General features: G+C 50.9%; 56 protein-coding genes and 4 tRNA genes. 22 read left to right on the forward strand and 38 right to left on the reverse strand.

The window, feature by feature from the left end; genetic code table 11:
- Positions 1-167, forward strand: a 167-nt coding sequence (locus JU82_RS12200; RefSeq protein ID WP_366921366.1) for an OmpA family protein, incomplete at its 5' end; no start/stop codon positions are given.
- 21 nt (positions 168-188) lie between these two features.
- On the opposite strand, the gene JU82_RS02150 is transcribed toward JU82_RS12200, so the two are convergent.
- The gene (locus tag JU82_RS02150) at positions 189-1073 is read right to left on the reverse strand and encodes a hypothetical protein (protein WP_037946001.1); all 885 of its coding nucleotides are present in this window, start codon (positions 1071-1073) and stop codon (positions 189-191) included.
- On the reverse strand, positions 1070-1660 hold the full coding sequence (locus tag JU82_RS02155; protein WP_037946003.1) for a hypothetical protein: 591 nt from the start codon (positions 1658-1660) through the stop codon (positions 1070-1072). The genes JU82_RS02150 and JU82_RS02155 overlap by 4 nt, the downstream gene beginning before the upstream one ends.
- A gap of 127 nt (positions 1661-1787) precedes the next feature.
- On the opposite strand from JU82_RS02155, the gene JU82_RS02160 reads away from it, so the two are divergent.
- The 7 genes from JU82_RS02160 (at position 1788) to JU82_RS02190 (ending at position 8080) form a co-directional block, all read left to right on the forward strand.
- Positions 1788-2903: a hypothetical protein gene (locus JU82_RS02160; protein ID WP_037946005.1), complete on the forward strand. Its 1116-nt coding sequence runs from the start codon at positions 1788-1790 to the stop codon at positions 2901-2903.
- A gap of 67 nt (positions 2904-2970) precedes the next feature.
- A complete protein-coding gene (locus JU82_RS02165) occupies positions 2971-3429 on the forward strand; it encodes a hypothetical protein (RefSeq protein ID WP_294892005.1) in 459 nt (152 codons plus the stop codon).
- Positions 3426-4505, forward strand: coding sequence for an FtsX-like permease family protein (locus JU82_RS02170; RefSeq protein WP_037946007.1), 1080 nt, complete (start codon positions 3426-3428; stop codon positions 4503-4505). Before JU82_RS02165 ends, JU82_RS02170 begins: the two co-directional genes overlap by 4 nt.
- On the forward strand, positions 4502-5134 hold the full coding sequence (locus tag JU82_RS02175) for an ATP-binding cassette domain-containing protein (protein WP_037946009.1): 633 nt from the start codon (positions 4502-4504) through the stop codon (positions 5132-5134). The genes JU82_RS02170 and JU82_RS02175 overlap by 4 nt, the downstream gene beginning before the upstream one ends.
- A gap of 68 nt (positions 5135-5202) precedes the next feature.
- Positions 5203-6603, forward strand: coding sequence for a hypothetical protein (locus tag JU82_RS02180; RefSeq protein WP_294892006.1), 1401 nt, complete (start codon positions 5203-5205; stop codon positions 6601-6603).
- Positions 6600-7556 (forward strand): hypothetical protein, encoded by a 957-nt coding sequence (locus JU82_RS02185; RefSeq protein ID WP_037946011.1) that lies wholly within the window; start codon positions 6600-6602, stop codon positions 7554-7556. The genes JU82_RS02180 and JU82_RS02185 overlap by 4 nt, the downstream gene beginning before the upstream one ends.
- Complete coding sequence (locus tag JU82_RS02190) at positions 7553-8080, forward strand: YceI family protein (RefSeq protein ID WP_037946014.1); 528 nt, start codon at positions 7553-7555, stop codon at positions 8078-8080. The genes JU82_RS02185 and JU82_RS02190 overlap by 4 nt, the downstream gene beginning before the upstream one ends.
- Here the strand turns inward: JU82_RS02190 and JU82_RS02195 are convergent.
- Positions 8041-8955 (reverse strand): MBL fold metallo-hydrolase, encoded by a 915-nt coding sequence (locus JU82_RS02195; RefSeq protein WP_294892007.1) that lies wholly within the window; start codon positions 8953-8955, stop codon positions 8041-8043. The two genes, JU82_RS02190 and JU82_RS02195, sit on opposite strands and share 40 nt — an antisense overlap.
- Before the next feature lie 71 nt (positions 8956-9026).
- Between JU82_RS02195 and JU82_RS02200 the strand changes: the two genes are divergently transcribed.
- Positions 9027-9914, forward strand: a complete 888-nt coding sequence (locus tag JU82_RS02200) for an AEC family transporter (protein ID WP_294892008.1) — start codon at positions 9027-9029, stop codon at positions 9912-9914.
- On the opposite strand, the gene JU82_RS02205 is transcribed toward JU82_RS02200, so the two are convergent.
- Complete coding sequence (locus tag JU82_RS02205) at positions 9911-10147, reverse strand: CDGSH iron-sulfur domain-containing protein (protein WP_037946018.1); 237 nt, start codon at positions 10145-10147, stop codon at positions 9911-9913. The genes JU82_RS02200 and JU82_RS02205 overlap by 4 nt on opposite strands.
- 131 nt (positions 10148-10278) lie before the next feature.
- Here JU82_RS02205 and JU82_RS02210 point away from each other — a divergent pair, with 131 nt between their 5' ends.
- Entirely contained in the window at positions 10279-10689 is a 411-nt protein-coding gene (locus tag JU82_RS02210) for a hypothetical protein (protein WP_037946020.1), read from the forward strand.
- A 76-nt stretch (positions 10690-10765) separates the two neighbouring features.
- On the opposite strand, the gene JU82_RS02215 is transcribed toward JU82_RS02210, so the two are convergent.
- The 4 genes from JU82_RS02215 to JU82_RS02230 form a co-directional block, all read right to left on the reverse strand.
- A tRNA-Ser gene (locus tag JU82_RS02215) sits at positions 10766-10853 on the reverse strand.
- A gap of 22 nt (positions 10854-10875) precedes the next feature.
- A tRNA-Cys gene (locus tag JU82_RS02220) sits at positions 10876-10949 on the reverse strand.
- Positions 10950-10954: 5 nt separating this feature from the next.
- Positions 10955-11041, reverse strand: a tRNA-Leu gene (locus JU82_RS02225).
- A 61-nt stretch (positions 11042-11102) separates the two neighbouring features.
- Positions 11103-11177, reverse strand: a tRNA-Gly gene (locus JU82_RS02230).
- 151 nt (positions 11178-11328) lie between these two features.
- On the opposite strand from JU82_RS02230, the gene ilvD reads away from it, so the two are divergent.
- Positions 11329-13017, forward strand: a complete 1689-nt coding sequence (ilvD, locus tag JU82_RS02235) for a dihydroxy-acid dehydratase (RefSeq protein ID WP_037946022.1) — start codon at positions 11329-11331, stop codon at positions 13015-13017.
- Between the two features lie 47 nt (positions 13018-13064).
- On the opposite strand, the gene pglF is transcribed toward ilvD, so the two are convergent.
- The 22 genes from pglF to JU82_RS02345 all read right to left on the reverse strand — a co-directional run bounded on the left by pglF (position 13065) and on the right by JU82_RS02345 (position 38527).
- Entirely contained in the window at positions 13065-14840 is a 1776-nt protein-coding gene (gene pglF / locus JU82_RS02240; protein ID WP_037946097.1) for a UDP-N-acetylglucosamine 4,6-dehydratase (configuration-retaining), read from the reverse strand.
- Positions 14841-14845: 5 nt separating this feature from the next.
- Positions 14846-15952 carry a UDP-N-acetylbacillosamine transaminase gene (gene pglE / locus JU82_RS02245; RefSeq protein WP_037946024.1) on the reverse strand — a complete coding sequence of 369 codons (1107 nt, stop codon included), beginning with the start codon at positions 15950-15952 and terminating at the stop codon, positions 14846-14848.
- A complete protein-coding gene (locus tag JU82_RS02250) occupies positions 15949-16545 on the reverse strand; it encodes a sugar transferase (RefSeq protein ID WP_294892009.1) in 597 nt (198 codons plus the stop codon). Before JU82_RS02250 ends, pglE begins: the two co-directional genes overlap by 4 nt.
- On the reverse strand, positions 16546-18639 hold the full coding sequence (locus JU82_RS02255) for an STT3 domain-containing protein (protein ID WP_037946026.1): 2094 nt from the start codon (positions 18637-18639) through the stop codon (positions 16546-16548). It abuts the gene before it with no gap.
- On the reverse strand, positions 18639-19637 hold the full coding sequence (locus tag JU82_RS02260; protein ID WP_037946029.1) for a glycosyltransferase family 2 protein: 999 nt from the start codon (positions 19635-19637) through the stop codon (positions 18639-18641). Before JU82_RS02260 ends, JU82_RS02255 begins: the two co-directional genes overlap by 1 nt.
- Positions 19634-20134, reverse strand: coding sequence for an acyltransferase (locus JU82_RS02265; protein WP_037946031.1), 501 nt, complete (start codon positions 20132-20134; stop codon positions 19634-19636). Before JU82_RS02265 ends, JU82_RS02260 begins: the two co-directional genes overlap by 4 nt.
- Positions 20134-21264: a glycosyltransferase family 4 protein gene (locus JU82_RS02270; RefSeq protein WP_294892010.1), complete on the reverse strand. Its 1131-nt coding sequence runs from the start codon at positions 21262-21264 to the stop codon at positions 20134-20136. The genes JU82_RS02265 and JU82_RS02270 overlap by 1 nt, the downstream gene beginning before the upstream one ends.
- Positions 21245-23053, reverse strand: a complete 1809-nt coding sequence (gene asnB, locus JU82_RS02275) for an asparagine synthase (glutamine-hydrolyzing) (protein ID WP_294892011.1) — start codon at positions 23051-23053, stop codon at positions 21245-21247. The genes JU82_RS02270 and asnB (JU82_RS02275) overlap by 20 nt, the downstream gene beginning before the upstream one ends.
- Before the next feature lie 3 nt (positions 23054-23056).
- Entirely contained in the window at positions 23057-24418 is a 1362-nt protein-coding gene (locus tag JU82_RS02280) for a hypothetical protein (protein WP_037946033.1), read from the reverse strand.
- Positions 24402-25667, reverse strand: coding sequence for an oligosaccharide flippase family protein (locus JU82_RS02285; protein ID WP_037946035.1), 1266 nt, complete (start codon positions 25665-25667; stop codon positions 24402-24404). Before JU82_RS02285 ends, JU82_RS02280 begins: the two co-directional genes overlap by 17 nt.
- Before the next feature lie 75 nt (positions 25668-25742).
- On the reverse strand, positions 25743-26816 hold the full coding sequence (locus JU82_RS02290) for an acyltransferase (protein ID WP_037946037.1): 1074 nt from the start codon (positions 26814-26816) through the stop codon (positions 25743-25745).
- Positions 26816-27862 carry a nucleotidyltransferase family protein gene (locus JU82_RS02295; RefSeq protein WP_037946039.1) on the reverse strand — a complete coding sequence of 349 codons (1047 nt, stop codon included), beginning with the start codon at positions 27860-27862 and terminating at the stop codon, positions 26816-26818. Before JU82_RS02295 ends, JU82_RS02290 begins: the two co-directional genes overlap by 1 nt.
- The gene (gene neuC / locus JU82_RS02300) at positions 27859-29022 is read right to left on the reverse strand and encodes a UDP-N-acetylglucosamine 2-epimerase (RefSeq protein WP_037946041.1); all 1164 of its coding nucleotides are present in this window, start codon (positions 29020-29022) and stop codon (positions 27859-27861) included. Before neuC ends, JU82_RS02295 begins: the two co-directional genes overlap by 4 nt.
- A complete protein-coding gene (gene neuB / locus JU82_RS02305; RefSeq protein ID WP_037946043.1) occupies positions 29019-30014 on the reverse strand; it encodes an N-acetylneuraminate synthase in 996 nt (331 codons plus the stop codon). The genes neuC and neuB overlap by 4 nt, the downstream gene beginning before the upstream one ends.
- A complete protein-coding gene (locus tag JU82_RS02310; RefSeq protein WP_037946044.1) occupies positions 30011-30592 on the reverse strand; it encodes a NeuD/PglB/VioB family sugar acetyltransferase in 582 nt (193 codons plus the stop codon). Before JU82_RS02310 ends, neuB begins: the two co-directional genes overlap by 4 nt.
- On the reverse strand, positions 30589-31728 hold the full coding sequence (locus JU82_RS02315; protein WP_037946046.1) for a LegC family aminotransferase: 1140 nt from the start codon (positions 31726-31728) through the stop codon (positions 30589-30591). Before JU82_RS02315 ends, JU82_RS02310 begins: the two co-directional genes overlap by 4 nt.
- On the reverse strand, positions 31729-32916 hold the full coding sequence (locus tag JU82_RS02320; RefSeq protein WP_037946049.1) for a UDP-N-acetylglucosamine 4,6-dehydratase: 1188 nt from the start codon (positions 32914-32916) through the stop codon (positions 31729-31731).
- On the reverse strand, positions 32913-33995 hold the full coding sequence (locus JU82_RS02325; RefSeq protein WP_037946051.1) for a DegT/DnrJ/EryC1/StrS family aminotransferase: 1083 nt from the start codon (positions 33993-33995) through the stop codon (positions 32913-32915). Before JU82_RS02325 ends, JU82_RS02320 begins: the two co-directional genes overlap by 4 nt.
- Positions 33992-34567 carry an acyltransferase gene (locus tag JU82_RS02330; protein ID WP_037946053.1) on the reverse strand — a complete coding sequence of 192 codons (576 nt, stop codon included), beginning with the start codon at positions 34565-34567 and terminating at the stop codon, positions 33992-33994. Before JU82_RS02330 ends, JU82_RS02325 begins: the two co-directional genes overlap by 4 nt.
- Positions 34567-35526, reverse strand: coding sequence for a Gfo/Idh/MocA family oxidoreductase (locus tag JU82_RS02335; protein WP_037946055.1), 960 nt, complete (start codon positions 35524-35526; stop codon positions 34567-34569). Before JU82_RS02335 ends, JU82_RS02330 begins: the two co-directional genes overlap by 1 nt.
- A gap of 2 nt (positions 35527-35528) precedes the next feature.
- Positions 35529-36803: a nucleotide sugar dehydrogenase gene (locus JU82_RS02340; RefSeq protein WP_037946058.1), complete on the reverse strand. Its 1275-nt coding sequence runs from the start codon at positions 36801-36803 to the stop codon at positions 35529-35531.
- A 101-nt stretch (positions 36804-36904) separates the two neighbouring features.
- Positions 36905-38527: a Na/Pi symporter gene (locus tag JU82_RS02345; protein WP_294892012.1), complete on the reverse strand. Its 1623-nt coding sequence runs from the start codon at positions 38525-38527 to the stop codon at positions 36905-36907.
- A gap of 66 nt (positions 38528-38593) precedes the next feature.
- Here JU82_RS02345 and JU82_RS11580 point away from each other — a divergent pair, with 66 nt between their 5' ends.
- Entirely contained in the window at positions 38594-39037 is a 444-nt protein-coding gene (locus JU82_RS11580; protein WP_294892013.1) for a hypothetical protein, read from the forward strand.
- Positions 38919-40346, forward strand: a complete 1428-nt coding sequence (asnB, locus tag JU82_RS02350) for an asparagine synthase (glutamine-hydrolyzing) (RefSeq protein WP_294892016.1) — start codon at positions 38919-38921, stop codon at positions 40344-40346. The genes JU82_RS11580 and asnB (JU82_RS02350) overlap by 119 nt, the downstream gene beginning before the upstream one ends.
- Positions 40347-40381: 35 nt before the next feature.
- Here the strand turns inward: asnB (JU82_RS02350) and JU82_RS02355 are convergent, their stop codons facing one another.
- The 4 genes from JU82_RS02355 to dcd form a co-directional block, all read right to left on the reverse strand.
- Positions 40382-40888, reverse strand: coding sequence for a GAF domain-containing protein (locus JU82_RS02355; RefSeq protein WP_294892014.1), 507 nt, complete (start codon positions 40886-40888; stop codon positions 40382-40384).
- Entirely contained in the window at positions 40885-41406 is a 522-nt protein-coding gene (locus JU82_RS02360; protein ID WP_037946060.1) for a GAF domain-containing protein, read from the reverse strand. Before JU82_RS02360 ends, JU82_RS02355 begins: the two co-directional genes overlap by 4 nt.
- 158 nt (positions 41407-41564) lie before the next feature.
- Positions 41565-41801 (reverse strand): DUF465 domain-containing protein, encoded by a 237-nt coding sequence (locus JU82_RS02365; RefSeq protein ID WP_037946062.1) that lies wholly within the window; start codon positions 41799-41801, stop codon positions 41565-41567.
- A gap of 42 nt (positions 41802-41843) precedes the next feature.
- Positions 41844-42404 (reverse strand): dCTP deaminase, encoded by a 561-nt coding sequence (dcd, locus tag JU82_RS02370; protein ID WP_037946065.1) that lies wholly within the window; start codon positions 42402-42404, stop codon positions 41844-41846.
- A 72-nt stretch (positions 42405-42476) separates the two neighbouring features.
- Between dcd and accB the strand changes: the two genes are divergently transcribed.
- The 3 genes from accB to JU82_RS02385 all read left to right on the forward strand — a co-directional run bounded on the left by accB (position 42477) and on the right by JU82_RS02385 (position 46540).
- Complete coding sequence (accB, locus tag JU82_RS02375) at positions 42477-42935, forward strand: acetyl-CoA carboxylase biotin carboxyl carrier protein (RefSeq protein ID WP_037946066.1); 459 nt, start codon at positions 42477-42479, stop codon at positions 42933-42935.
- A gap of 2 nt (positions 42936-42937) precedes the next feature.
- Positions 42938-44278 carry an acetyl-CoA carboxylase biotin carboxylase subunit gene (locus JU82_RS02380; RefSeq protein WP_037946068.1) on the forward strand — a complete coding sequence of 447 codons (1341 nt, stop codon included), beginning with the start codon at positions 42938-42940 and terminating at the stop codon, positions 44276-44278.
- Positions 44279-44410: 132 nt separating this feature from the next.
- Positions 44411-46540, forward strand: a complete 2130-nt coding sequence (locus tag JU82_RS02385; protein ID WP_037946070.1) for a methyl-accepting chemotaxis protein — start codon at positions 44411-44413, stop codon at positions 46538-46540.
- A 17-nt stretch (positions 46541-46557) separates the two neighbouring features.
- On the opposite strand, the gene JU82_RS02390 is transcribed toward JU82_RS02385, so the two are convergent.
- Complete coding sequence (locus tag JU82_RS02390; RefSeq protein ID WP_037946072.1) at positions 46558-47391, reverse strand: peptidylprolyl isomerase; 834 nt, start codon at positions 47389-47391, stop codon at positions 46558-46560.
- Between the two features lie 89 nt (positions 47392-47480).
- On the opposite strand from JU82_RS02390, the gene gltX reads away from it, so the two are divergent.
- From gltX to JU82_RS02405, 3 genes are all read left to right on the forward strand, one after another.
- Entirely contained in the window at positions 47481-48863 is a 1383-nt protein-coding gene (gene gltX / locus JU82_RS02395; RefSeq protein ID WP_037946074.1) for a glutamate--tRNA ligase, read from the forward strand.
- Between the two features lie 91 nt (positions 48864-48954).
- Positions 48955-49245: a nucleotidyltransferase domain-containing protein gene (locus JU82_RS02400; RefSeq protein WP_037946076.1), complete on the forward strand. Its 291-nt coding sequence runs from the start codon at positions 48955-48957 to the stop codon at positions 49243-49245.
- Positions 49245-49691, forward strand: a complete 447-nt coding sequence (locus tag JU82_RS02405) for a hypothetical protein (RefSeq protein WP_294892015.1) — start codon at positions 49245-49247, stop codon at positions 49689-49691. The genes JU82_RS02400 and JU82_RS02405 overlap by 1 nt, the downstream gene beginning before the upstream one ends.
- A 59-nt stretch (positions 49692-49750) precedes the next feature.
- Here JU82_RS02405 and JU82_RS02410 read toward each other — a convergent pair whose 3' ends face one another.
- Positions 49751-53392, reverse strand: a complete 3642-nt coding sequence (locus JU82_RS02410) for a restriction endonuclease subunit S (RefSeq protein WP_037946080.1) — start codon at positions 53390-53392, stop codon at positions 49751-49753.
- Positions 53393-53531: 139 nt separating this feature from the next.
- Positions 53532-54215 carry an MqnA/MqnD/SBP family protein gene (locus tag JU82_RS02415; protein ID WP_037946082.1) on the reverse strand — a complete coding sequence of 228 codons (684 nt, stop codon included), beginning with the start codon at positions 54213-54215 and terminating at the stop codon, positions 53532-53534.
- A 119-nt stretch (positions 54216-54334) separates the two neighbouring features.
- On the opposite strand from JU82_RS02415, the gene JU82_RS02420 reads away from it, so the two are divergent.
- From JU82_RS02420 to glp, 3 genes are read left to right on the forward strand one after another with little or no spacing between them, the layout of a single operon-like run.
- Positions 54335-54556 carry a MoaD/ThiS family protein gene (locus tag JU82_RS02420; protein ID WP_037946083.1) on the forward strand — a complete coding sequence of 74 codons (222 nt, stop codon included), beginning with the start codon at positions 54335-54337 and terminating at the stop codon, positions 54554-54556.
- 1 nt (position 54557) lies between these two features.
- Positions 54558-55004 (forward strand): molybdenum cofactor biosynthesis protein MoaE, encoded by a 447-nt coding sequence (locus JU82_RS02425; protein ID WP_037946085.1) that lies wholly within the window; start codon positions 54558-54560, stop codon positions 55002-55004.
- Positions 55005-55006: 2 nt separating this feature from the next.
- The gene (gene glp, locus JU82_RS02430; protein ID WP_294892017.1) at positions 55007-56206 is read left to right on the forward strand and encodes a gephyrin-like molybdotransferase Glp; all 1200 of its coding nucleotides are present in this window, start codon (positions 55007-55009) and stop codon (positions 56204-56206) included.
- Positions 56207-56248: 42 nt separating this feature from the next.
- On the opposite strand, the gene JU82_RS02435 is transcribed toward glp, so the two are convergent.
- Positions 56249-57165 (reverse strand): MFS transporter (locus tag JU82_RS02435; protein WP_037946089.1); only part of this gene is annotated, 917 nt, incomplete at its 5' end.

A 57165-nucleotide genomic window follows, 5' to 3' on the forward strand; every position in this document is an offset into this window, starting at 1 on the left:
TTCTCTCCGAAGCACGCGGTAAAATCGTTGCCGAGTACCTTGTTTCACAGGGAATCGATGCGTCGCGCATCACGGTCAAGGGGTTGGGCGCTCTCAATCCGGTCGCTCCCAATGATACCGAAGAGGGACGCTCGAAAAATCGCCGCATCGAGTTCGTCCTGCGCTAATCTCTTTCTCTTCTCCCCGTATCAGGGGAGCTGCTCATACAAATCAAACAGATCGATATCATCGGGCAAGCGTGTTTTCCCGTCGCGGTGCGAGCGGGTGTAGGCGACAAGGCGCTTGAAGTGTTTGCGCAAGTGGTAGGCATCGGGGACGTTCGGACGGAACCAGTCGCCTTTGACACTGAAAAGCCAGTCGATGACCCCTTTGATATCCATCAGCGTATAGCCGTGAACGTCGATCAGGATTTTGATCTGCTTGGCCCAGCTCATGACGTCGAAGGGTTCCTCGAACTGCGGATCGATCGAGGCAAGGCGCCGGATGAAATACTGCGCCGTTTCGAATTCTTCGCTTGAGGGTCTGGCGTCCGTGAGGTTTTGAGCTGAAATGACGGAGGGGGCATTAGATGCGGATTCTTTGCGCGCCCACCGCTCGAATTCGGCGCACCAGTCGAACGAACGGCGGTTTTGGGAACGCTGGTAGAGGTTGAAATCGTCAAATACGTCGCGGCGCAACCCTTCGCGGTCGCACAGCTCCAGCGCGAAGGCATGGAGTTCCTCGAACGCGCCGTTGGAGAGGTTGAGATAGTAGTTGCTGTCGATGTATTCGGTCGGTGCGGCAGCCGCTGCGGGAACGTCCGGCATCTGAACGGGGGCAAAGGTGTAACGTACCATCATCCCTTCGGGTGTTTTTCGGCGTGCCGAAGCAAGAACCCCTTTTTTGACAAGCGAATCGAGCGCTTCAACGACTTCTCGCGGGCTGTGGCGCAGCGCAGCGGCGAGAACGGAAGCTTCGACTTCTCCGGGTTTCTCACCCCATCGTTGGGTATGACGGGCAATGAGGGGAAGGATGGCCCTTTCCAGCAGGCTCAGATCGTCGCGGTCGATCAGGAAAACGGGAAGCGAGATCATGATTTCAGGAGCCGTGCTTTGAGCGGTGCGGCGATGGACTCGGTTTTCGAGCGTTCACGGCGGAGAATTTCATTCGTATATTCGCTCATTACCCGCGCTTCGAAAAGTCCCCGGTCCAAAGAGACGTAATCGTATATCCACCGCTTTCCGAGCGCTTTGACGACATTGACGTCGGTTTGATCCAATAGGGGCTGTTCTTCGCCCGCGCGGCGGATCGAGGTAAAACGGATCTCTTCGAATCGTTCCAGCGCACTTTTTTCACTATCGCGCGTGAGGGTGATGTCACGGCGCAGATCGTACATCAAATGGTAGAGTTTATCGGTGCGTTCGCGCGCTTCCTGTTCGATCGGGGTAAGCGATTCGTCTTCGAATTCCGCCGCGACTTTGGCGATTTTTTCGAATCCGTTTTTAAACGCCATTCCCCCTGCGGAAAGGCGGCGGAAGAACTCGCGGTACTGCGAGGGATGGATGGTTCGGACGAGATCGGCTACATGCGCGCGGAGGTTGATATCCTCCTCGATCTTGAAATATTCCATCAGCGAGGTGACGAATTGGGCGCGGATCTGTTCTTCAGTGTGTCGTTGCATGAAATGAGTATAGCATGTGTCTGTTTAGATTTGCGTTAGGGTCTCTTTGCCCTATTCGTACCGAAAATAAGGTACAATTATAGTGGGTGTCAGTAATGGTACCTTAATCCGTACCAAAAAGTATATTATGCTCACGATCAATGAAACCGTTATCCCCGAAGGGGACGAAGAACTCGGCGACAACCTTCTGTACTATGATTATAATACCGATCATCTCCTTTCGTTAGAGGCCAAAGGGCTGAGTATGGAGGATGAGGGGTATATCAGCGCGTACCGCTCGTTCGAGGGGGAAGTGTACGAAAACTACATCTACGAAAAGCTGCTGCGGTATGCGGCCAATGAGCCGAAAATCAAGAGCTTTATCATCAAAGGCCCCCACAAGCATCGCACCCGTGCGCAGAGCGACGCACTCTCGGTCAGCTGGAAAGGGCAGATTATCTACCGCGCCCGCCATAAAGAGATCGGAGAATTCGACGGCCTTTTGTTTACTGACAAAGAACTCTATTTCGTTGAAATGACCCTCGTCAAATCGGTCAGCAACCTGAAAAAACGGCTCCGTAAAAAACGGGCGTTGCTGGAAGTGCTGTTTCCCCGTTACAAGGTCAAAGCGGTTCTGGTGCTCAATGAAGGGGCAACGGGGACATCCGAACTTCCCGATTACGCGTCGGTATGGCTCACCAAACCCTACAGCGCCCGCCATATCCTTGAGCGTCTCAGCACCAATGCCCCAAGAGAGCCGATGCGTCGTGTCGAGAGCAAAAAAATAGCCCACGCCGAAGAGATCAAAACGGCATCGTTCAAATACTATGCGACCTTATCGTGGATGCTGCGCTCACTTCGCGGCAAAGACCCTCTCGACGTCGAATTTTTTCGCCGCGGTTCGACCCAGCGCTATCACGATATTTACACGAAAGTGTACATAGGGTATGTGAGCATAGAAGATTTCAAGCGCATCGCTCCGGGTGCGGTAAGCGAATCGAGCAATGCGGCCCGCGCCGTCGTCGCGATCGAAAAAGACCACAGCGGAGGATACTTTCTCACCTATTTCGTCCGTCATTCGGCAAAGAAGCTTGATAATGTGACCGTCGTGAACGGGGTAAGCAAAATCGTCAAAAAAGATCCTTTCGGGATCACGCTCACGGAAATGAATCATCTGGACAAGATGATGGGGAATGAATTTGTGCTGAACATCGACCAGCATGACCGGCTTGAGAAACTGATCGGTACGATTCGGCATAAATAGCTCGTTTATCATTAATTATCCTTTTTTCCTTTATACTTTCAGCACGTTTAAAATATAAGGGTTGATTATGAAAAAGGTTATCATTCTATTGTGTGCCGCGATTGCGCTGTGTGCCGCTCCCTACAAAGTCGGACAGTCGGTCATGCCGCTCGATCTGACTGACCAGTTCGGCAAGAAACATGCGCTCAAAGCGATGCCGAAAACGCTTATTATGGCGTTTGAAAAAGGGACCGGCGCTACGGTCAACGAATACCTCGCCGCACAGGATAAAGGGTATCTTGCCAAGAATAAAACGGCTTTCGTCGCCGACATCAGCCAGATGCCCAAATTTATCACCGAAAGTTTCGCGTTGCCCAAAATGCGCAAATACCCCCACACCGTTTTACTGATTCAGGATGAGGAGCAGGGATTGCGATTTCCCGGCGAAGACGGAAAAATCACGATTATGAAATTCCGGGGCAACTTCTTGACCAAAGTGGAATTCATCTCTACCGCGTCTGAATTGAAACAGGCGATTGAGCAGTGATCACTCCTGTTAAAGCTCTGCGCAAAAACCGCTTTAAAACAGCCCTGATTTTTCTGAGTATGACCGTCTCCATTGCGGCGATTTTTCTGATCAGCGCAATATCGGGCGGGGTTGTGAGCATGTACAGCGCGATGCTCAAAACCGACGGCGACATCATCGTCACCCAAAAGGGGATCGCCGATACCTTTTTCAGCGACATCAACCGCTCCATGACAACCACCATTGCCGCTATGGAAGGGGTCAAAGAAGTAAGCGCTCTGATCTTGGGTGCCGCACCCGTTGACCCGCTTCCCATCGTCGGCATCTACGGGGTGAGTGATAACCGCTTTAAAAGCTATACTCTTAAGCAGGGAAGCTATCCCAAAACACGCGAGGTCATGCTGGGATCAAAGATCTACGAAACGCTGAAGCACCCCGAAACGATTGTTCTCTCCAAACAGACGTTTACCGTCAGCGGCGTTTTTAAAAGTAGGATCGGATTTGAAGACGGCGGGGTGGTCATGCCGTTGGAGGATGCGGGAAAACTGTTTCATAAAAGCGCTTCGATCTTTTTGATCAGTTTGAACGATTTGGGTCAGAGTGACGCAATCGTTGCGAAGGTCAATGCGCTGAATTCCCAGATCGAAGCGAAAACGACCGAGAGTTTCATTGATTCGTACAATCAGTTCAAAATCATCCAGACCAGCTCCGACGTCATCGGAGCGATGGCGTTTTTAATGGGGATTCTGGGGATTGTCAGCATGATGAGCATGGTGGTCAACGACCGCAAAGCCGAGTTCGGAATCATGCGTTCCATCGGCCTCTCTTCGGGGGCCATCATCGCTAAACTTCTCTGGGAGACGCTGATTATCGCTCTGGCGGCTTTTTTCGTCGCATGGGGACTTTCGGAAGGGGTACTGGAACTCATCGAACATGCCGAGAAATTTCAAGGGTACATCAACGGTGAAATCACGGCGGCATTGCTGCTGAAAGTATTTATCGTTTCGGTAGTGATGGCTCTGGTAGGGACGCTTTTGCCTGCGGTGTATGCCTCGCGTATTGATCCGATGAGCTTGATACAGAGGGGGGGCGCATGAAAATCGAAGCACACGCTCTGGAGCACTATTACGGAGCCGAACATATTCTGCGCGGCGTTGACCTCTCGATCCCTTCGTCAGGTTTTACGGCGATTATCGGCGAGAGCGGAAGCGGAAAAACGACCCTTCTCTCGATCCTTTCCACTCTCCTTCAGCCGACGGGAGGGACGGTCACGTATGACGGCAAAGCGCTTGCCGAGCTGGGGAACATCGACCTTTTCCGCCGCCGTAATATCGGATTTGTCTTTCAGTTTCATTATCTGATCTCCTATCTGAGTCTTCGTGAAAACGTCGCGTTGGCGGCGCTCGCACCCGAGGGGATCGATCCGCTGATGGAGAGGTTGGGCATCGGGCGTCTGGGAAGCCGATACAGCGATGAAGTCTCCGGCGGAGAACGCCAGCGCGCGGCGATCGCCCGCGCGCTCATCAACCATCCCTCCGTCGTCTTTGCTGACGAGCCGACGGGGAATCTGGACACGAAAAATGCGTTGGGGGTGTATGAGCTCTTCCGGGAATTTTCAAACAGCGGAACGGGTTTTATCGTCGCTTCGCACGACAAGAAGATTGCCGATTTTGCCGACACGATCATCGAAATGGAGGACGGAATTGTTAAAAAAATTCATCACTGACGAACTCCCTCTTTTACTGGTCTGGCTTCTACTCGCAGACACTCCTCTCGCCCGAGCGCGCACGCTCTTTGCACATCTCGCTGATGCTGTACGGGTTCTTTCCGCTGCTGCTGTCGCTGCTGCCGTTTGCGCTGTTCGAAAAAGAGGGGGTGCTGAGCGAAGCGGGCGTAGCCCATCTGCGCCGCTATTTTGTCGTGTGGAACCTCTTTTTGCTTTTTATGAGCATGGCGATCCTTTTCGGGAATATTCGGGGCTTGCCGTTTTACGATTTCCCCTACGAGCTCAACTTCCTTTTGGCGTTCAGCGGCGTCTTTTATCTGCTGGCCCTTATCGACGCACTTCGCCGTTACGAAAAGCGTCCGCTGTGGGTCAATGTTTCGCTGGCAGCCGTGATCGCGGCACCCATTGCACTGGTGGTTTTGATGAACCCCCAGTACGGGCAGGTGGAAAAGAGTCTCATCGGACCGCACGGGGACAACACGCTGGGGATGAGTTTTACCCTCATTCCGATTTATTACCTGCTTATCAAACTTAGCGCAGAGAAACCGTTTGTCCCCCGATGGCATTGGCTGTGGATCGTTCCGCTTTCGGGTTATGCCCTTTCGCTTGTTATCCGAAACTTTTTTCACCCTCTCAGCTACAATGAGGAGTGGTTCTTCCAGTACCTGACCCTGCTGTATCTGCCGCTGTTGTGGGTGTGGCTGCGGGATGCCGGGGTGAGCTTTGCGCGCAATCCGTATCTGATCCTCTCGATAGCCGCGTTCGTATTCGTCGATGTGGAGGGGAACATCCTCTTTATCCCCGAGTTGCGCACTCTGATTCACCGCAATGACCTTGTTGTGGGGCATGCGCATATCGCAATGGGGCTGGGAGTCGCGTTTATGGCGTTGGCCATCGCCCATCATCTGCTTCCCCATTTCTTCCGCCGTATTCACGCGCTTGCGTGGACGGCGCTGATGGCGGTAATGGCGGGAGTGCTGAGTATCGCCGGATTGATCGAAGCGGGATTGATCGCGGGGAGTATCGAGCCGTTGCTGCTCATCCGTGCGATTGCCGGCGGTGTCATGTTGCTTATGGTATCGGCAATTCTCTATGAGCGGATCGCACTGCGCTTTGATACGCCGCTGAAGCTCTATCACGGGATCGGTTTTGCCAGCGATGCCGGAGGCGGCATCGTACTTCTGATAGCCGGAGGAATCCTTTTCGAACAGCTCGGATTTCATTTCAGCGGAACGTACGAGTACGTTGTTTTCGCCTTTATGATTGGGACGGGGTTGGCTCATTGGGCGGGATTGCACGGCGATTCTGAGCGTTTTGCCGGCCTCAGCGCGCAGATTCGCGCCGTGTGCGCTTCGGTTTTTGCCGCGCTGTATATGGCCGGAACGCTGGACGGAATTGCCCTGCTGGTCGCTTTGTATGACGGTATGTTTGCCCTTGTGTATTGGCTCTTTTTACGGGGGCGCGCGTGAATTTTCTCGTCATCGTTTTAAGTTCCCAGATGCTGTATTACCTCCTGATTGCCCAGACGGGGGTCGTCGGGGCATTCGATTCGCACATCCATGATCTGTTTACCCTCCCGATCGGCGGAGTAATCGGAGCGCTTTTAAGCGCGTATTGGCGTCATCGCGAGATTCGGCAGGAGCTTTATTTTCTTTTTGGAGCGCAGATCATCATTTCATGGCTTTATCCCAATTATTCGTTGGGAATGCTTTTGGCGTTGGGTTTTGTCGTCGGGTATACGACTCCGCTGATGCTGTACGTATTCGGTTCGCAGGGAAAGGTGCAGCTTGCGATAGGGCTTGGGATTTCGTATGCCCTCGGAACGGCATTTTACAGCTATCCTTTCGCTGAGCGCGATATCATCGCCGTGATTTTGCCGCTCATATCGGTTGTTGCGCTTCGCTTTGCACGGCTTGGGACGGTCCCCCGCCCCGAAGTCAGAGAATTTGACTGGCAGAGTGTCGCGGTGATGATGCTCTGGATTTTTGCCGATTCGGCGCTATTTGAAACGCTGAGCCGGTCCGGCGACATGGATATCTGGAGCGAGTATACGCTTCTGATTGTGACGTCGCATCTGTTTGGCGTCTTTTTGGCCTATCGATACGGACATGAGCTTCTCTCGCAGACCCGCGTCATCTGGCTGCTGTTTACGGTGAGCTATCTGCTGTATTGGGTCAAGGAGCCGATTTTTCTCTCGGTTGCCTATCCGATAGTCATTTCGTACTATAATGTGTTGCTATTTCAAAAGCTGATCGGGATGCGGGATGTACGTCTTATTGCTCTGTCGATGGTCGGAGTCGGCTGGATCGCCGCATCGGCGGCTAACGGCGTCGCATTAAGTCATCAGCTATGGATTGCCGCAGCGGTGTTGGGGCTTTTTGCCCTTGTTTATCCATTTATTATGAGGAGATTTAGAATATGAAAAAATTAGCGTTGGGAGCCATTGTGCTGGCCGCATCATTGTATGCAGGAAATCTCGGTTTTGACTCGGGAGTGATTAAAGCTCATACCGAAGTATTCGGTGACAGTTCGATTGATCCGGTGTTCAAAAAAGCCCATTCGCGATTGACAATGGAGACGGAACCTTCATCATTGCGCGGCAGTATCGATGTGAATATCGTCGATTTTATCAGCGATAACAAAAAGCGCGATACCAATATGTACGAGACGATGGAGTCCGATAAATTCCCAAAAGCGTCGTTCGATATCAAAGAGGTTGTTGCAAAAGGCGGTGACAATTATATCCTCAAAGGGACGATGAATCTTCACGGTGTCGCCAAACCGATGAGTTTTGAGGGAACCGTCGCCGAAGAGGCGGGCAAAGTCCGCATCAAAGCCAAAAGTGTTATGAAAATGTCCGAGTTCGGTATCCAGCCTCCTAAAATGGTCTTTTTGGTCGTGCGCGATCAGGTTGATCTGAATGTCGACGTCGTACTGAAACGATAAACTTCTCCGATTCGGAGCATTCGGGCCGCCGAGGGAGTTTCGCTACGCCGGATCAGCTCATGAAACCACTCCGGCGGCTCATCGAGCGGTTCGTCGGAGAGACGGAAGGTTCCGTAATGGATCGGGATCAGCGTCTTTGCCCCCAGATCGTTAAACGCCCGTATCGCTTCGGGCGGATTGAGGTGGTTGGGCTGCATGATCGCTTCGGGGCGGTAGGCTCCGATCGGCAAAAACGCTTCGTCAATCGCAAACCGCTCCGCAATCTCCGCAAAATGCTCTCCGTATGCGCTGTCCCCCGCATGGAAGAGCGTATGCTCTTCGTTTTGGATCACGTATCCGCCCCAGAGAGCTTTGTTCGTGTCAAAAGGGGTGCGTTTGCTCCAGTGTCTGGCGGGGACGAGGGTGATAAAAAGTCCTCGGGCCATGACCGATTCCCACCATTCCAGCTCAAAACACCTTTCCCGTGCAATATGCCCTTTTAAATATCGCCAAAACCCCTGCGGCGCAACAATGATCGTTTCGGGATTTCGCTTTAACAGTTCCAGTACGGAAGGTTTGTCGAAATGGTCGTAATGGGCATGGGTGATGAGGATCAGGTCGGCGCGAAGCTCTTCTCGCGGCAGCGGCAGAGGAGTATGACGGGCGTACATCGGAATACCCCCCAGTACGGGATCGATGGCGACCGTTGTGCCGCCGATACCCAGCCACAGCGACGCATGCCCAAGCCACAGAGCGTATTCCCCCTCCGGAAGGGCGTTTTGATACTCGATCGGCAAGGGTTTTTCATCAGGGCGCTGCGCCGCCAAACGCTTCGAGAGCTGCCATCGCAAAATGGTGCGTAATCTGATTTTCGGCGACGTGTAGCGATCGAGCATAAAACCCCTTTCTTTTTTTTATTGTACCAAAAGGGGGAAAGGATTAGTATTCGCCTAAAAAAGGGATGGGAATGGAACAGTTTGCATTTATCATCGGATTGCTGTTGATCGGTGTGCTGCTTCAAAAGGCTCCCGCCCCCGCCGATTTTTCCAAAAGCCTCAATTTTTTCGTCATCTACGTCTCGCTCCCCGCAACCGTACTTCTGCAGGTCCCGAAAATCCATTTCGATCTCTCCGCACTCGGGGTGGTTATCGTGCCGTGGCTGCTGCTGCCGATTATGGCGGGAATCGTTATTGCCATGACCCGAAACCATCCGCTTCATGTCAGGGCGGCGCTGCTGCTTGTCGTTCCGTTGGGGAATACGTCGTTTGTCGGAATTCCGATCGTCCATACACTGCTGGGAGAAGGTGCCATCCCCTACGTACTGATGTACGATCAGTTCGGGACGTTTTTGATGCTCTCCCTGTACGGCAGCGCGGTAATCGCCCGTTATGAAAGCGGCATTTTTCACAAACGGCTGATCTTGAAAAAACTGCTTCTCTTTCCGCCGTTTTTGATTCTGCTGTTTGCTCTGGGGTGGGGGGAGATGCCGCAGGCTGCACAGCCTTATCTTCAGACGCTTTCCTCTACACTGGTGCCTCTGGCACTCGTATCGGTGGGCTATTCGCTCAAGTTCGGCGGAGAAATCGATTATCCCCTCTTTATGAAAGCGCTGGGGCTGAAACTGCTTGTGATGCCGCTGATTGCATTCGGTATTTTAGCCGCATTAGGCACGGATCTGCCGGCGCTCAAAACAGGGGTGCTGGAATCGGGAATGCCCGCGATGATAACGGCCGGAGCGCTTGCGATCGCGTCCGGATTTGCCCCGGCACTCAGCGCGGCGTTGGTGGGGTATGGGATTGTCGTCTCGCTCGTCACGCTGCCGCTGATCGCGTATCTGATGGAGAGGCTGCTTTAGGGCACCTGCTGATGCGATCCGTCGCAGTAGGGTTTACGTCCCGAGCGGCCGCAGCGGCAGAGCCATTTGTCGGTATCGACGTCGACGGAGAATTTGATCGGTGTTTTCCCGGTTCCTTCGTGGCTTCCGTCACAAAACGGGAAGCTTTCGGACAGGCCGCACGTGCAGTACGCGTATTCGACATTGGCGTCCAAGGATGCTTTAAACGGTTCGTTCTGGAACTTGGTGTCCATGACATACTCCTTTAAGCAGTATAAGCAAGTATCATATCACGTTTTTGGCGGCAACATTCCCCATTACTAAAATTTATAATCAATGATAAGCTATAATTCCAATATCTTTAAAATCATTTTGTAGGTAGATAATGGGTTACGATAGTGTAAACGAAGTTAGCGCTCTTATCAAAAAGACGTATTACACCTATGAAAGATTTCAATTGTACGCAACGTTCGCGTTGCTGTATCACGAAGAACCGATCAGTGTCGTAGAGTTGGCAAAGTATATCAGGCTCTCCGATCAGCTGATGCAGATCGATGAACACCACTATCTGATCGTTTTCTCATTTACCACACAAGACAACGCGTACAAAGCGGCGCAAAATCTTCTCTATAGTCTGGACAAGCATTTCAACAACCACACCAGTTTTATCGCGCTGGATTCTTTCGACGTCTCGAAATCTCCTAAAATTGTGTTGCGCCGACTGGAACAGATTCTCGCCGAAATCCGAAAAAGCCCCTATCACCGAATCGAAACGGAACAAATAATCGAAAATTAAAAAATCGCTAAACAGATGCATGAACAGAACAAAATTTTATTTTGGAAGTGTTTTTTGTGGAAGATTTAAAAGTAAGTGGCGGGCAGACTGAGATTCGAACTCAGGGACCTGTTACAGTCGCCGGTTTTCAAGACCGGTGCATTCAACCGCTCTGCCATCTGCCCGTAAATTGAGTGTATTTTATAGTGGAGGCGGCACCCGGATTCGAACCGGGGATCAGGGCTTTGCAGGCCCATGCCTTACCACTTGGCTATGCCGCCGTTTATGGTGCCCGAAGCCGGACTTGAACCGGCACAGTGTTACCACCGAGGGATTTTAAGTCCCTTGCGTCTACCGATTTCGCCATCCGGGCAACTGACACAAAAAAATACCCCAGTTCAAACATTGACGATACAATGTTTCAACTAGGGTTATGGAGCGGGAAACGAGGTTCGAACTCGCGACCCCAACCTTGGCAAGGTTGTGCTCTACCACTGAGCTATTCCCGCATCTTTTTGTGGACTGGAAGTATAGCAAAAAATTTTGGGCGTGTAAAGAGGTCGGAGATTTTTTTTTGGTTTTTTGACAGGGGACAAGGTTTTTAGAGCATCGGTGCGGTATAATCGCGCTATTTAAACATTATGATCAAAAAGGAATCCTATGCGTAGTGATACTATCAAAAGAGGATTTGACAAGACTCCGCACCGCAGCCTTTTGCGCGCGACGGGGCTCAAAGACGAGGATTTTAACAAACCTTTCATCGGGGTGGCAAACTCCCACATTGACATCATTCCGGGACACTTTTTCCTTCAGGAATACGGCCGTATCGTGAAAGAAGCGATCCGCGAAGCAGGCGGCGTGCCGTTCGAGTTCAACACGATCGGCGTCGATGACGGGATCGCAATGGGGCACGACGGGATGCTCTACTCTCTTCCGAGCCGCGAACTGATCGCCGATTCGATCGAGACGGTGATGAATGCCCATAAGCTTGACGGACTCATCTGCATTCCCAACTGCGACAAGATCGTTCCGGGGATGCTGATGGGCGCATTGCGCGTGAATGTTCCGACGATCTTCGTCTCGGGCGGTCCGATGAAGGCGGGGCACAAGAAAGACGGTACTCCGATCGACCTTGCCACGGCGTTCGAAGCCGTCGGCAAACATGCCGATGGCAAAATGTCCGACGAAGAGCTGTACGAGATCGAGTGCGAAGCGTGTCCGAGCGGCGGGAGCTGTTCGGGGATGTTTACCGCGAACTCGATGAATACGCTGTGTGAAGCGATGGGTGTGGCTTTGCCGGGTAACGGCACCGTTTTGGCGATGACGCCTGAGCGGATCGAGATGGTCAAAACGGCGGCCCGCCGTATCGTCGAGATGGTCAAAGACGAAAATAGCGCCAAATGGAACATGCGCAATATCCTGAACGAAAAAGCGGTTCACAACGCATTCGTCGTCGATATGGCGATGGGGGGAAGCTCGAATACGGTTCTGCATATGTTGAGCATCGCCAAAGAAGCGGGAGTCGAGTTCGACATCACCCAGATCAATAAAATCAGCGAGAATGTCGCCCACATCGCGAAAATCTCTCCGTCGCTATCAACTGTTCATATGGACGACATCAACCGTGCAGGCGGCGTTAACGCCGTTATGAAAGAAGTCAGCCGACGCGGCGGAATCCTCCACACCGATGCGATGACGGTCACGGGCGAGACGATCGGAGAGCGGATCAAAGACGCCGTGATCAAAGATCCCAACATCATCCACACGAATGAAAATGCCTACTCTCCAGTCGGCGGTCTGTCGATTTTGTTCGGGAATCTCGCCGAAGAGGGTGCCGTCGTCAAAACGGCGGGGATCGCTCCGAGCATGCGGCAGTTCAAAGGAAGCGCGGTGTGCTTCAATTCGCAGCAAGAAGCGATTGCGGGAATCGTGGGCCACAAGGTCAAAGCGGGCGACGTCGTCGTTATCCGTTACGAAGGTCCGAAGGGTGGTCCGGGGATGCAGGAAATGCTTGCTCCTACAGCCCTGATCATGGGTATGGGGCTGGGCGAGAGCGTTGCGTTGATCACCGACGGCCGTTTTTCGGGTGCAACCCGCGGAGCTTCTATCGGGCATGTCAGCCCTGAAGCAGCGGAGGGCGGTCTGATCGCGCTGATCGAAAACGGCGACGAAATCGAGATCGACGTCGATGCGCACCTGCTGCAGCTCAATGTCAGCTACGAAGTGCTCGAACAGCGTCGCCTCCACTGGAAACCGATCCAAAAAGAGATCCCTTCCAAATGGCTCAAACGCTACAGTCTCCTCGTTTCCAACGCTTCCAACGGTGCGGCTCTGAAAACAGAACTATAAATACTGCAGCTTGCCTCTGTCGAGGCAGATTGTTTTTCTGTACGTTTTTAGGTGTTTTTGGCGTGCGCAAACTCCGGCACGATTCTTCTCAACCCTTCAACAACATTTTCCGTCTGCGCCAATGCGTCGATATCGTTGCGCAGTTCGTCGATCGGGTACGCGGTCGAACGGGCAATCATAATCGATTCAAACGCCGTTTTTCGTTCGCTTTCGTCGATCAAAAGCTCTTCGTAAAGTTTTTCACCCGGGCGCAATCCCGTATAGACAATTTCCACGGGGCGGGTAGCGTAGAGGCGGATCATCGTCTCTGCCAGAGTGCGGATCTGAACCGGCTGACCCATATCGAGGATAAAGAGTTCTCCGCCCCGTGCAATGGCGGCCGCTTGCAACACCAACTGGCACGCTTCGCTGATCAGCATGAAATAGCGGGTGATGTCGGGGTGAGTGATCGTAATCGGACCTCCCGATTCGATTTGCGATTTGAATTTGGGAATAACGCTTCCGCTGGAACCCAATACATTGCCAAAGCGGACGGAAACGATCTCGCTGTTTTTGGGATCGACGTTTTGGGCATAGAGTTCGACGACCCGTTTGGTGGCTCCCATGACGTTGGTAGGGCGGACTGCCTTGTCGGTCGAGATGATGACGATTTTGGGGACGTCATGTCCGATGGCACAATCGATCAGGGTGCGCGAACCGATAACGTTGTTCATCACCGCTGCATGAGGGTTGGCCTCGCACAACGGAACGTGTTTGAAGGCCGCCGCATGGATCACAATATCGGGGCGCTCGGAGGAAAAGATCGCATTGAGCGTTTCACGCTCGGTAATGCTGCACAGATGCAGTGCCGCTTCTGGGAGTTTTTCGCCGACCTGATAAAGGTTGTATTCGCTGTTGTCGATCAAGACAAGCCGCGCCGCGCCGAAACGGCGGCACTGCAGTGCGATTTCGCTCCCGATGCTTCCGCCTCCTCCGGTGATAAGGACGGTTTTGTTTTCGATGAAGGCGCCGATGGTCGCGGTGTCAAGGTCTTTGGGGTGGCGGGCAAGGAGCTCTTCCACCGACAGTGGAGTGATCGTTTCGGCTCCGTCGGCAAGGAGGGCGGAACGTTTGATCTCTTTGATCCCCGCTTCGCTGAGAAGTTGATAGGCCTGACGGAAATCCTCATTGGGAAGCTCGCCGTCGATGATAGCGGCGGTGATTTCGCGCTCGCGGACCGTTTCGCCCAGATGTTCGGTTCCGATGATTTTGAGGTTCTGAACGGTAGAGCCGATCATGTGGCGGTTTTTCGGCTGGAGCGAGACGACGGCAACGGGATAGTAGGGGATGGAGCCTTCCAGCGCACTTTTGATCAGGTTTGCGGTATTGGGCGATATGCCGACGATCAGAGTCGGTTGTACGTTGGCATGATGTGAACCGAAACCGAAGATCAGCCGCTTCAGCAGACGCAATCCCCCCAGAAAAATAATCGAAAGGATTAAATCGATAATAATGACGCTTCGGGGAAACGGGGCAAATAGATCGGGCAGTGCGACGTAGATCAGCGACATGGCCGCGTACGCGCCAAAGAGTGCGTAAACGAGTTTTTTCCCTTCGGGGAGTCCGTAAAAACGCCAGATGACGCGGTAGTTTTTAAAGGCGTAAATGAACACGATTTTCAGTGCGATCAGGGTAATAGCCACCGTGCAAAAAGGGTCTAGAAATTTTGTCGGGATATCGAAATTGAATCGGAGCAGATAGGCGCCATAAAGCGTTATAAAGGAGAGAAGAATATCGGATACGACAAAAAAAGCGATCCGTTTGGCGCCGGTGGGGCGAAGCATCGTACTCACGCAAGAACCTGTCTGAGAATCGTGCATACCCGCGATACGTCTCCGCGGTTCATGCGGGTACCGCTGGGGAGGCACAGCCCTTTTTCGAAAAGCATTTGTGAAGTGCCGTTTTCGATGTGCAAGGCGCCGTTGAACAGCGGTTGCAAGTGCATCGGTTTCCACAGAGGGCGGCTTTCGATGTTTTCGGCTTCAAGAGCAAGGCGGACGCGTTTGGGATCGGTGCGCTCGAAGGTCAATGTGCTTAGCCAGCGGTTCCCTCGACTGTTCGGGAGTTCAGGCATAAACGTGATTTCGCCGATATCGGCCAACTCCTCGCGGTACCAGTCAAAAACCTGCCGCCGCGCTGCGATCCGCTCGTCCAGAACTTCCATCTGGCCGACGCCGATGGCGGCGATGATATTGCTCATCCGGTAGTTGTAGCCGAAGTCGGTATGTTCGTAATGGGGGGCATCGTCACGCGCCTGCGTCGAATAAAAGCGGGCTTTGTCGATGAACGTTTTGTTCGCCGATACGAGCATGCCGCCGCCCGAAGTGGTGAGGATTTTGTTGCCGTTGAAACTGTAGGCGCCGAAGATTCCGTACGTTCCGCTTTGTTTTCCCTCATAAATCGCTCCGAGGCTTTCGGCGGCATCTTCGATCAGAAAAATTCCGTGACGGTCGCAGATCTGAGCGATACGGCCGATGTCCGCGCACTGGCCGTAAAGATGGGTCAGGATCAGTGCTTTTGGCTTTTTGGGGGAGGCCGCAATCGCTTTTTCGAGAAGATCGGGATCAAGATTCCAGCTGCGCTCATCGCTGTCGATGAAAAACGGCGTCGCATCCTGATACAAAATGGGAGCGATCGAACCGATGAACGTAAACGAGGAGGCCAGGACGATATCGCCTTTGCCGATTCCCAGTACCCGCAATGCCAGATGAATGGCGGCGGTGGCACTGGAGAGTGCGAGAACATGAGGCGCTTTCGTATAGTCGCGGATACTTTGTTCGAACCGGTCGACCATCGGCCCAAGAGGAGCGATGTAATTGCTCTCAAACGCCTCTGCGACGTAGGTCTGTTCGCGGCCGCTCATGTGCGGCGGAGAAAGAAAAAGGCGGGATTTCATGAAAATACGGTCCTCCACAGATAACCGATATCCCCCATAAACGACCATTCGTGAATATACCGGCGGTTGAGGCGGACTTTATCGGGCCAAATAATTTCGTCATTATAGCGTTTTGGGTCGTCCTGCGATGCAAGAATGTTCTCTTCATCCTTGTATTTCAGCGTCGCCGGCCCCGTAATCCCCGGACGAAGCGTCAGAATTTCGGCGTCGTCACCCGTCAATGTGTCGGTGTAGCCGCTGACGTCCGGACGCGGACCGACCAGACTCATGTGTCCCAAGACAACGTTGATGAGTTGCGGGAGTTCGTCGATTTTCGTTTTTCGGAAAAACGCGCCGCTTCGGGTAATGCGCGGATCGTATGCCGTGGTGATCGTCGTTGAGAAATCTTCGATGGGCCGCATGGTTTTGATCTTGATGAGCGGAAACAATTTTCCCATCCGTCCGACGCGCATCTGAATAAAAAAGCCGTTGCTGCGCGTTTCGACGGACGCAACGACAAAGGCGATCAGGATGATCCACCATGTCAAAGACAATCCGATCAGGGACACGATGATGTCGAAGGTGCGTTTACAAATTTTCTGGCGTAATGTCATTTAGATTTTGAGCTTGTAAATTTTTGTCATCGGATCGAGAATGACCGGCTCGAACAGATCTTTGTCGTAGTGCTCAAAGACGAACATCTGGATATACGTCGAGTTCAGGTAAAAATCATCAAGAACCATAAAGCGTCCGTAGTTCGGCATATAAACAATATTCAACCCTTCGGAGGCGAATTGCTGCCGATTGACCTGCAATTTATTGTTCTGATCGTAGCCGACTTGATAAAACTCTTTGATCGGAATCTCCTGATTCCCTATTTTCAGAATGTTTTTTTCTTTCAATACCGTAATGCCGTTGCCGAGATCCAGCGCTTTTCCGGTGTCCTGGACGGACGCGGTGCTGTACATGTAGGGCTGTTGGCGGTTGTCGGGCGCATTGAGGTCCAGATTGCTAAACAACGTAATCGTCGGGAGGATATCGATCATCCGCCACGGGAGGTAGACATAGACATCGCGGGTCTTTTTCGGCAGCACGACGGACTCTTCATAGCGAAGGGTGTCAAGGTAGTCGCTGACGTTCTTGGGAACGCCGTTTTGGCCTATGAACAGGGTGTCCGCGATTTCTTTGTATCCCGAAGACACATACGTTTCGACGGCGATGCGGGCAAGGCGCGCCGCTTCTATCGGCGAAGAGGTCGTTAGAATCTCACTGACGATAAAATTATCATGATTGTGCTTTCCTCCGTCGATCAACGTATTGGTGTGAGTGTAAAACCACAGGGGATACCCGTAGTCCCACCAGGCAACCGTGTAATCTTTGGAGTCGGAGAGCGATTTGAATTTTTCGAGCGCGGAAACTTCTTTCGCGCTCATTACGGTCGGAACCTTGTACTCTAGAATGTGGGCGATATGGGGGGAAAGGAAAATGAGCGTCGATGCGACAATGATGCCGTAGCGGATTTTCAGCGATGCGGCGGTTGCCGTGATCACATAAAGAAAATAGACGGCGCCTAACGCCGCGACCGGAACGGCGTAGATAGTAAAGCGCAATCCGCCCCAGAAGGAAAAGAGGCCGATTCCCAGAAGAGGAAGGGTCAAAACAAACGCTTTGTGCCGAAAAACCAGGGCGATGTAGCCGATGAAAGCGACAAACAGCAAAGGGATGCTTCCGCTGATACGGTTAGCGATTTCGGAAAACGGTATTTTCCCCGCTTCGCGAACCGTCTGGGTTACTTGAAAGAAGTGGAGCCCTTCGCTTTCAGTCCCTTTGGCAGTGTAGCTGAGGATTTTGGCCCATATCAGCGAAGCGACGTTGCCGTTGACCAAAAAGACGGCAAACGCGGCGGCCCCGAGGATGATCAGGACGCGGATAGAGAGAATCCCGCGCTGATAAAGGAAGGTGAGTGTGGCAATCAGGACAATCTTGATCCACACCGGCACTAAAAAGAGGGAAACCGACAGGAGCGCGATGGAATAATAGGTAAAGGACTCTTTGCGGTGGAATACCAGCATGTATCCCATGTAAAAGATGCTTACCGCATAGATGACGGACAGCCCCTGATCGTATAAAAAGGGGTAGAACATGATCGAAAACGCACTGAGCAGCGCCCATGTGATATTCTCTTTCATCGTGGTGGCGATCAGGAAATAAACGATCATCATCGGCGCCATGGCAGAGAACATATCGGTATCGTAATAGCCCGCCATTGTGCGGTTATAGTAGCTCCACGCGATCGATGCCAGCAATGCGGAGAAAAAACCGAAATACGGGGCATTGAAAAGACGCGCAATCAAAATCAGCGGGACGACGACGAGCGAGGAGATGAAAACGGGGAGGTATAGAACAACGCTCTCAAGGGGAAAGACTTTGGAAAGCAATGCCGTGAGCGCTATGGTCGCCGAGCTCCACGGCTCTGCGATTCGAGGGTTGGCGTCAAAAATATGGCTCAGTGCATTGTGCGCCGCCGTAGCGAAATAATAGCCGTCATTGGTGTTGATCATCAGCTGATTATTCCAGTAAAACTCCGGCATCCCAGAGGCCCAGTCGATCCAGATCAGCCGCATGGCGACACTGAACGCGTAGGCGACAACCATTAAGAGAATAAGGTGAAGCGTTGAGGTCCGCTCATTCGGGAGTGAAAAATTCATCAAGAGCCTCGAAACAGGATTTTTTTTGTGAGCGCTATTATACCGCCAATGCCCCCAAAGCCGTAGCTAAAGTGCAAGACGATGAAGGCGGCGATCTGGTGAAGCCACGTTGTATTTTTTTTGATCTGAGCGGATCGGACGGCGATGATGCCAAGGTACATGCCCAGTAATGTGCCGCTGATACACAGAAACGGCGGGTACAGCAGAGCAAGCAGCGTCGGAACGATCAGCCCCAGTACGAACAGCAACGGCACGAAGTGGCGCAGGCTTAATGAGCGGAGCGTATGGGTGTAGTAGGGGGTGAGGATATTCCAGTAGCCGTTTTGGTAGTTGTTTCGGGCAAGCCCCGCATAGGTCTCGCGCGCATAATAGGTGCAGGTGACCTCGGGGATCAGGTAAATTTTTCCGCCGCCGCGTAGAATCCGCTTGTTGAGTTCGATGTCCTGATTGCGAATGAGCCGTTCATCGAAGAGTCCGAACGTCTCAAAAGCGTCCCGGCGGTAGCAGCCGAACGCGACGGTATCGACTTCTTCGACGGTTGCCGCGCCGCTGCGGAAACGGCTTCCCGTTCCGAGACGGTCTTCGAGGACGTTGATGATTGCGTTGGCCGTCGGGGTATCGGAAACGGTACGGGTGTTCAAAACGCCGCCCGTGCACGCGGCGTCCAGACGGATCGATTCGGTAACCAGCTTTTCAAAATAGTCTTGCGGATAGTCTCCGTGGGCCGAGAGGATGACGATGAATTCCCCGTCTCCTTGTGTGATTCCCAGATTCAAAGCCTGAGGAGTAGCGCGCTCAGGATTGTCGATAAGGCGGATGATGGGATGTACGGCCGCGTATTCGCCTACGATTCGCCGGGTGGCATCATCGCTGATCCCGTCGACGACGAGTATCTCCATCGCTTCTTTGGGGTAGGTGGAAGAAAGGATCGAATCGAGGCATTTGGCGATGTAGCGCTCTTCATTGCGGCAGGGGATAATAACGGATAATTTTTTCATAGAGATTCAGAACCTGTAGCGGATTTGGCCGGAACGCCGTAGGCGGTCGCTCCGGAGGGGATTGAGCGGTTGACGAGACTGGCGGCGCCGATGATCGCTCCGCGTCCGATGACGAGCCCCGACCGCCCTGAGAGAATCGTGCAGCGCATCCCGATGTAGGCCCCTTCTTCGATAAGTATCGGCGTATGGGCCTGATTTTTTCCGTGGCAGGCGAAATAGCACCCGTACGAGATCGTGACGTTATCGCCGATTGTGGTCAAAGAGGGGTCCATGTCGTCCAGATAGCATTTCATCCCGATAAAGACGTTTTTCCCGATTTTGAACCCGATCGCGCGGTAGAGCAGAATGCGCAGGGTGTTGTAGGGGATTGCGGGGATCACCGCCACGTTAATGAACTTTCGGATCGGTTTCCAGAGGATGAGCCAAAACGGGTAGCGTGTATAGTACGGCGGGGTGCGTCGCAGCACGTATGTGTAAAAAAGACGGACCAGAAACATTATGCCCCCTTTGAGGTAAGCTGTGAATAAAGCGCGAAGAGTTTACGTTTTTCGCACTCCCAGTTGTAGATGTCCATGACCGCTTTTTTACCGTTTTGCCCCATTTTTTCCGCTTCATAGGGATGGGTGATCAAATACTCGATTGCTTTGGCGATATCGTCCGGGTCGAGCGGATCGACCAGCACTCCGCATTCGGCCGTTTCGACGATGGAGCGCCACAGCGGAAAATCGGAGGCAATGACGGGGATTCCGGCGGCCATGTATTCGAACATCTTGACCGGCAGCGCGTCCATGTAGTTTTGGGTGGGGTGCAGCGTGACCAGCCCTGCTTTGGAACGGCTGAGTAGATCGGCAATTCCGGCGCGCCCCAGAAAACCGAGCTCGTTGACCTTATCCCAGCCGGGAGTGCGGGAAGATAGAAGGTGTGTCTGTGAAGACTCAAACGAACCCGCCAAATTTAGCCGCACGTTGCGCGTATGGCTCATCGCTTCGACGATTTCGAGGATACCGCGGATTTTGGCGATGCCGCCGATGTAACACACTTCGTTTTTTTTCACATCCCACGGAGTGTCGTTGGAAAGCTCGCCGAGAATCGGAAAGTTGTTGATATCGACCGTCTGCGGATTGATCCGTAAAAATTTTTCCCGTATGTAGGGCGTTGCGGTGACGATGGCGTCAAAGCGCCGACATGCATAGCGCTCGTACATTTCGGAAGCTTTGGAGAGGATGATTTTGGCCGCTTTGTTCAAGTAGGGTTTGCCAAGAATCTGTTTGGGAAGGTCTTCGTGAGCGTCGAAAATGACCGTTTTCCCCCGTTTTTTGAGTTTGAGACCGATCGGCATGAGTTCGGGGTCGTGCAGATGATATACGTCGGCGTCCAGTTCGAGCGCTTTGCCGTAGACGGCACTTACGGTGCGGGTAATACGCGAGAGGCGGCCGCCCGTTCGCGCACCGGCATCGATGATGGCGACGTTGTTCTTGACTTCGTCTCCAAGGCCGTCGGCAACGATGAGGCTAACGGAGTGTTCGGCGATTTCGGCCAGAGAAGAACACTCTTTGACGAAAATGCGGGTGTCGTAGCGGGGATGGACGGACGTTAAATGGGCGATTTTAATTAATTTTGATGTCATAGATCCGCTCCCATTCGGCGATGTTAAAAAGTTTCCATTTTGTTTTTGCGTCCAGTTTCGAATAGTCATACGGATCGCATACGCTTCGGAGCAGCAGGCTGTTGCGCACCGATGTTTCCATGGTCGGCGCGAGTTGTTTGAGCCATGTCGCCGTAGGAGCCTCGAACCCGATTTTGTCCCTGCGCCATACGACATCCGAGGGGAGGAACTTTTCGACCCCTCTGCGCAGCAGGTATTTCGTCCAACCGTCGCGGATTTTCAGCTCGTTGCGGATCGCAAGAGCATTCTCGACGTTCCGATAGTCCACGAACGGTAACCTAGCCTCGATCGAATGGGACATCGAGTTTTTGTCTTCGTATTTGAGAAGATGGGGCAGTTGAGTGGAGGTGATTTCCAGAAGCTGCAATCCCAGAATGTTACCATAGTTTCGGGCCGAATCGCGGAGGGTGTCTAGGCTGAGATGGCCGAAATACTCGGGTTTGATGAATGACAACTTCTTTTTGAGCCGCCATAGCCGGATCGACGCGTTCGTGAAATAGACGAAATACTGGAGCAGTTTCCATACGGTCAGTTTGGAATGCCGGAAACTCAGCCAGAACCCCCGGATTTTCTCGGAACCTTTGAGGCTCAGGAGATAGGCGGGGAGGTAGCGTTCGTATCCCATGAGAGTTTCGTCTCCGCCCTGGCCGTCGAGCATTACTTTGCAGCCGAGCCGGTTCGCTTCCTCGAAGACAAGGTACTGCATGACGATCGAGGGGCTTCCGAAAGGTTCCTCCTGAATACGAATCACGTTTTCGAGGCATTCGCGGAATGCGTTAGCATCCGGTTCGATGACGCTTAGTTTCAAGGCGCAGTGGTCGGCGACTTTTTTAGCCCACCGGCTTTCGTCGCTGGCGGCTTCGGTCGATTTGGCATGGATGGCGTTCAGTGAGCGTTCGGTAGTATTGTACATTTTTGCGGCGATTGCGGCGACGCTTGAGCTGTCGAGTCCGCCGCTGAGGCAGGTTCCCACTCTGACGTCGGAGCGGAGACGGATTTTGACGGCGTCTTCGAGAGTAGCGGCATAGGTGCGGACCGCTTCTTCTTCCTCCAGTGCGCCGAGTTTCTCATCAACCGTGATTGCGTAATAGCGCCGCAGGGTAAATTCCCCCGTTTTGAGATCGTAGAGGAGATTGTGCGACGGGAGGAGTTTGAAGACCCCCTCAAAAAATGTCTCGTCGGTGTGCTCTTCGTAGCTCAGCACCAGGTAGTCCATCAGGATTTTCGTATTGACTTTCCGCTCGTCCAGAAAAGGGAAGAGCTGTTTGATCTCCGAGCCAAAGGCGAACCGTTCGGGGGTCTGCGTATAATAAAACGGCTTGACCCCGAAGCGGTCGCGACTGCAGAAGAGAGTCTCTTTTTCACGGTCGTAGAGGGCGAAGGCCCACATTCCGTTGAAGTGCGAAACGCACGCCTCCCCCCAGTGTTCGTATGCCGCCAGGATTACTTCAGTGTCGGTATGGGAGGTGAACGAATACCCATCGTCAATAAGCTCTTCGCGCAATTCGAGGTAATTGTAGACTTCTCCGTTGTAGACGATGACGTAGCGCTGGGAGCGGTGCATGGGCTGGTGTCCCTCAGGGCTGAGGTCGAGGATCGAGAGTCTCCGGTGGCCGAGGGCAACGTTTTTTTCCAGAAAGAACCCCTCGTCATCAGGCCCCCTGTGGCGGATCAGCCCGTTCATGGACCCGATCTCCTCGGAGGAAACCGGAGTATTGTTTCTGTCGATAATTCCGCTAATTCCACACATAGGTTACTTCCGTATCTCTTGTTTGATAAAGGCTTCGAGCTGTTGAGAGTGATTCGTCGCCCATAAAGGGGACGTTTCGTTTTCGAAAGGGAGTTCCGCCGCTGCGGCAAACCCGTGCACGTCTTGGATAATGCGGATGTTTCTGCTCTTCATACCGCCCATGAAATTCGTGGCCAGACCGTCGATGTCGGCCAGGATCGCTATTTTTCCGAAAAAAAGAGCTTCCTGCGCACAGGTTGAATAACAGGTCATATGAATATCCGAAACGCGCATGACATCGTAACATGAATATTCACCCTTGAACAGATAGACGTTGGGACCCATGCCGAATTCGGCATAATAATCCCGGTCGAAATGCCTCAGAGAGAATATAAAAGCGATGTCGGTATGCTCTCTGGCAAGTTCGCGAATGAAAAGGGCGAGCTTTTTTTCGGCCGTGTACTGGGTTGATACGGAGACACTTAGGCGGTATCTGCCGGTGAGGTCGAGGAGTTCTTCGGGGAGCGGTTCGCGTGCGATCAGCTCCAGCTGGTAGCGGCCGACGGGATAGATTCGGGTAAATGGGTTGTTCGGGGTGTTTTCGAGTGCACGCTTATCGTATTCTCCGAATGCAAGCAAAACATCGGGGAAATAGGAGGTATCGAGCGGTTTGCTCAGGTTGTAGGCGAAATGTTCGGCGCCGATGGCGGAATGTTGCGCTTCGACGGTTTTGATCCCCAGTTCCGATGCGGCTTTGAGGATCGCCTGATCGCTGTCGTAGCAGCTGACAAAGACCGCTTTGGGGCGGTAGAGCGCAAACAGCAGCCGGTAAACCTTTCTGCGTACGTTGAACGCACGGATGAAGGAATCGTAATCAAAGGAGGTCGCGTTCTCACGGTTGATGGTATCGAGCAGCGGTATTTCGATGCGTTGTCCCAGCAGCCGTTGGGGAACGAGCAGCAGGCGGACGATCATGTCGATTAGTCGTTTGGAGACGATTCGTTTCGTCGATATACGGTTTCGGGGGAGATGATCCGGGTTTGGGAGATCGACGTAGAGGCATTTCTCCTTCCCCAGCAGGTCAATGAGCGCTTCAAAAGCTTTTTCGCGGTAGATCCCCTGGTGCAGGAAACGCGACTGCGTGTTGGAAAAAACGACGTATTCGTAGCGTTTGAACCAGTTTCGGAAGCCGTAAAACGTTTCGCGGAGTGCTTTGAATGCTTTTTGGAGAGAGTTTTGCTTCCGTTGCCGAGCGTACTCTCCCGTCATATTCTGGACCGTGTGCCAGAAATAATAGGTTCTCAGGTACGACCAGACTTGTTCTCCTTCGTAACGAATGGTTTCGACGTCGTAACGGCGTTCGGTTTGTTTAAACGTGCTGTTCATGGTTTCTCCAAAACATCCAGGGCATGGGATAGAGCCGGTAGGCGACGATCCATCCGAGGAGAAAAATCATCCCGTATCCGCAAACGAGGGCGTAGGCCGAGCCGATGACGCCGTAACGGAGGATAAAAAAATAGTTCAAGCCCCACAGCACTGCGAGCGAGAGGGTTGTAATGACCGAGAGAAGGTAGGTTTTTTTTACGTAGAAGATGTAGTTGGTCACGATGAAATAAAATCCCTGCAACAAGAAAGCGACTGACAATACCTGCGACAGTACGATACCGCTCCGGTAGCCTTCCCCGATGAAAAAACGGTACACAAGCGGTATGAAGGCAATGAAAACGAGGGTGAATCCGGACATTGCCAGCGCGACTTTGTACGTTTGTCGGACGATAAGGATTTTGGTTTGGAGTGAAGGAGTGGCGTTGAGCTGTTCATAGAGATGCGGCATCCATGCTTGGTTGATTGAGGTCATGACGATCAGGATGGCGCCGGCAACCTGAAATGCGACGCTATAGATTCCGACTTCTCCGGCCCCCAGCATATTGGCCAAAAAAAGTTTGTCCGACATCGCCAGTAAAATTCCCGCCAGGGTGTGGGGAAGCAAGGGGATGCCGAAGCGCAGCGCTTCTTTGATTGTGCCGCGTGAAACGCGAAACTCCAGGTACCCCAGACGGCGAAGTACAGCGAGGCTGACAAGCGTAAAAACGGTGTATGCTGCGACGATCCCCAGAATACGTCCTTCCCATCCCATTCCCATCGAAATGATGAAATAGAGGGTAAAGGCGAAATTCACGAGGGTAAGGGAGATTTTGAATTTTCCGTAATTCAGCGGTTCCTTTTTGGCCTGGAAGATGACCGGCAGCATCGTCGGGATCGACTGCATTAGGACGAAAAAAGGGACGTAGAGAATCCATTGCACAGGAATTTTGAATATATCCGAAAGAGGGTTTTGGAAAAGGAAAAAAAGGAGCTGCAAGATGCTGAAAGCTCCAATCGGTATCCAAATCATCGACGAAACGAAGTGGCCAAACTCGGTGCGGGAGAGTTTGGAGTATTCCATCACGAACAAGCTGTGAATGTTTAACAGGACAAACGGAAACGACAGGCTCATTAAAAGCTGAACCAGTGAAAGTTTCCCGTAATCATGTGGGTTCAGGTACGACGTCAGCAGCGGCAGCAGCAAAAACGGCAGCGCGGCATTGACCATGTTGGCTGCCGAATAGGAAAAAATGTGTTTGCGCAGACTCACAGGTACAGCCCAGCTACTTTGAAATTGATCTCTTTGTCGCGAGTGACGACGATGATTGCTACAACAGGCTGCTTTTCAATCATGGCGCGGTCTCCGGGATAAGAGATATCGGGTCATGGGAAGCTCGTAACGCGCATAGACGATATGTGACGCGATGAGAGTAACGAGGATCATGAAAACGATCTGCGCTTCCGGGGTGATATCGGTGCCGTTGAACCACAGGACGTTACAGATAAGGAAAATGACAGGGTGCAGAAGATAGACAGTGTAGGAAATGTTGCCGAAACGTTCAAAGACTTTTTCTGCTGTGCCCGCAGGGTTGATGTGCGGGTTCAGCGCCGTAAATAGGTAAAACAATGTCAACGCGACTGCCGAGAGTATCAGGCGATTTTCTTCGTAGATAAGGGCGACGATTCCTCCTTTAATCGGGTAAAACACCGCAATAGCGGCGGTTACGGCGATGAGAAGCCATACGGTCCGTTTTCGGAGGATAAAAAAGGGATTTTTTTCGAGGTAGAACACCCCCGCGAGAATCCCGAAGAGAAAAAAGTAGACATGGTTCAGCGGATTCATGTAGATCGGCCAGTACAGAGCTGTTTCGGGGGAATCGTACATCCCGTACGAGGAGATAGCCAAAGCTGAAAGCGCCAGTGCGAAAAGGAGTACTGTTCCCGCCGTTTTCCCTTTTTTGGCGACATAGAGCGCGATAGGGAGAAGCAGGTAGAACGCGATCTCCATTCCGATCGACCAGCTCCCCGCCGTAAAGCCCGTATACTCCCCGAAAAACACGAAACTGATCGTCAGGTTCAGGAGAATCTGTTCAATCGCAGGGAACGTTTTCCCCCCTACAAGCAGCGAGGCCAGAAATAGGGTCACGACGAGCCAGTAGAGTGGATAGATTCTCGCAAACCGTTTGAAAAAATAATCCTTTAGCGCACGGATGTCAAAATGATCGAATTTGCGGTAGTAGCTTAGTGTCAGTGAAAAACCGCTGATGATGAAAAAGAGCGAGACTCCGTAGAGCGCATTGCGCGTCAGGAAGGACGTGGCATCGGGAGTCAAGAGTTTTTCCCACATTGAATAGTGGTAGACCATTACGAGTAGGGCCAGTATCCCGCGCAGGTAATCGATCGTATAGACTCTTCCCATTAAAAAAACTCGTAGTATTCGACGTTAGCCCGCTCATACTCTTCGATCCGTCCAATGTCGAGCCAGTATTCATGGATCAGGAACGAAATCGCCTTGCGGTTTTGGGCGATCGCCGCTTCGAAGAGCGATGGCATGTCGTAAAACCGGTTTTTGGGGATCAGCTCGATAACCTGCGGGCTGAGCATGTAGATCCCGGCGCTGACGAAAAATTTGTGAACCGGTTTTTCGACGATCGAGAGAATACGGTTCTCTTCGACGTTGACGACGCCGTAGGGAACCTGAAAATCGTATTCGCGGACGCACATGGTTGCCGCTGCGTTCTGGTCGGTGTGGTATTCGAGGAGATGTTCGAAATTGGTGTTGGTTAACAAATCGCCGTTCATGACGAAAAACGGCTCTTTCGGGAGGGGGGAAAGAAGGCTGAGCGCCCCTGCTGTCCCCATCCGCTGCTCTTCGAGGAGGTATTCGATTGTCACGCCGAACGCGCTTCCGTCGCCGAAGTAATTGCGGATGACGTCAGATTTGTAGTTGACGCACATCACGATGTCGGTAAATCCGTACTGGGCAAATTTTTCGACAATGGTCTGCAAGATAGGCTTGTTTCCGACTTTCAGCATCGGTTTTGGGGTTTCTTCGGTCAGCGGCCGCAGACGGCTTCCAAGCCCCCCGACCATCAAAACGACTTTGTTGGGCTTGCGGTGCGGGCGGACCAGCTCTTCGATCCCCCGGATCCCGATGACACGGTTGTCGTTGTCGACCAGCGGCATCTGGTGGAGTTTTTTTACCAGTGCTTTTTGGAGGATTTCCTCTTTGGAATCGGTCAGTTTCGCGACGGTCGGGTTTTTAAAAACGATGCTTTCGACCGTATCGTCCAACGTCAGGTTGCTCAGCAGCCCTCGGCGGATGTCGCCGTCAGTGAGGGTACCGATGAGGCGGTCGTTTTCATCCACGATGATGGCGATCTGCATTGCTCCGTTGTCGATGATTCGGAGCGCTTCGCGGATTGTTGAAGAAGAGAGGAGTTTGATTTGATCTACGGGGTTCATTCGATTCCGTCCAGATCGTAAAACGACTTTTTCAGCAACCCGGAGAATTCGGTGCTTCTGAGGATTTCGAGTATTTTGGAGCTCGCGTTTCCATCACCATACGGGTTCGTCACGCTGCGGAGACTCTCACGAAACGGAATCGAATAAAGCCGATCCAGGGCACCCATGATCCCTTCTTTGGTCGGGGCGCAGTCGATGACACTGGCAGCTTTAAGGCGTCCTTTCTGGCGGTCTCCGATATTGACGGTTCCGATGCGGAAACTCGGGGCTTCAGTCAGTCCGCTCGAACTGTTTCCGACTACTCCGTCGACGTATTGCAGCGCGCTGAGGTAACGCAGCTGCCCCAGCGAGGCGAATCCTGCCGATGTCTTTGGGTATCGGGCTACATATTCGTCGATCATCCGGTTGATGACCCGCCCGTCGGTGTCGCTGTTGGCTTTGGTAAAGAATATACAGGTTTCTTCAAGCGTCGAAAGGACGTCGAGAAGTGCACCGAATTGTTCCTCCGAAGTTGCATTTTCAAGGGTAACGGGGTGAAACGTCACAAGGAGGTTTTTCGGCGCGAGCGTGAAACCGATACTTTCTTCGAACGCCTCTTTTGAGAGGAGCGGAAGGCAGCGGATGTTCTCGATCCCCATCCCCCCGACGTTGAAGACCCGATCGGGGTGTTCCCCCAGCTGTATGACGCGACGGCGGTACACTTCAGCGGCGGTAAAGTGCAGATGAGCCATTTTGGTGATGCTGTGACGCATCGCTTCGTCATAGGCTCCTTCAGTTGTTTCTCCGCCATGCAGGTGAGCGGTCGGGATGCGTGCGATCATGGCGGCACTTGCGGCACTAAAGATCTCGTAGCGGTCTCCCAGCACCACCAGAAGATCAGGTTTGAGCTCGTCAAAACATTCGGCGAACGAGATTTGCGCCAGCCCCATCGATTTGGAGATGCCGATCGGGGTATCGCTGGAGAGGAGCATCTCGACTTTTTTGTCGATAGGGAACTCTTTTTCGATGTCGCGGTAAGTGAGGCCGAATTCGGGGCTGAGGTGCATTCCCGTGACGACAAGCTGCAGCTGCAGTTGCGGGTCGGCTTCGATCTCTTTCATGAGCCAGTAGAGCAGGCCGTATTCGGCCCGTGTCCCGGTGACGACGCAGATTTTTCTCATAAGGGTTCGTCCTCTTCGTAATCTTTGGTTGAACACTGCCCGAGGATCTCGTCGTAGCGCATCGGGCTGATCCCGTTTCCGGGACGTTTGATCGCGATATTCTCGGAGGTGAAACTCTCCCCCGCGCGTATGGGGCGGGCTGCAACGATCCTTTTGCGGGCGACGGCCATGTTTTTGCGTTCGCTCTTTGAGGGTTTTTTGACTCCGTTGCCGAGGGCCTGTTCGATGTTGCGGATCGCACTTATCATCGCGCACAGCTCGTCGGGCTCCAGGCTCGCCTTGTGATCGGGCCCTTCCATCGTCCGGTCCAGGGTGAAATGCTTTTCGATGACGCTAGCCCCCATCGCCACCGCGGCAATTGGAACTTCGATTCCGTTGGTATGATCCGAATAGCCGACGCGGACACCGAATGCCGATGCAATCGTGCGCATCGCCCTGAGGTTCACTTCGTTCATCGGACAGGGGTATTCGGTGGTTGCGTGAAGCACGGTAATATTTTCTTTGGGGGTCCCCGAAGAGATGAGAAGGTCGAGCGCGTCCTCGATTTCGCCCAGATCTGCCATCCCTGATGAGAGGATCACCTCTTTCCCCAGCCCCCCGATGCGGCGGAGGTAGGGGAGATTGGTGATCTCGCCGCTGGGGATTTTGAAAATTTCCATCCCCAGGTTGCTTAGCAGATCGATGCTCTCGTGATCGAACGGCGTCGAGAGGAAGCGGATCTTTTTATCGCCGCAGTAGCGGATGAGTTCGCGGTGCGCCGATTCATCCAGCTCGAGCTTTTTGATCATGTCGTACTGCGATTCGGATGCGTTCGTCGTTTGCTTTTGGTACTCGGCTTTTTGCGCGGTTTTGGAGACTAGTTTGTCGGCTTTGAAGGTTTGAAACTTGACGGCGTCCGCTCCCGCTTCGCTGGCAACGTCGATCAGTTTTTTGGCGAGTTCCAGCGAACCGTTGTGGTTGACCCCCGCTTCGGCGATGATGAAAGTACTCATGTAACGATGCTCCCCGCTTTGATGAATGACGCTTCCGCGATCAACGCTCCCTCTTTGGAAACGGCGTTGCTGCCGACGAAAGTACCCTCTCCGACGACGGTGGCGCCGTTGAGGATCGCTCCGGTCGAGACGTGGCAGTGATCCCCCACACGGCAGTCGTGCTCGATCAGGGCCTTGGTGTTGACGATGCAGTTTGCCCCCACCCGTGCGTGGGCGTTGATTAGCGCGTCGTGCATGACGACGCTCCCCCGTTCAACCCGGGCATGGGGGGAAACGTAGGCCCGCGGCGATATGATGGAAGGGATGACATAGCCCGCGCGTTCGAGCAGCGCGAAGAGTTTTTTGCGCAGGTCGGGGGTGCGCACCTGTCCTACGCTGACGATCGCATAGGGATAACGCGAGACGAGGGACGACAGGTCGTCGTCGCACCCGATTACGCGGTACCCCAGGATTTGTTCTCCGATGAGTTCGGGACGGTCGATAATCCCCGCAATCGTGTATTGCCCTGCGGCTTCGATCACATCGATTAGGGCTTTGCAGTGCCCCCCTCCGCCGACCAAAAGGATTTCGGGTTTCATGGGCGCACGCTGCTGGGGATGTTGACCACTCTTTCGGAGAGAAAGAGGGCGTTGGAAAGATCACCGCATCGGCAGTTCTCAAACATCGGGAGGTGGTTCATCAGCTTCCAGATCGGCCGTGTCATGACGCCGTTGGCATTAGTGTATTCCAAAAACGCATCCCGTTGTTCGAGATTTTCCAGCACGATGGCGTTGAGCCAGTAGTTCGAGCGCCCGTGCGGCGGTTCTGCGGCAAAACGGATGCTCAGACCGGCAAAAAAACGGCGGTAGGCTTCGGCAAGGTCGCGTTTGTTTTCCAAGAATCCCTCCAGCTGCTCGAGCTGCGCGCACAGCAGCGCCGCATTGAGGTTGGGGAGACGGTAGTTGTAAGCGACTTCATCGTGCGCATACTCCCACGGATGGGGAATTTTGGCGGTCGTCGTCATGTGTTTGGCCCGCTTGGCGAGCGTTTCGTCGTCGGTGACGATTACCCCGCCGCCGCCGCTGGTGATGATTTTATTGCCGTTGAAGCTGAATGCGCCGAGGCGGCCGAAGGTCCCGGTATGCTTCTCTTTGTAATAGCTGCCGAGCGATTCGGCGGCGTCTTCGACGAGAACGATGTTCCATGCGTTGCAGAGCGCTTGTATTTCATCGATGCGGCAGGGGTGGCCGAACGTGTGCATCGGTACGCACGCACGTATAATTTTGCCGCTGGTGCGGTTGAGGCAGCATCCCCCCTCAAAGGTGCAGTGCTCTTCCAAAAAACGCTTCAGGGCGTCCGGGCTCAGTCCCATCGTATCGCGGTCGACGTCGAGGAAAACCGGATCGGCGCCGCAGTAGCTGATGGCGTTTGCCGTCGCGATGAATGTCAACGGCTGGGTAATCACTTCGTCCCCCCGCGCTACCCCGCCCAGGAGCAGCGCGATATGCAGCGCAGCAGTGCCGTTTACCGTCGCGACGGCATATTTGGCACCGACCGTCCGTGCGAATTCGGTTTCAAATCGGTCTACAAATTTTCCGACGCTGGAGACGAACGTCGAATCGATGCATTCGTTCAGATAAGCTTTTTCATTACCGGCAAAACGGGGTTCGTGGAGCGCGATGATCCCTTCGTTTTGGTAAAGGTTGCGGATGAACTCTACGATTTGGGTCTGCATTTACATTTTCCCGTCCAGGTATTTTCCGGTCTCTTTGTGTGCGAAATCAGGGATCATCTCGAAAAAGAGGTCGATGATTGCTTCTTTGCTCCATCGGCGCGAGCTCTTCATCGCTTCGATTTTTTGGATGAAGAAGTTCAGTTTCGATTCTTCAAAGACGGGATCGTTCTTGATCACCCCAAGGTTATGAAACCGTTGCATGTCGAGGGTCTCTTTGTCGGTGAAAAACTCTTCAAAATCTTTTTCTCCGGTCGTGTCGCTGGCGGTGAAAAGGCAGGGCCATTTTCCTTCGTCCGGAAGCGTTTTGACTAAGGCTCTGGCTTCGTCTTCGGTCGCGCACAAGTAAGGCTCGTATCCGAGCGCTTTGAGGTATTTTACCGCGATGTCGGCAAATGTGACGAGATGGAGCTCTTCACTCAGCTTTGGGAAAAAGATATCGCGATTTTCGCCGAAGATACACGACATCAGACACAGTTCACCCGACTCCTTGGGAGTGACGAAATAGCGTTTGATATCGTTTGGAGCGACGATGGGCTGGGCTTTCTGGATTCGCTGGTTAAACCCGTGCAGCAGTGAGCCGTCGCTAAAAGCGACGTTGGCGAAACGCGCGGTGGAGATTGCGATTTCAAGGCTTCGGCGCATGAGGAACATCTCCATGATCCGTTTGCTCGCCCCCATCATGTTGACGGGGTTGGCCGCTTTGTCGGTTGAGACGCAGAAATATTTTTTGCTCCCTTTCGCAATCGACTGCCGAAGGGTTTTGTCGGTATTGAAAATATTGACGTCGATCATTCGCATCAGGGTAAAGGGGTCTTTTTCGCTACGGACGTGTTTGAGGGCCGAGAGGTTGAGGACGTAATCGTAGCAGCCATCGGCTTCGATGAACGCATCGTATTCGACCGAGCCGATATCGAGGGCGTAGGTTTGAAAATCGCCGTCGATGTATCCGAATGAACTGCGGATGTCCCGCACCAGTTCGACCATATTGTTCTCGCTGATGTCGACAACGTGGAGTTTACACGGATTGCGTTTGAAAATTTCTTTGGTCACTGCTTGGCCGATCGAGCCCGCGCCGCCGATGACGAGGAACGTCGACGAGGAGACGATCCGTGAGAGTTCGTTTTCGTGTTCGGCAATGTCTTCGCGAAACAGTTCTTTGTTCCGTCCGATCAGGGAGAGGATATTCATAGCGCACCTGCCGTATATTCGATTTCTGCGTCGGTGAGAAACGGATTCATGGGCAGACTCATAATCTCGTTTGCGACCGTTTCGCTGATCGGGAAATCCCCTTCTTTGTATCCGAGATAGGTAAAACATTCCTGAAGGTGCAGCGGCATGGGGTAGTGGACCGCGGTCGGGATGCCGCGGTTTTTGAGCTCTTCTTGGAGAGTGTCACGGTTTTGGACGCGGATCGAATACTGCGCATACGCTGAGGTACGCTCGGGTGCGATGAAGGGGATAGAACGTTTTTCGCTTAACATGGCGTCGTATTTGCGGGCAACTTCCTGTCTTTGCGCCAGGTCTTTTTGGTAATGCTTCAGCTTGACGTTCAGCACCGCTGCCTGAATCGTATCCAGACGGCCCCCGATACCGATGTATCGGTGATGATACCGTTTGCTCTGCCCGTGCACTCTCATGGAGCGCATTTTCTCGGCGAGTGAGTCGTTATCGGTGAAGATTGCTCCGCCGTCGCCGAAGCATCCCAGCGGTTTGGCGGGGAAGAAGCTGGTGCAGCCGATGTCGCTCAAGGCGCACGATTTTTTGCCTTTATAAGTCGCCCCGAAGCTCTGCGCCGCATCTTCGATGACGATAAGGCCGTGTTTGGAAGCGATGGCGTTGATCGCGTCCATGTCCGCCGTCTGCCCGTAGAGGCTGACGGGGATGATCGCTTTGGTCTTGGCGGTAATTTTATCTTCGATTTTGGCCGGATCGATGTTATACGTCGCTTCATCAATATCGACAAAGACGGGAACGGCTCCCAGATGGGCGATCATCTCGGCGGTGGCGATAAAGGTGAAAGGCGTCGTGATCACTTCATCCCCGGGAGCGATATCAATGGCCATAAGCGAGAGCTGCAGCGCATCGGTTCCGCTGGAACAGGTGATGGCATGCTTGACGCCGACATAGGCTGCGAGGGCGCTTTCGAGCTGCGCGACCTCTTCGCCCATGATGAAGTTGCATTTGTCCATGACGGCAAGCACTGCCGTATCGATTTCGTCTTTGTAGAGGAGGTAGTGTTTTTGGAGGTTGGCGAAATCAATGGTCATGCAAGCTCTCTTAGTCGGTCATTTTCAAGGATATAGCGGCTGTTGTCGTAGGAGTCTACGGCGATGTTGTTCTCATCAAAGCTGAGCGTGTTGCCCGCACGGCTGACCCATCCGATCTGGCGCGCGGGGACACCGACCATAAGGGCGTAAGGTTTGACGTCGCGGTTGACGACGGCACCGCTTCCGATCAGGGCGTATTCGCCGATCGTGATACCGCAAACGATCGTTGCGTTCGCACCGACGCTGCATCCGCGCTTAAGAAGCGTTTTTTTGAACTCTTCGCGACGCACGATGAAAGCTCTGGGATTGACGACGTTGGTAAATACCATGCTGGGGCCCAGGAAGACGTCGTCTTCGCACTCTACCCCTTCATACACGCTGACGTTGTTCTGCACTTTGACGCCGTTGCCGATTTTCACTTTCGGGCCGACGACGCAGTTTTGTCCGAACGAGCAGTTCTCCCCGATCACGCTTCCTGAGAGGATATGGCTGAAATGCCAGATTTTCGTGTTGTCGCCGATGGTGACGTTCTCGTCGACGTAGCTGGAAGGGTGAGTGAAAAAGGGTGCCATCAGCCGAGCACCTTGCGGCAGAACGGGTGGTAGTCGCCCACAGCACCCAATGCCGGCAATTTCCGGATTGTCGAGACGATGTTGATCGAGTTGCGCGCTTCGTCGAGGCCGAAACCGCCCCCTTGCAAAATATGGCGGTAGCTGGTGGTGTGCAAGTCGGTGAACCCTTCGCTGAATTCGAACTCTTCGCCATTCACCGTGATGCTGCGATAGGTCGTTTTCCCCGAAGCTCTGACTTCTTCGGGGATGTAGTCGTAATTGACGCTCAAAAACCATCGGACGTTGGCATTTTTGAGTTTCATGTATCCCGCATTGGCATCGGGCTGTTTGAGGTGGACGACGTTCTCCTCGATCGGGCCGAAAATCCAGCTGAGCATGTCGAAGAAATGGACGCCGATGTTGGAGGCGATCCCGCCGCTTTTGGCCTCGTCACCTTTCCAGCTGACGAAATACCATTTGCCGCGGCTGGTCAGATAAGTCAAATCGATATCGTAGATTTTATTCGGATTGGCTTCGAGTTCTTTGGCAATCTTGTTTTTCAGGGCGATGATCGAGTCGTGCAGACGCAGCTGCAGGATGTTGTAGACCTTTTTTCCCGTCTCCTCCTCGATCACTTTGAGCTGGTCGATGTTGTGGGGGTTGAGGACGAGCGGTTTCTCGCAGATCGCGTGGGCGCCGCTTTTGAGGGCGAAGCGGATATGGCTGTCGTGGAGGTAGTTTGGGCTTGTGATCGCGATATAGTCGATTTTTTTATCGGTTTCCCGGTGGTATTTGTCGATAAAGCGGTCAAAGCGCTCGAATTCGGTGAAAAAATGGGCCTGCGGGAAGTGGCTGTCCATGATCCCGATCCCGTCGTATTTGTCGAGTGCGGCGATGAGCGTATTGCCGGTCTCTTTGATGGCTTTCATATGGCGCGGCGCAATGTAGCCCGCCGCTCCGATAAGGGCAAAATTTTTCATGATTAGAGTCTCCACGTAGGATTGTCGACAATCCCTTTGACGTCGATGATAACAGGTTCGCCGACGCTGATCGATTGATAATCTTTGGACGTCAGCACTTTGAATTGCCGATGCCCTACCGCCACGATGATCGCGTTGTACTTTTTAGAGCTTTTAAACGGGTCGTTAATGATTCCGTGATGATAATGGTGTTTCTCTTCTTCCGGGTCAACCCACGGATCGTAGACATCAACATTGCATTTGTAGGACTTTATCTCTTCGATGATATCCACGACTTTCGTATTGCGCATATCAGGGCAGTCTTCTTTGAACGTTACACCCAGTACAAGGACATTGGCCCCCTTAATTTTTTGATCGTTTTCGATCATGCATTTGATCGTTTTTTCGGCGATGTATTTTCCCATTCCGTTGTTGATCTGGCGCGCCCCGAGGATCAGGTTGGGTTTGTACCCAAGCTCTTCGGCTTTGAACGTCAGGTAATATGGGTCCACTCCGATGCAGTGTCCACCTACGAGGCCGGGTTTGAGTTTGATGAAGTTCCATTTCGTCGCTGCCGCGTCGACCACTTCGTTCGTATCGATCCCCATCGTATCGAAGATGAGGGCGAGTTCGTTGATGAGCGCGATGTTGACGTCGCGCTGGGTGTTCTCGATGACCTTGGAGGCTTCGGCGACTTTGATACTGCTGGCGAGGTACGTTCCGGCGGTGATGACGCTCTTGTACAGCTCGTCGACTTTGCGGGCGATTTCGGGGGTACTGCCCGAAGTGACTTTGAGAATCTTTTTGACGGTGTGCTCTTTATCGCCGGGATTGATCCGCTCCGGACTGTAGCCGCAAAAAAAGTCTTCGTTGAACGTCAGCCCCGAGGTGTTTTCGAGTTCGGGGACGCACACCTCTTCCGTCACGCCGGGATAGACGGTGCTTTCGTAAATGACGATGTCCCCTTTTTTAAGGACTTTTCCGACCGTCTGGGACGATTTGATCAGCGGGGTCAGGTCGGGGCGGTTACTTTCATCGATCGGAGTGGGAACGGTGACGATGAAAACGGTCGAATCCGCGATCTCATGGATGTCACAGGTATAGCTCAGACGCGATTTGACGGCTTGCAGCTGCGATTCGTCCAGTTCCAGAGTGCGGTCGTAGCCGCTTTGCAGCTCTTCGATCCGTTTGGGGTTGATGTCGAAACCGACAACACGGTATTTTTCGGCAAAAGCAGCCGCCAACGGGAGCCCGACGTACCCTAAACCGATTATGGAAATTTGAAAATTATCGCTCATCGCTTCTTCTCGTTTTTTTGTGTATGAAAATAATGCCTATTATAGTCTTTTCGGACTTCATTTATGCTAAAAAATCGTGCGAGGCGCTTTGTCTGCAGGGGTCAGAAACGGTCGATGCTTTTATACAGTGCTTTTGAAAAATTGCGGGTAAGATGGACGATATTCATGAAAACGGCGGTCATGTGTTTTGAAATTTTGTAATTGACGATCATATCGTTAAGGATGCCGATGCTGTTCTGGTAGCTGGCATCGAGTTTGCTAAAAAGTTGTTCGAGTTCGGTTTTTGCATTTTCATCCCCTTCCAGCCAGTCGTTGTAGCTCATGCACAATGCCAGAATCTGGTAACGAAGTTCGTGATAAAAGGCGACCATTTCAAGGGTATCCGATTCGCTAAGCATGGCGATATCGTCCAGCAGGTCCTTGACGTGTTTGGATGCGGCGATGAGCTGGGCGGCCATCGCAACGGTGCTGTCGAATTCGCGACGTACTTCGGGGAGCTGAATTCGGTTGGACAACGCCGAGGCATAATCGAGGATTTCCCCTTGAAGATGCTGTAGTTCGAGATATTTTATGCGTGCTGGATACTCCGAAGATTCTTGATGCATGTCGAGTATTTTTGAAATGGAAGCATGATGTTTAAGCCCTTCTTCGGGCGGGATATGGATCGATGAAAGGGCAAACGCACACACTTCATGCCCCAGATGATACACCTCTTTGCGCAACGCTTCGTGGGCCAGTGCAGGTATCGTGTGCGAGACGTTGTGGATATAGAGGGTCATGGCCGGTTTGGCAATGACAAAACGCTCCTTCAGCCATTGTGAAAGAGGGGCGATAAAAGGGTACCACATCACAACGCCGATCACATTGAATACGGTGTGGAAGAGGGCAAGCGCTTCGACGTTTTGATCCAAGCCGATGTGGGTGACCCCCCAGCTCATCGGGTACAGGAGCAGAAACGCCACGATCCCCGTAGAGAGGTTGAACAAAATATGGGCAACCGCAGCCCGTTTTTTGTCGCTGGAACTTCCAATAGCCCCAACGACGGCGGTTACCGTCGTTCCGACATTGGCTCCGATGACGAAAGCGGCAGCATGATCGAAGCCGAGAATATTCGTATACAGCGCACTTTGGGCTATTGCGATAGATGCCGAACTGCTTTGAATGGCAGCCGTCAGGACAAAGCCGAGAAAGACGAAAACAAGGGGGTTATACCCTTGAAATGCCCGGATGTCGATGACCGTACTCAGAAGGGAAAAACTCTCTTTAAGTCCTTCAAGCCCCAGAAAAATCAACCCGAAGCCGGTAATACCTCCGAAACTATGGCGTGTTTTCCCCTCCCCGAGCAAAACACTCCCGATTCCTCCGAACCCGACCATGACGAGGGCGATAAGTTTGATTTCGAATTTAAATCCGATGAGGGCGATAATCCATCCTGTCGTCGTAGTGCCGATGTTCGAACCGAAAATAACCCCTATCGAGCTTTGAAGGTTCATGAGACCCGCTCCGACAAGAGAGAGGGACATCAGGGTGACTACGGAGGAACTTTGGAGCCCGGCGGTTGCAGCAGCTCCGGTCAAAAGAGCTTTTCGATCGGTATCCGTCGAGATTTTGACCCATCTCCTGAAAGACGACCCTGCCGCTTTTTTGAGGGAATCTTCAAGATAAAACATCCCGAACATAAAAAGGCCTAAAGAGGCGAAAGCTTCGATCAAAGCAGCAGACATCAGCGTATCATCTCCTCTAGGGTTGTTGGTTATCATAGCGTATAATTGCGGAAAAAAAGGCTTCACGTGTGCGGCGTATTCGGAATCATCGGTGAGTATTCTTCTTCAAAAGCGCGCGAAGCTTTGGCCAAACTCGAACATCGCGGGCGCGACCACTGCGGTATTGTGGAGCGAGACAGACTCTTTTTGGCGCATCAGCGCCTCTCGATCACCGATGTGCATCCGCGTTCCCATCAGCCGATGGCATCGGGGCAGGTGCTGATCAGTTTTAACGGGGAGATTTACAATCACGCCGCATTGCGCGAGCGGTTGAAGCTTTCGCATTGGGAAACGGCCAGCGACACCGAAGTGATTCTGCGGGCGTATGAGTGTAGACGGCGAGAAACTTTACCTGGTACGGGACCGATTCGGCAAAAAACCCCTCTTTTACCATCCATCGGCGGAGCATTTTATTTTTGCGTCCGAGATCAAAGCGATCAAACCGTTTCTCTCTTCCGTCCGAATGAATGACGAAGCGCTCCATTCGTATCTCTCCTTTTTGGCGCCGACACCGCCCCATACTTTTTTTGAGGGGATTGAGAAACTTGAGAGCGGAGAGTGGCTTTGTTATGAGCGCGGGAACATCACCAAACACCGCTATTACGATGTGCTGCAAGCCCCTTCGTCGGGTATCACCGATTCTGCGGATGCAATCCGTCTGATTGATGAGCATTTGCACCGCTCGATTCGCCTCCGCCTCCCTTGCGAAGTCCCCGCAGCCGCGCTGCTATCTGGGGGGCTGGACAGTGCGATGATCTGCGCCGTTGCGGCGGCACAGGGGGTAAAACTGCCCGTTTTTACTCTCGGATATGACGAGTACGGTGCGTATGACGAGCGCTCCAATGCCCGCATCACCGCCGATTATCTCGGGCTTGAACATAGTGAGGTGGTCATTTCCCGCGGCGACTTCGATGAGCACCTTGACGAGTTGATCGCTCATATGGACGAACCGCTCAACGATCCCGCGGCACTGCCGCTGTACCTGCTGATGAAGAAGATCTCCTCGGAAGGGTACAAAGTGGTTCTCAGCGGGGAAGGGAGCGATGAGCTTTTTTTGGGGTACCGGCAGTATTTCGAGTATCTTGACATTGAAAAAGCAGCTTCCCTGCACCATAAGAACTGGCTGAAAAAATATTTTCACTCCCATTTCTCGATGAACCGGGAATGGGAATGGTACAAGCGGATATTTGACGATACGCTTTTGTTTCGTACGTCGGGAGAGAAATTCACCGATTTGCAGCAGAACATGCTGCTGCGGCGCAACGTTCGGGACAACGAATCGCTCCGCTTTTTGGCCCCGTATCGGGAGATGTTCGAACAAAGTTCCCATACGCATCCGGCGCAGTGGTACAGCATGATCGATCTGAAACTTTTTGTCGGGGAACATTTTCTTGCCAAGCTCGATCGGGTATCAATGGCCCATACGATCGAAGCGCGTACGCCGTTTCTCGATCATCGTCTTGCCGAGGCGGCAATGTCGATCGATCCGGGATTGCGGATCGGGAAAGGGGAAACGAAAAGCCTTCTCAAAGAGGTTGCCGGAAGCTATCTGAGCGAGGAAATCATTCACCGAAAAAAGAAAGGATTTTCAAACCCTTACATGGAATGGTTGATCGCGTCGGGGAGAATCGATCTGATCCGCGAAGTAAACACCCAAACGGGACTGTTTCACCCTGAAATGGTAGATAAATACCTAGAGATGGCCCGCCGAGGAAGATTCAAGCAGCATGTCTGGGGATTGTATGTCCTCAGCCATTGGATCAAGCGTGAACTGTTATAATTGACGCATCAAACGACAATCGCGATGGGCTTCGCTTAGTTTGCCTGCTTGCTTTTTTCCATCAAAAGAGCCAGTTCGAGCGTTCCGCTGATGTAGTTGGCGAAAAAAGTCATGACCCCTTCGTCCGCTTCGGTGAAATCACCGTTGTATTTGTTGAGCAGCTGAATAATGCCGATCACTTCCTGCATGGAATTGTAAATGGGTACGGCGAGAATATTGCGGGTAACGAAGCCGCTTTTTTCGTCAATTTTCCCCAAAAAATTGGGGTTTTCATACGGGTTGTTGACCCTTTGCGCCGCTTTGGAACGTACCGTCTCTCCGACGATTCCCGAATCGATTCCGATTGCGATCCTGCCGATCCCGTCAGAGAGTTTCGTCCAGAGCATGCAGGCCGTGTAATCGACCATGAAGATCGAGCACCGCTCCGCGCCGACAATGGCTTTGGCCTCTTCGGCAATCGTAGGGAGCGCATTTTCGATACGGTCCAGCGAGGAGAGTTTTTTGCCGAAATCGGCAATCCGTTTATACACTTCCAGACTCATTCGATCCCTTTCGCGAGTAGTGTGGCTTCATCGTCAAACAAAACGGCCAATTCAAGATACCCGCTGATGTAGTGGGCGAAAAAAATCATGAACCGCGCGTCTTCGCGCGTAAAACCCCCTTCTTTGTTCAGAAGCTGAAAGACTCCGATGATTTGGCGGTTGGAATCGAAAATAGGGATGGACGCGATATTTTTGGTCACAAACCCTGTTTTTTTATCGATCAAAGGCAAGAAACGAGGGTCGTCATAGGGGTCGTTGACCAAAATCGGTTTTCCCTCTTTGACGGTATGCCCGACAATACCGTCTTCTTTGTGCACCATGATTTTTGCCGTTCCGTCGGCGATCGTCGTCCACAGCATCTGGATTTTAGGGTTGTAGATGAAAATAGAACAACGCTCCGCACCGATGGACTGTTTTGCATATTCCGAAATCATCGGAAGTCCCTCTTGCAAGGACGGTCGGTTCAGCAACGCACGGCCGAATTCGGCAAGCGCGCTGTACGATGGCGCGGGATTCATCACTACTCCTTGATATAAGAAACGATGCTAATCGTATCAGGAGGAAGCTAAAAAAAAACTCAATGGGTACTATAGGGAGGAGAAGGGGAAAAAAATCTGCCTCGCAGAGGCAAACGTAGCCAAAGGAATAAAATCCCGTTGGCGTTCAGAACAATATTTTAGAGATTGTTCTCTTTTTTGTATTCGATGATCATTGCGTAGGCTTCGTCTTTGAGAAGCAGTTTTTCTTTTTTGAGTTTTTCCATCTCAAGGTCGCTCATCGGAACTTCACCGCTTTCAGCTTTGGCGATTTGATCGTCCAGCTCGTTGTGGCGGTCGAAAATTTTCAAAAAGTGGGCATTCGCCGCATCGTTTTGTTTCATATGGGTGATGATGTCGCGGTATTCGTGTAGCATCGGGATTCCTTACAGGATAAATTTTCGAAATTTTACCACTTCTTATTTTAAAATACGCGGAAGGGTGATTCCTTCTTGCCCTTGATACTTGCCGCTTTTGTCTTTATAGCTGGTTTCGCACATCTCATCGCCCTGCAAAAACAATACCTGTGCTATTCCCTCGTTGGCGTAGATTTTCGCCGGAAGCGGGGTAGTGTTGGAGATTTCAATCGTAATGTGCCCTTCGAACTCGGGTTCGAACGGGGTGACGTTGACGATAATACCGCAGCGGGCGTACGTTGATTTCCCCAGACAGATGGCGAGGACGTCGCGGGGAATTTTGAAAAACTCCACCGTCCGGGCAAGTGCAAACGAATTGGGCGGAACGATGCAGACGTCCCCGGTAAAGTCGACAACGTTCGCGTCATCAAAATGTTTGGGGTCGACGACGGTCGAATTGAGATTGGTGAAAATTTTGAATTCGTTGCTTACGCGGATGTCGTAGCCGTACGAGCTAAGGCCGTAGCTGACGACGCCGACGCCGACTTGTTCCTCGCAAAAAGGGGTGATCATATCCTCTTTTAACGCTTTTTCCCGTATCCATCCATCGCTTTTAAGACCCATGCTATATCCGTTGTTAAAATAATTTGTGGTAGTATAACACATCTCTTACCCTACTTTTAGGAGCTTTTTTCGATGGATATGAAACAAATCAAAAGCCTTTTGCAAGAGTTTGACACCAGCACTCTTTCAAAATTAAAAATCACTCAGGACAATTTTTCAATCGAACTGGAAAAAAATGTGGGTGCCGTTGCGGCACCGGTGATGGCGGCGGCTCCTGCAGCGATCGCAGCGGTTCCTACGGCGGCTCCTGTCGCAGTTGAGGCTGCCGCATCTGCGGCTCCGGTACATACTGGCGACATGATCGTTTCACCGATGGTCGGAACGTATTATTCAGCCCCGTCTCCTGATTCGGCTCCGTTTGTGAAAGTCGGCGACCGCGTCAAAAAAGGACAGGTCATTGCGATTCTCGAAGCGATGAAAATCATGAACGAGCTCGAAGCGGAATTTGATTGTAAAATTGTCAGCATTCTGGTTTCTGACGGTCAGGCGGTCGAATACGATATGCCACTTTTCGCGGTTGAGAAACTCTAATCATGGCGGAAATCAAACGTATTTTAGTGGCGAACCGGGGCGAAATCGCTCTGCGCGCCATTCGAACGATCAAAGAGATGGGCAAAGAGGCGGTTGCCGTCTATTCGACTGCCGACAAAGACGCGTCGTACCTGAAATTGGCCGATGCGGCGATTTGTATCGGTGCGGCGCCCAGTTCGCAAAGCTACCTTAATATTCCCGCTATTATCGCCGCGTGCGAAATCAGCGGGTGCGATGCGGTATTTCCGGGATACGGATTTTTAAGTGAAAATCAGCATTTCGTCGAGATATGTACCCACCACGGGATTAAGTTCATCGGGCCGACTCCGGAAGTTATGGTCATGATGTCCGATAAATCCAAAGCCAAAGATGTCATGATCGCCGCCGGTGTTCCGGTTGTTCCGGGATCTGACGGTGCGATCAAAGATATCGCGGACGCTGCGGTTCGCGCCAAAGAGGTCGGATACCCGATCATTCTTAAAGCGGCTGCCGGCGGCGGCGGGCGCGGAATGCGTGTCGTTGAAGACGAAAGTTATCTCGAAAATGCCTTTTTGGCGGCGGAAGCCGAAGCGATCGGCGCATTCGGCGACGGCACCATCTACATGGAGAAATTCATTAAAAACCCGCGCCACATTGAGGTTCAGGTTATTGCCGACAGCCACGGCAACGTGTTGCATATCGGCGAACGCGACTGTTCGATGCAGCGCCGCCACCAAAAGCTTATCGAAGAATCGCCTGCGGTTGCGTTGACTCCAGAAGTGCGTGCCGAGCTGCACGCATCTGCGGTGCGTGCGACCAAATACATCAAGTACGAAGGGGCGGGGACGTTCGAGTATCTGCTCGATGCCGATAAAAATTTCTACTTTATGGAAATGAACACCCGTCTTCAGGTGGAACACTGCGTTTCCGAAATGGTTAGCGGTCTGGATTTGATCGAGATGATGATCCGTGTTGCCGAAGGCGAAGCGCTTCCGGCGCAGGAGAGCGTCGTCCTCAGCGGACATTCGATCGAGTGCCGCATTACCGCCGAAGATCCGGTTAAATTCCTGCCGTGTCCGGGGAAAATCACCCAGTGGATCGCTCCCGGCGGCCGTAACGTCCGTATCGATACCCATGCGCATGCAGGGTATATCGTTCCGCCGACCTACGATTCAATGATCGGAAAGCTGATTGTCCACGGCAAAGACCGTAACGACGCGATCGAGCGGATGCACCGCGCACTCAGCGAGTTTACGATCACCGGGATCAAAACCACGATTCCGTTCCACATGAAAATGATGAAAAACCCTGATTTCGTTTCCAATAACTTCGATACGAAATACCTCGAACGCTACAACGGCTAATAGCCGTCGCAGCGCCTTCATTTCCCTTCTTTAATTTCCTCAATTAATTTTTTTGGCTGTCTGCTTTTTACGTTCTTTTTACACTGTTTCGTTACCCTAAGATGACAATAATAATCTGCTCAAAGGGTATAAATGAACAATTTAAGCATCGCGCAAAAAGTACACATACCGCTCATCGCTTCGATCGGCGTCGGATTTGTGATCGTATTGATCAACTATTGGGCATCGGTCGATCAGCTCAGATCAAATGTCTATACAGCGCAGGCCAAAGAGATGACAACGGTTTTCGGCGAGGCGATTGAATCGAAGAAAAACGTGGGTATCACCAATGCAATCAGCATCTCGAAAAACAGCGCAGTAGTCAACGGGCTGGCGAGCGGGGACCGGGCTCAAATGCTCAGCAGCCTCAAATCGCTTTCCAAAGAGTACAAAGAAAATACCAAATTCGGGAACATCAAAATCCATGTCCACGACAGCGATGTCCGCAGTTTTCTGCGTGTGTGGAAACCGGAGAAATACGGAGACGATCTCTCCGGTTTTCGTAAAACGATTGTTGCGGTCAAAGAGAGCCGCAAACCGTTGGTTGCCATTGAAGTCGGGGTTGCCGGACTGGAATTGCGCGGTATTGCACCGATTTTGTCCGGAGGCGCATACATCGGATCGGTTGAGTTTATGCAAGGCCTTAACTCGGTCGTCAAGGATTTGCGTGAGGATTTCGGCACCGAAGTGATTGTTGCCATTGATAACCGCTTTTTAGAGACTGCTAACGAACTGGCAAATGCCCGCAAAATAGGTGAGGGCCATACGCTTGCGGTCAAAGAAGATGTAATAGACAAAGCCTTTTTGGAAGAATTGGGAAGCAGCACGTTTGACCCTGCGGCCGGCTCTTTTGTCACTGATGGGTACTACGTTACGCCGATCGCGATCAAAGACTACTCCGGTGAACAGATCGGATACGCGTTTTCGGGGAAAAAACTTGAAACCGTCGAAGCACTCATCAACGAATCCGAAAATTCGCTGCTTCGCCAACTCGTCATCATGGCGCTGATCGATGCGGTCATATTGTTTTTGCTGATCATCATTGTGCGCCGCGCCGTAACGGGACCGATTGAGCATTTGGACGTCATTGCGCAGGAACTGGCCAGCGGGGATGCGGATCTTAGCAAACGGCTTCATGTCGCTTCGAACGACGAGATCGGCAAAGCGGCCGAGAGTTTCAACGTATTTATCGACAAAGTCGAAGCGATTGCCATCGAAGCGCAGAAAAAAGCGGCGGAGGCATCGGAGGCAAAAGCGAAAACGGAAGAACAGGTGCGAAAAATTCAGATGTCGCTGGCCTTGGCACACGGAATGATCAGCGGCAACATCGATAATGCCGGCAGTCTTCGCAGCTCTTTGGAAAGCAGCATCGAGGACCTCACTGACGTGAACGAGTTGAATAACGAGACAGGAGTTGTCGTAGATCAGGTGAGTGCCCAAACCGATGCCATCATGACGAGTATGTCCAACATTACCGAAATGATCAACAATTCCCGCGAGAATTCCGAACAGCTGAACCACAACGTCAGCGAAATATCCAATGTTATCACGCTGATCAAAGACATTTCAGATCAGACGAACCTTCTGGCCTTGAACGCGGCGATCGAAGCAGCGCGCGCGGGCGAACACGGGCGCGGCTTCGCGGTCGTTGCCGACGAGGTGCGCAAGCTGGCGGAGCGGACGCAAAAAGCGACGAGTGAAGTCGAAGCAAACATCAGCGTCCTGAAACAAAATTCGGTCGGAATGGTCGAAAACAGCGAACAGGTCGAAGAATACGCAATCGATTCGACCCGTCGTCTGGATGAGTTTAAACAGGTGATGTCACGTCTGATCCAAAATGTCGAAAAGATCAAACAGGACAATCAGGTGATTAGCCATGAAATCTTCACCAATATGGCAAAAATCGACCATATGATTTTCAAAGCACACGCCTATGAAGCGGGCTTCGAGGGCAAAGTGTCTCATGTGTTCAGCGATCATCACAGTTGTGCGCTTGGAAAGTGGTATGAGCACGGAGACGGAAAAGCCGTTTTTTCAGAATCTCCGGCTTACGGCCGTTTGAGTGCTCCGCATAAAAAAGTGCACGAAGAGATTCGCAAAGCGATGGAATTGCTCTCCAAAGATCCGGTAGAGAATGACGAGAAGATTATTGCGTGTTTCGAAGAAGCGGAAAATGCGAGCCGGGAATTGTTTGTGATCCTGAATGAGATGGTGAAGGGATAAGAACCCCTCGCCGTTATCTATGGAAGACGCAGGACTTTGATGTCGGCGCTGAGACGCAATCGGGTGAAATAATCGTTCAGAACCTGATTGCGTTTTTCAGCCAGAATGGCATTGGAAATCTCAGGACGGATCGAATCGAGATTTTCGGTCACGACGTTAATCTTGTCTTTCATGTAAAAACTCATAAAGCCGTTTTTGCCGTTGGGGAGAATCGGCCCGAAGCTCCCTTCGGGAATTTTATTCAGTATTTGGGCCAGTTGCGGATGGACGGCGTTGAACGCGATGGTTTCATCTTTGACCTGGATGTTTTCGACATGGCGCATCGGATCGGCTATTTTTGCCTGCAGCGCTTCTTGGGAAGCCGCGAGGTAGGTGGTCACCTCAAAGCTCTCGGGGCGGGAAAAGTCATTCAGATGAAGCTGATAGTATTCCGCCTCTTCTTCTGCGCTCGGCTGCGCCATTTTTGAAAACGCGATGCTCTGGTAGAGCTTTTGCCCCTTGAGCGTCTCTTCGACTTTGACTTTCAACTCTTTTTCGCTGATCCCCCGAACGGTTTGCATCGCATTGTAAAACTGATCGACGGAAAGGTTGTTCTGGGCTGCCATCCGCGCAATCTCGTCACTCACTTCGGCGGGGGTGACGGTGATTTTTTTCTCCTGCGCTTCGAGTTGTTCGAGTTTTTTTCGAATCAGCGCATCGGCGCTTTGTTTGGCATTGGTACCGCTTTGTTTCATTTCTTGCTGAATTTCATAGAGGGTGATAGGACTGTTTTTGACCAAAATACTTACCCCTCCGACAGGGGCGCTCCATAAAAAAGTGGCTAATACGGCTGAAAGGGTAAGGGAACGCATCGAATCTCCTGGCACAAAGTTCTCTATTTTACCCGCTTTTAACATAGCCTCAACTAAAATTGTGTAATTGTTTTAAAAGGAATTTCATCATGGTAGTTACTCGTTTCGCCCCCAGCCCGACGGGGTATTTGCACATCGGCGGATTACGGACGGCGCTGTTGAGCTATTTGTGGGCCAGACGTAATAACGGGAAGTTTTTGCTCCGTATCGAAGACACCGATTTCAGCCGTAACGACGAAGCGGCGGCACGAGCGATTGTCGAGGCGTTCAAATGGGTCGGATTGGAGCACGACGGAGAGATCGAATACCAGTCTTCGCGCTTGGCTATTTACCAAGAATACGCCCAGAAGCTTCTGGATGAGGGGAAAGCGTATCGCTGCTACATGTCCAAAGAGGAGCTGGAAGCGCTGCGCGAAGAGCAGAGCGCGCGCAAAGAGCGCCCCAAATACGACAACCGCTACCGCGATTTTACGGGGACCCCTCCCGAGGGGAGAGAGAGCGTTATCCGTATCAAAGCTCCGCTGAGCGGCACGTTGACAGTGCATGACGGGGTCAAAGGAGATGTCGTCTTCAATGTCGAGGATATCCTTGATGATTTCATCATTGCACGTGCCGACGGTACTCCGACGTACAATTTCGTCGTTGCCGTGGACGATGCGCTGATGGGAGTGACCGACGTTATCCGAGGGGACGATCACCTCTCCAACACCCCCAAACAGATGGTCGTTTACGACGCGCTCGGTTTTCCGATCCCGAAATTTTTCCATGTGCCGATGATTCACAACCACGAGGGGAAAAAACTCTCCAAACGCGACGGCGCGACCGACGTCATGATGTACAAACAGCTGGGCTACACTCCCGAGGCGCTGCTGAACTTTCTGGTTCGTCTGGGATGGAGCCACGGAGACCAGGAGATTTTCTCGCTGAGCGAGATGCTCGAGCTCTTCGATCCGAGCGACATCAACCGCTCCGCGTCGGTGTACAACGTCGAAAAGCTCGACTGGCTCAACAGCCATTATCTCAAAAACATGCCGAACGAGAAACTCTGCGAACTTCTTGAATTTCACGGCGTGGTACTGATCAGCCATGACAAACGGGAGATTTTGCTTGACGCGGTCAAAGAGCGTGCCAAAACGCTTGTCGAGATGGCGATATTGATCGGAGAGATTCTGGTCCGTCCTGCCGACTATGACGAAGCGGCATTGAAAAAAGGGTACAAAGAGGACAGTAAAGAGGTATTGGAAAAATTCTGTGCAGCTCTTCAGAGTGCCGAACAACTACATCTCCCCAGCGATTACCATCATGTGATGGAACAGGTGGTTTCGGAGCTGGGGATCGGTTTTGGGAAAATCGGCCAGCCGTTGCGGATCGCGCTGATGGGGAAACTCTCAGGCCCCGGTCTGGACAGCGTCATGGCGATCATCGGAGTGGACGAAACGCTCGCGCGGGTCGAAGCGCTTCTTCAGCGGTAACGCTTTCCTTTTTTCGCCCTGTCGGGCGATTTTAATTCCCATCGATTCTAAGTTATAATAGCTTTACTATTTTCTATCGAAAGGGTCATAGATGCGGTTGCAACGTTCTGAAATCGATATTATCAAATCAACGTTGCATGAAATAATTGACGATGCAAAGATTTTTTTGTTCGGAAGTCGAACCGATGATACCAAAAAGGGGGGAGACATCGACCTCTTTGTCCAAACCCGCAAATCCATCACGCTAAAAGACGAACTCAAAATCCTCTCTCGCATGGAGCTTCGGGGGATAGGACGCAAAATCGATCTGATTATTCAAACCCCGCAAACCCCTCCTCAGAAACTTTTTGAAACGATACTAAAAGAGGGGATATTGCTATGATGCAAGAGATTATAGAAAAAATCCATCTACACCTGCACCGTGCAAAAAGTGCAGTCAATGAGATCAAAGCGTGGAGCCATATCGATTCGGGAGTTTTTGAAGATTTTGAAAAAATCAAAACGATCGATACCTTCATTTATCGTTTTATCAAGCTTCAAGACATGATGGGAGAGAAGCTGTTTCGGATCTTTTTGGACGAAATTGGCGAATACCGCGACAATATGTCTCTTTTGGATATTTTAGACAAACTGGAAAAGCTCGAAATTATCGAAAACGGCGAAGAGTGGATGACCTATCGAAAGCTCCGCAATAAGCTCACCCATGAATATCCGAGCAATGAAAACGAGATCGTCGAGGGGATCAAACTCTCCATCGAGGTATTTGGTGAGATTGAAAAGATTTTGGAAAATATCGAAAGCTACAAAGAGCGGCGTAAGCTTATTTAGCCGCGACGAATTTTTCCGAGAGAGGGGTTTAGCCCTCTCTTTTTCGCTTCAAAAAAATCTTACAGATATTTTTTTAAAATTCCTTCTTTTTGTTTTGGAATCTCTGCGATTTGAGTCTCCAAAAGAGCTATTTGCGCTTCAATTTTTTCTATTTTAGAAACGATTTTTTGCTGTTCGGAAAGTGGTGGAACATTTATTTCTATTGGTTTTAAATTTATTACAGAAAGTCCAGGTTGAGCTGTTCCAGTAGCATATTGATTCAAATTCATAGAAACTAATTTGTGGTGTAGCCAATTTATATCAATATCATTTAAAGGTTTTGCAACTAAAGCATGTTCTGTTGCGTGAAATTTACCTTCAACTAAATGAACATTACCGCATAAAGCACCTTGTCTACCAACTAAAGAATATTTTCCTTCATGAGTAAAAGTTTTTACATAACCTCTCAAACCATTTCCTCCATAACAAGGGAATGAATTTTCTATTTTCTCTTTACTAATATTTCCAACTTTTACAAAATCTCCTGCTTTCAACTTACAAACTTCATCAAACCTTTTTATAACAGTTTCATTATTAGAACTAAAAATTTCGTTTGATTTTGATTTCAAACTCTCAATTTCCTCTTTCGCTTTCTTCTCTTTCGCTTCTAAAACTGCAATTTCATTTACAATTTTTTGTTGAATGTCGAGTGGTGGAAGTGGTATTTTTAAAGAGTTAAAAGTTTCAATTTCAAGATTTTTTTGTGCAACACCTTGACCACACAAATAAACTCTCTCTTGATTTAAGAATAAATATTGATTTAAGTAATTTTGATTTAGAACAGATGAATCGGATGTGTTTAGAGTTAATCCTGAATCATTTAGGAAGAATTTTCCATATACATACCTGACACATTTTGGTGACATCCCAAATCTTGAAATTATAAAAACATCTTCTCTATTATAATCGTTTGATTTGAAAGTTTCTCCTCCGCCTCCATATACAGGGTAAACACTGCCTTGTGCAGTTTTTTTTACAATGCGAGTTCCATAGTCAATAGTTGAAATTTCACCCAGTCTTTTTAGTTGCCATTTGCTTTCAATTTTTACTTTTTTTTTAACCGAAAGCGAAATATTTTTTTCAAACTCCACTCGATCAAAAGTTAGCATATCTACCAAATTATGTCTAGTAACATTGTTTTGAATACTCTCATGTATTGGGCTATCAAAATCACCCTCGAATGCTTTGTAGATATAAGTACTTGCTTTTGTTGGATTGTCAAAAATATTAGAGTCAAAGAGTTGCGTGCACTCATCTATACTTTTGCCTCTTTGTATAGGATGAATCCCTTCACTTCCTCTACGGTTACTAAATTCATACCCTAAAAAGCGTTTTTCTGCATCTTTTTCACCACTTTTTATCAGTATTACTTTTTGTGGATAGGTGAGAATAAAATAGTAGAGTTTTTCTGCTTCTCGCTCTAGTAATAGATTCCAAAACTCTTTCTCATTTTTGGCTTTTAGTTTTTTGCGATATTCGGTATAAATTTCATGTTTTGTTATCTTTTCATTGGGTTCACATTTGAGCATAGATATATAATCATCAAATGAAATGGCTCCCCACACATAATTTATATATTTAGTTACTGGTTTTTCAACGCCACCCAGTGTAACATCTTGATATACACTAAAAAACTTTTCAATAGCTATTTTGAGATTGATACTGTCGTAGTTATTTCTTCTTCGCATAAATAAAGTGACAGTATTGGTTCCTGTTGCCATAAAGGTATTGGAACCGAGTTCCGCAATAGCAATAATTTCAAAATATTGCAAAATTATTTCTCTGGTTTTTGTGTAAATTCCAGTATTACTAAGTATTGAGCTTGGTAGAATAATACCTGTTACTCCGCCATCTTTGAGTAATTGTTTGGTTCGCTCCACAAATAAGCATTCAATCTCTGAGCTATTGTCTGTGAGCTTATCATAAAGTTCAAAATCATTTTCTCTATAGTATTCACGTGATGCATTTTTAAATGCAGATACAGAATAAGGGGGATTTGAAACCAATATTTCAAATTGTTTATTTTCTTGGCAAAAGTCTTTGTCTATTTCGTTTAATTTTCCTTTGTAATCGCTGTGTTTGAAATTGGATAATCCATCAGAATGCATAACGTTTGCCAGCCCATCTCCATGTAGGTAACAACCAACTTTCCCAACTTTTACTAATCGGTAATCTTTTTCTATGCCATAAACATATTGTGATGCCCAATCAAAATGTCTAATCTTGGAAACATCAATAAAACTTTTTGCTTCTGATTTTAATTTGCTTGTGTCTGTATTTAAAAGTAATCGCTGAATTTCGTGCATACTCTCAGTGAGAAAATGTCCACTTCCTGCGGCATAATCTATGATAAAAGGGAGTAAATCATCTTTTTTACCAGATTTCAATTTGTCTTCTACCATTTTGTCAATAGGTAAACTTTTTATAATAAATTGTGCAATAGGAACAGGTGTAAAAAATTGTCCAGACTCTTGTTTAAGTCCGGTTGTTAAAAGTAATTCAAAAAAATCAGATAGATACTGTTGTTTTTGAGTGTAGCGTATTTTAAAACCTTGTAATAGTTCTACAACTTCTTTGACAACTTTTGCATTTTCCAAAAATGATTTTTGATCATAAACTTCTTTAATAGCAAATTCATTATTTTTTTCTAAACGTAGTCTTGCAATCTCAGTTTTAAGTGATTTTTTTAATTGTTCATCCCCGCTAAAGAGCGATGCATATTTTGAATCGAAATCTTCATCTGAAAAGTCTGTTACATTTTTATCTAAAAAATCTTTCATTCCATTTTTATATAAATCAGTCAATCTAAGCTGAAAAGAAACATTATCGTCTTTGCCTTCAATCCATTGAAAATCTAACTCTTCGTCTGTATTATGTTTTGATTTTTCATCATAAATTTTACAAAGAAATAGTGTAAAAATTTTATTAAAAGCATTTGGCTTGTCTGAAACTACATTGTGACGAAGGATTTCAAGAAAACGATTGAAAATAAAGCTACTATCTTCAGGTCTTATCTCTTCTAGCTCATTTATAGTTAATGCTTTGCTTTCAAAATTATAAGGGTTGACCCAAGGGTCAAATACCCCATTGTCTTTTGTAAGTTTATTCCATTTGTCATAGAAATCTTTTACATCACCCGTTTTATAGTCGTCTTCAATTTTTACAATCTCATTTTTATATACGAGTGTATCGGCTTTTAGCTCGGATGCATAAAGCATAATAATATCTGCATTGTTACTAAATTTAAAGTAAGTAAAAAGTTGCCCGCCATCTTTTTTCATACGGTTAAATTCTTTATCGAACTCTTTTCCATAGGTTTTGCATTCGATTAATAAATATTCAGTTCCATCATCGTGAGTGACACAAATATCAAGTCTTCCTGAAAAACCATGTCCAGCAGGATATACTTTTTCTAATTGAATATTTTCAGGCTTATATCCTCTTTCAAGTAAACGATTTACACACTCTAAAACAACAAAATCTTCTGGTTTTACAATATTTTGTGTAAATTTATCATACACTTTAATTTTACCGCCATAGTTGATAGTATGGTTTTTTATATCTATATCTATGAAGTAGTTGTCTTGATATGATTTTGTGTATATGTCGATAGTATTTTCTTTTGGTCGAAAGCCTATGGTAAAAAATAAATTTGTGTCCATTTCTTAAGCCTCCTCCCTTGATTTATCTATAATATTATAATATCAAAAAATTACTAAAAAATATGACAATTTGACATATTGAGTTCTCAAAACAAGTAATGTGAGTACATTCATACTCGATAACTTACCATTTTTGTTTTTAATAGCGAATTTTACTCAAAGAGGGGTTTAGCCCTCTCTTTTTCGCTTCTCTCACAAACCGCTTATACCCTCTCTCCTCTTTCGCATCCACTTTATAGCTAATGAATTTCAGATAGTGGGTGATTTGAGCCGGGGTCAGGCCGCTTTTACGGGAGGCTTCGTTCAAAATATAGTACGGAATACGGATTTTGGTTTTGACGAATGCGCGGCTGAGGCGTTTGAGCTCGTCCGTATGCTCGTGTGTGCACAGAAGGGCAAAGACAAACGGCAAACCCGTCTTCTCATGCCATACCCTGCCCAGATCGGTGTGTTCGCCTCCGCTGTAATAATAGCGCAGCGCCTTGTCCCCGATCAGTACCTCCCCGTGGGTCCCGAGTATTTGGGAAAGGCGGTTGGAGGTTGCCGAATCGGCATCGTTTTTCGACAATTCCGCCGGAAGGGACAAAACACTGAGGACTTCACGCTTCGCGACGATTCCGACGTTGAAATGGGTGCAGTTTTTGGCGGTGATGCTGGAGATAAACGCCGCATCGATCCGCCGCATCGCAAACTCTTGGTTCAGCGCCGAGGGGACCCCTTTGTGGTGGTGGAGGCTTTGGTGAAATCGGAGCGATCTGGCGTAGCGTTTGATAAAAACATGAAACGGCAGAAGATTCAAAAAATCAATTTTTCCGAAAATCACAAAGGTCCCTCTTTTGGAAATAAGAAAAATATTATACTAATCGAAGGCTAACAAAGCTCTGTTAGTTCTCTTGCGATATAATTGGCTTCAATAATACCGCCCAAAAAGGGGAAATTGTCATGGTGACAATCGAATTTTTAGGACCGATCCAAAAGGCTCCGTTGACGCTGGAAGCGGCCTCTTTGCGCGAGGTCGCCGAAGCGCTTAAAAACGATACCGAAATGGGGCAATGGCTTGATTCTTGTGCCGTTGCGGTGAACGACGCCCTCGTCGCATCGCTCGACACGCCTCTGAAAAACGGGGACAAAGTATCCTTGCTTCCCCCAGTCTGCGGAGGCTGATGTGCTTGAACTTTACGACGGGGCACTTAATGTTCCTGAAATCCTGAATCGCTGGTATGCCGAAGAATCGGATAATAACTACGGCGCCTATATCCCGTTTGTGGGGACGGTGCGCGAAGAGGACGGGATCGAGGGGCTGAGTTTTGACGTGTACGAGCCGATTTTGACCTCATGGTTCGAAGCGTGGGTCGCCAAAGCCGCACCGTTGGGCGCGACACTCAAAATGGCGCACAGCAGAGGAGATGTTCTGGTGCACGAATCCTCGTACATCGCGGCCGTTTTTTCACCGAAGCGCCGGGTAGCGCTTGAGACGATCGATGCGTTCGTCGAGGATTTCAAAGCGTCCGCACCGATTTGGAAATACGATCTGAAAAACGGCGAGCGTCTGTATGCGCGCGACCGCTCGACACCGATTGAGGGTTCGGGACTGCTGGGGGGCAAATCGTGAGCATGATCTCGTACGAGACGTCCCAAAATATGCTTTCGCTTCTTCCAATGGGTGCGGTGCGAAGCGAACGGGTCTTTTTGAGCAGCGCGTTGGGACGGATTCTGGCCGAGGACATTGTTGCAGGCGAAGACTATCCTTCTCACCCGACGGCATCTATGGACGGTTATGCCTTGCGCCATGCCGATCTGGCCGAATTTGATACGCTCGTCATCGAAGGAGACAACCCCGCGGGTGCCGACAAGATTGGCAGCGTGATCAGCGGAATGTGCATTAAAACCTTTACCGGCTCGTTGATGCCCGAAGGCTCCGATACGCTGATCCCGATCGAAAACGTTCGGGTACAAGAGGGCGAGATAGTGATTGAAAAACCTGTCCCTATCGGATTTGCCGTCCGTCCGATCGGCGAGAGCTACCGCGAAGGGGAGACTCTGATAGCGCGGGGGACGAAGCTCGGATTTGCGCAGATAGGCGTATTGGCGGGGATTAACCGGGTGATGGTGCGCGTCGCTCAACGTCCCCGCGTTGCGGTTGTCGCGACGGGGAGCGAAATCCTTGATATCGGCGAAGAGTCCCGCCACGCCGGACAGATTCGAAGCTCCAACAGCTACACGCTGCAAGCCCTCGTCGAAAATCTGGGCGGCGAGTGCGTTCAGATGGGTATCGTGGGTGATGACAAAAAAGCGATCATGGAGCGGTTTGACGAAGCGCTGCGCTCCAGCGACATCGTCGTCAGTACTGGCGGTGTCAGCGTGGGCGATTACGATTTTGTCAAACATATCGTCCCCAAGCTCGGTGCCGAAGTGATCTTCAAAGGCGTTAACATCAAGCCGGGACAACACGTGATGGTGGCGCAGCGGGGAGAGAAGTTTATCGTCTCCCTTCCCGGATTTGCCTACTCCTCGACGGTTACCTTCATCCTTTACGTTGTCCCGATGATGGCGCGGATGATGGGGATAGCAAACCCTTGCGAGCCGATTGAGGCGACGCTTAAAACCCCGTTCGCCAAACGCTCGAACAAAAGCGAGTTTACGGCCTGCAACCTGACGTTCGAAGAGGGGCGCTACTGGGTCGATTTCGAGGGCAAAAAGACGGGGAGTTCGGCCATACTGACGAATCTTTTGGGAGATGCCGCCTTGATGATCTGCGGCGAAGAGGACAGTGAGCTCGACGCCGGCACTCAGGTACGCGTCATCAAGCTATAGGTTTTTTTCTTGGCATCCCGCTAACGCGGGGCTTTCACAACTCTATTTAACAATCTTCGCTTTTATCGCTTCTTCTTCCACCATATCTTTACGGTATTTGACCGCCACGATATTTTCGGTCTCGTTGATATACCACTCGGCGATATGTTCGTGTTCCAGCGCGTTGAGCTTCTCCATATCCACATGATCCGCAGAGATGTAAAGATGCGAATAGCGGTGCGGATTCGCCATTTTGAAGGTCCACAGCAGCCACAGCGTCGTGATGACGATCAGCGCGACGGCAAATGTTTCACGTCCGCCGTATTGCAGCGCGATCCCGGCTACGGCCCCGCCGATGAAGGTCATCAGGTAGGCAAAGCCGTTGGCGATCCCCAACGCCGCCCCTTTTTGGTGAACCCGCGCGTATTTGCTGATCATCGACTGCACCAGCGGTTCCATCATGTTGAACGCGACGAAGAAACTGACGACGCCCAGAACCAGTTCCCACCCCTGCGACGCAAATCCCAGCAGGGTGAACGACACGATGAAGAGGACGATCGAGATCAAAAAGATTTCGCGCGGTTTGTTGAACTTTTCGCCGAAAACGGCGGCAGGCCCCATCGCGAGCAGACCCAGCACCATTGCCGGCACATAGGCCTGCCACAGCTCTTTTTTCTCCCACGCAAAACCGTATTCGGGCTGGATCAGAAGGACCGGGATCAGAACGAACGCGACCGTCATCAGCCCTTTTTGCATCCCGTTGGTGATGATCATCGAGAGGAGATTGGGATCTTTGAGGATGTCCGACGTGGTCGTAGCGGAGTGGTAGATATGGCGGATGCGCGGCGGTGTCGGAACGCCCGTAAACAATATGACCATCGACACGATCGCCAGCACGGCGGTGATCCAGAACAGCGATGCCAAACCGAAGTAGCCGCCGACCATCGGCCCGATTGCCATCGCGGCCGCAAAGCTGATCG

It is taken from the genome of Sulfuricurvum sp. MLSB, assembly GCF_000747095.1.
Lineage (GTDB): Bacteria > Campylobacterota > Campylobacteria > Campylobacterales > Sulfurimonadaceae > Sulfuricurvum.

What these genes read in the sequence shown, in the direction of transcription:
- JU82_RS02260 (WP_037946029.1), bottom strand. Translation starts at nt 19,637, where the DNA reads ATGAAAAAATTATCCGTTATTATCCCCTGCCGCAATGAAGAGCGCTAC.
- JU82_RS02160 (WP_037946005.1), top strand. Translation starts at nt 1,788, where the DNA reads ATGCTCACGATCAATGAAACCGTTATCCCCGAAGGGGACGAAGAACTC.
- JU82_RS02405 (WP_294892015.1), top strand. Translation starts at nt 49,245, where the DNA reads ATGCAAGAGATTATAGAAAAAATCCATCTACACCTGCACCGTGCAAAA.
- JU82_RS02175 (WP_037946009.1), top strand. Translation starts at nt 4,502, where the DNA reads ATGAAAATCGAAGCACACGCTCTGGAGCACTATTACGGAGCCGAACAT.
- accB (WP_037946066.1), top strand. Translation starts at nt 42,477, where the DNA reads ATGGATATGAAACAAATCAAAAGCCTTTTGCAAGAGTTTGACACCAGC.
- JU82_RS02265 (WP_037946031.1), bottom strand. Translation starts at nt 20,134, where the DNA reads ATGTTTCTGGTCCGTCTTTTTTACACATACGTGCTGCGACGCACCCCG.
- JU82_RS02400 (WP_037946076.1), top strand. Translation starts at nt 48,955, where the DNA reads ATGCGGTTGCAACGTTCTGAAATCGATATTATCAAATCAACGTTGCAT.
- dcd (WP_037946065.1), bottom strand. Translation starts at nt 42,404, where the DNA reads ATGGGTCTTAAAAGCGATGGATGGATACGGGAAAAAGCGTTAAAAGAG.
- JU82_RS02320 (WP_037946049.1), bottom strand. Translation starts at nt 32,916, where the DNA reads ATGAATATCCTCTCCCTGATCGGACGGAACAAAGAACTGTTTCGCGAA.
- JU82_RS02295 (WP_037946039.1), bottom strand. Translation starts at nt 27,862, where the DNA reads ATGAACCCCGTAGATCAAATCAAACTCCTCTCTTCTTCAACAATCCGC.
- neuC (WP_037946041.1), bottom strand. Translation starts at nt 29,022, where the DNA reads ATGAGAAAAATCTGCGTCGTCACCGGGACACGGGCCGAATACGGCCTG.
- JU82_RS02325 (WP_037946051.1), bottom strand. Translation starts at nt 33,995, where the DNA reads ATGACCATTGATTTCGCCAACCTCCAAAAACACTACCTCCTCTACAAA.
- gltX (WP_037946074.1), top strand. Translation starts at nt 47,481, where the DNA reads ATGGTAGTTACTCGTTTCGCCCCCAGCCCGACGGGGTATTTGCACATC.
- neuB (WP_037946043.1), bottom strand. Translation starts at nt 30,014, where the DNA reads ATGAGTACTTTCATCATCGCCGAAGCGGGGGTCAACCACAACGGTTCG.
- JU82_RS02330 (WP_037946053.1), bottom strand. Translation starts at nt 34,567, where the DNA reads ATGGCACCCTTTTTCACTCACCCTTCCAGCTACGTCGACGAGAACGTC.
- JU82_RS02165 (WP_294892005.1), top strand. Translation starts at nt 2,971, where the DNA reads ATGAAAAAGGTTATCATTCTATTGTGTGCCGCGATTGCGCTGTGTGCC.
- JU82_RS02195 (WP_294892007.1), bottom strand. Translation starts at nt 8,955, where the DNA reads ATGCTCGATCGCTACACGTCGCCGAAAATCAGATTACGCACCATTTTG.
- JU82_RS02380 (WP_037946068.1), top strand. Translation starts at nt 42,938, where the DNA reads ATGGCGGAAATCAAACGTATTTTAGTGGCGAACCGGGGCGAAATCGCT.
- JU82_RS02150 (WP_037946001.1), bottom strand. Translation starts at nt 1,073, where the DNA reads ATGATCTCGCTTCCCGTTTTCCTGATCGACCGCGACGATCTGAGCCTG.
- JU82_RS02290 (WP_037946037.1), bottom strand. Translation starts at nt 26,816, where the DNA reads ATGGGAAGAGTCTATACGATCGATTACCTGCGCGGGATACTGGCCCTA.
- pglF (WP_037946097.1), bottom strand. Translation starts at nt 14,840, where the DNA reads ATGCTTCGCCCCACCGGCGCCAAACGGATCGCTTTTTTTGTCGTATCC.
- JU82_RS02190 (WP_037946014.1), top strand. Translation starts at nt 7,553, where the DNA reads ATGAAAAAATTAGCGTTGGGAGCCATTGTGCTGGCCGCATCATTGTAT.
- pglE (WP_037946024.1), bottom strand. Translation starts at nt 15,952, where the DNA reads ATGAAATCCCGCCTTTTTCTTTCTCCGCCGCACATGAGCGGCCGCGAA.
- JU82_RS02315 (WP_037946046.1), bottom strand. Translation starts at nt 31,728, where the DNA reads ATGCAGACCCAAATCGTAGAGTTCATCCGCAACCTTTACCAAAACGAA.
- JU82_RS02280 (WP_037946033.1), bottom strand. Translation starts at nt 24,418, where the DNA reads ATGAACAGCACGTTTAAACAAACCGAACGCCGTTACGACGTCGAAACC.
- JU82_RS02270 (WP_294892010.1), bottom strand. Translation starts at nt 21,264, where the DNA reads ATGACATCAAAATTAATTAAAATCGCCCATTTAACGTCCGTCCATCCC.
- JU82_RS02385 (WP_037946070.1), top strand. Translation starts at nt 44,411, where the DNA reads ATGAACAATTTAAGCATCGCGCAAAAAGTACACATACCGCTCATCGCT.
- JU82_RS02420 (WP_037946083.1), top strand. Translation starts at nt 54,335, where the DNA reads ATGGTGACAATCGAATTTTTAGGACCGATCCAAAAGGCTCCGTTGACG.
- JU82_RS02355 (WP_294892014.1), bottom strand. Translation starts at nt 40,888, where the DNA reads ATGAGTCTGGAAGTGTATAAACGGATTGCCGATTTCGGCAAAAAACTC.
- JU82_RS02250 (WP_294892009.1), bottom strand. Translation starts at nt 16,545, where the DNA reads ATGACATTACGCCAGAAAATTTGTAAACGCACCTTCGACATCATCGTG.
- JU82_RS02410 (WP_037946080.1), bottom strand. Translation starts at nt 53,392, where the DNA reads ATGGACACAAATTTATTTTTTACCATAGGCTTTCGACCAAAAGAAAAT.
- JU82_RS02345 (WP_294892012.1), bottom strand. Translation starts at nt 38,527, where the DNA reads ATGTCTGCTGCTTTGATCGAAGCTTTCGCCTCTTTAGGCCTTTTTATG.
- glp (WP_294892017.1), top strand. Translation starts at nt 55,007, where the DNA reads ATGATCTCGTACGAGACGTCCCAAAATATGCTTTCGCTTCTTCCAATG.
- JU82_RS02255 (WP_037946026.1), bottom strand. Translation starts at nt 18,639, where the DNA reads ATGAATTTTTCACTCCCGAATGAGCGGACCTCAACGCTTCACCTTATT.
- JU82_RS02310 (WP_037946044.1), bottom strand. Translation starts at nt 30,592, where the DNA reads ATGAAACCCGAAATCCTTTTGGTCGGCGGAGGGGGGCACTGCAAAGCC.
- JU82_RS02360 (WP_037946060.1), bottom strand. Translation starts at nt 41,406, where the DNA reads ATGAATCCCGCGCCATCGTACAGCGCGCTTGCCGAATTCGGCCGTGCG.
- JU82_RS02365 (WP_037946062.1), bottom strand. Translation starts at nt 41,801, where the DNA reads ATGCTACACGAATACCGCGACATCATCACCCATATGAAACAAAACGAT.
- JU82_RS02390 (WP_037946072.1), bottom strand. Translation starts at nt 47,391, where the DNA reads ATGCGTTCCCTTACCCTTTCAGCCGTATTAGCCACTTTTTTATGGAGC.
- ilvD (WP_037946022.1), top strand. Translation starts at nt 11,329, where the DNA reads ATGCGTAGTGATACTATCAAAAGAGGATTTGACAAGACTCCGCACCGC.
- JU82_RS02210 (WP_037946020.1), top strand. Translation starts at nt 10,279, where the DNA reads ATGGGTTACGATAGTGTAAACGAAGTTAGCGCTCTTATCAAAAAGACG.
- JU82_RS02335 (WP_037946055.1), bottom strand. Translation starts at nt 35,526, where the DNA reads ATGAAAAATTTTGCCCTTATCGGAGCGGCGGGCTACATTGCGCCGCGC.
- JU82_RS02205 (WP_037946018.1), bottom strand. Translation starts at nt 10,147, where the DNA reads ATGGACACCAAGTTCCAGAACGAACCGTTTAAAGCATCCTTGGACGCC.
- JU82_RS02200 (WP_294892008.1), top strand. Translation starts at nt 9,027, where the DNA reads ATGGAACAGTTTGCATTTATCATCGGATTGCTGTTGATCGGTGTGCTG.
- JU82_RS02340 (WP_037946058.1), bottom strand. Translation starts at nt 36,803, where the DNA reads ATGAGCGATAATTTTCAAATTTCCATAATCGGTTTAGGGTACGTCGGG.
- asnB (WP_294892011.1), bottom strand. Translation starts at nt 23,053, where the DNA reads ATGTGTGGAATTAGCGGAATTATCGACAGAAACAATACTCCGGTTTCC.
- JU82_RS02155 (WP_037946003.1), bottom strand. Translation starts at nt 1,660, where the DNA reads ATGCAACGACACACTGAAGAACAGATCCGCGCCCAATTCGTCACCTCG.